Raw genomic sequence first — 54,499 nt, 5'->3', positions numbered from 1 at the left:
CAGGCCGCGGGCCTCGAAGGCTTGGTCGATCTCATACAGGCACTCCTCGGTCGTGAGGTCGGTGAATACAACGTCGAAGTAGAAGCCAGCGTCCTTGGTGAGGATTAGCGAAAGACTGGCTCCGATGGTCATTAGAAGGTCTTGCGGCGGTGACGCAAAGGTGCAGGCTTCAACTACCTTGGCCAGCTCGCGGATCTTTTCGATCCGGCGGGCAGGAATAACCGAAGGCAGAAGCGTTATTGCCATTCTTGCTTTCTTCCATTTCTCGCGAAGTTCGCCTTGCAACGCGCCGCCCGGTGGATCGGTACTCAAATCAACCGGACGCTTCTCAGTAGTACAGGAGCCCTAGGGCAAAAGCAAACCCCCCGGCAGGCGACCGGGGGGCTCCAGGCGGGACGTTGGTCCTGGGGTGACAGGGACCTTGGTCCTACCGCGAACAAATCATTCACTGATCAGCTCTCGGAGCCCCCATCACCCTGACCCTGCTCAGGCTGGGGAAGCTCCAGGGCTGCGCGGAACTCCTCACTGGGCAGCTCGGCACTGTCGGGCCAGCGCATGACGCGGCGCCCGTCCTCCGGCTGGCGCTCGCGGAAGACGTAGCCGTCCACGCTGTCGCGGTCGTAGTCGAGGATTACGTTGTCGCGCTCAAGTCGCTTGAGGAGCTGGTTCATGTGCTTCGTCTGCGTCGCACTGAGCTGGTCGCCGAGCTGCTGGCGGAGGTAGTACTTCAGGCCCTGGATGGGTCGCTTGTTGTGGTGGCTCGTGGTGCCGGCCTCCGACTTCAGGTCCCAGGCGCGGTTGATCCCCTCGGTCACACGGGTGGCGATCGGCTTCCTGCGCAGCCCCATGGCGACCATGCGCTTGTTCACTGCCGCGACGGTCACGTCATACTCTTCGGCGATCTCGGAGTCCGTCTGCCCGAGCTGGAACAGCTTTCTCAGGACACCGTCTGTGGGCAGCTTCGCCATGGTTGCCTTCCCTCCCTGTGATCAATGCAACTTGTTGTTGGTTCGTGATCATACTACCTGAGTAGGACTCAGATCAACTCTGAGTCGCACAACCCATCCCCATGGTCGTACATGAGGGGCCAGTACTCCACTCAACCTGTGATCCAGGTCTCAGTTTCTTAGTCGGCCGTTATCTGGCCGACCGGTAACACCTACATACTTAGTGAGACCGAGCGAAGCGAGGTCGAACGAAAGTCTTTCAACTAGCAACTTAAGTATTGGTTAATAAATCCTCAGAAGATCCTTCAAAGGATCTCTCAGTTTCCTCTCTGTTGATCTCCAAGGTCGAGTGCTCTCCCTTGTAGAGGCCCAGGGAGGACGAGGCCCCGGCCGCCAGACAAGTAACCGGCCGGGGCCTCACTCACTCAGTTCGCTCCGGTTGATCCCCGGAGCGGGTGAAGGCGGGGTCGCTACCCGCTGGAGTCGCGGTGTGCGGAGTGCACTCCCCCGTTCAGGGGGCAGAGCGGGTTCGAATCCCGCCGACTCACCACGTCACGGAGGGAGGCCACGATGCCCCGAGCCAAGTCGATCTGCATGTCAGTGGGCTGCACCTCTGTGACCGTTCGCTCTGGTCGCTGTGAGGAACATGCCCCTCCCAAGAGGGGCTGGAAGACCTCCGCCAGGAACAAGAACCGGCCCGGCGACTTCCACAAGCGGCGAGCCGCGGTGCTCGCCCGCGACCGCTTCACCTGCCAGCGCTGCGGCTCGAAGACCGAGCTGGAGGTTGACCACCTGGTCCCCATCGCCAAGGGCGGGACCTGGGAACTGTCGAACCTGTGGGTCCTGTGCCGTGGCTGCCACAGGCAGAAGACGTACTACGAGGACCGATAGCGGCCCCGGCGGTACTCCGTCCCCGAAGGGGGGCACCGGGGCCTCGCCGTCACACGCCATATCGGTTCGGGCTGCTCGCGACCCTACCCGGCCCACAACGGGCCGGTCTTCCAATCATTCATTCACTCAGCCCCTCTGGAGGTTCCCCGTGCCCGACTGCGACGGCCTGTGCAACGACTGCACGTGTGCCTTTCCCCCGGCGAAGGTCGCCTCGCGGCCCAGCAAGGCCGCGGAGAAGCGCTCATGGCAGCAAGACGCACTGGTCGAGATGCAGGAACTCGGGGAGCTGTATGGGGTCCAGACCAGCCTTCTGACGAGGTGGTGACGATGCCAGCTCGACGCGGGCCGGCACCGAGCCCGAACTCTCGACGGCGCAATACCGACCACGCTCTCGGTGAGCATTCCCTGAGCCTCGCCTCCGGCGAGAGCCGGGCTCTTCCAAAGGCCCTGGCCATTTCCACTGGTGGCGCCAAGCGCTTCTGGAAGACATGGGCATCAGCCCCTCAAACCGAGCACTGGCTAGAGACTGACTGGGCCGAGCTGGAACTCACCACGAAGCTCGTCGATGCCTTTTATCAGGGTGACGTGAAGCTGGCCGGAGAAATCCGGCAGCGCGTTGGTAAGTGGGGCGCAACCACGGAGGACCGAGCACGCCTCCGAATGAACTTTGACCAGCAGGCCGAGGAAGAGGCCCAAAAGGCCGCTCAGGAGGCCAGCACTTCGAGCATGGACGAGGAGCTGTTCAAGATGCTTTCCGAGTCGTAGAAAGGTGGTGAGGGATGCCGATTACGGGAAACGTGCCTTCCGGCGTCCCCCACCCCACTCGGAGTCTCGGTTACGGCATTATCCGTTGGGCTCAGAAGTACATCGTGCAGCCTGACGGCGAGAACGCCGGACAGCCGTGGCGATTCACCGCCGAGCAGTTGCGCTTCGTGCTGTGGATGTACGCCATCGACGACAAGGGAAAGTGGCTCTATCGCTCCGCGGCTCTTCGCCGCGCAAAGGGCTGGGGCAAGACGCCGTTGTTGGCCACGTTGGCGATTGTGGAATTCATCGGCCCCTCTCGGTTCTCGCACTTCGACGAGAACGGGATGCCGGTCGGTAAGAGGGTTCCTCTCCCGCTCGTCCAGATCGCAGCGACCTCGCTCGACCAGACGGCGAACACCCGCGACATGATCCGCGGCATGTTGGCCGAGTCTCCGGCCGAGAAGGAATTCAACCTCGACATCGGCAAGGGCATCATCCAGTTCAAGGATGGGCGGCCCGGCCGCATCGAGCCCGTCACGTCCTCCTCCCGAGGGCTTGAGGGGGCGAGGCCAACCTTTGGCCGGCCCCGGTGGGATCTCTCCTGCCGGGGCCGGGCCATGCCCACTTTGTTGTTTGTGACGAGGTGCACCACTGGATCGAGTCGAACCAGGGCGTCTACGTCTGGGAAACCCTCGACCGCAACGTGCAGAAGACGGCCGGCGCAGGCTCCCGGCTGATCGAGACCACCAACGCCTTCAACCCCAACGAGAACTCGATTGCTCAGCGGACCTTCGAGGCCGCGATGGAGCTGGGGGCCAAGGGCATCCTCTACGACTGCCGCGAGGCAGAGAGGGACATCGACCTCAAGGACGAGGACGCGGTCCGAGCCGGTGTCATCGACGCCTACGGCGACTCCCACTGGGTCGACGTGGACGGCATCGTTGCCGCGATCATGGACCCGCGTACCGCCCCCGCGGTCGCGTACCGCTTCTACTTGAACAACATCCAGGAGAACGCGGACGGTTGGCTGATCAAGGCCGAGTGGGACGCCTGTCTCGCCGAGGACGATCCGATCCAGCCCGGTGACCAAATATCCATCGGCTTCGACGGCTCCCTCCGCGGAGATGCCACGGGGCTGGTCGGTTGCCGTCTCCGGGACGGCAAGCTGTTCCTCCTGGGCCTGTGGGAGAACCCCCGCGACCTGAAGCAGCCCGACTGGGAAGTTGACGTTCTCGCTGTCGAGGCCGCGGTGAAGCGGGCCTTCGAGATGTACAAGGTCGAGTGGTTCTACGGAGACCCGCCGTACTGGCAGGAAGCCATTGGCCGTTGGGCCATCACGTACGGCGACGACTACGTCTTCGAGTACTGGACCAACAAGCCCATGCGGATGTGCGAGGCCACCGAGCGCCTGCACTCCGCCGTCGCGGTCGGCGACGTGAAGCACGACGGCAACCCGGACATCACCCGGCACTGCCTTAACGCAGTGACCAGGGAGGTCCCCCAGGGCCTCCTCATTTGCAAGGACTCCCCCCGGTCGAAACGAAAGATCGACCTGGCCGTGTGCGCGATCTTGGCCTTCGAGGCCCGCGCCGATGCGATTGCTGACGGACGAATGCAGATCAAGCGAAGGCGAGTTGTCGGGTTCTGAGTAAGGCCCCGCACAGAAAGGGGCCTGAATGACCGCTGCCACTTTGCAGAAGACACCCGGCGACAACATAGGTTCGCCGCCTGCCAGTCCCGCCGAGTGGATGGACTACCTCAAGGGGAAGCTCGCCGCTCAACAGGGCAAGTTCCGCCGCTTCGGCGAGTACTACGACGGCCGGCATCAGAAGATGCTCTTCGCCCAGTCCAAGTACCGCTCCGAGTTCGCTGATGTCTTCGACCACTGGAACGACAACTTCTGCGGCCTGGTGATCGACAGCGTCAACGAGCGGCTTGCCATCGACGGCTTCCGTATGACGGACGAGCCGCAGGCCGACAAGGAAGCCCGCCGTATCTGGCAGCGCAACTTCCTCGACGCCGAGTCCGCCTCCGGCCACCTGGACGCAATGGCGCAGGGCTCTGCGTACGTCGTCGTGTGGGCCGACAAGGACGGTGATCCCGTCATCACGGTGGAGTCCGCCGAAACGGTGGTCGTCCAGTTCAAGCCCGGCTCCCGACGCGAAGTCGAGGCCGCGGCCAAGTTCTTCGTCGATGACTGGGGCCGTGAGCACTGCACGCTCTGGCTCGAAGACGTGGTCTGTACGGGCGGGCCCTCGCTCGCCGGTTACTCGATCGAGACGACGGAGAAGAACCCGCTCAAGGTCGTACCGGTCGTCCCGCTCCAGAACCGCACCCGGCTCATCGGTGACCCGATGTCGGACCTGGCGCCAATCATCCCGATCCAGGACGCGGTCAACAAGGTCACCGCGGACGCGCTCGTTGCGTCCGAGTACGCGGCCTGGCCGCAGCGGTACGTGACCGGTCTGGAGATCCAGGAGGACGAGCAGGGCCGGGCCATCGAGCCGTTCCGCGTCGCAGTGGACAAGCTCCTCCAGGCCGAGGACCCCGGAGCGTCCTTCGGCCAGTTCGACGCCGCGGACTTGAGCAACTACGTCGACCTCGTCGACATGCTCGTCCAGCACATGGCGTCGATCTCCCGCATCCCATTCCACTACATGCTCAAGGGCGGGCAGGTCCCGTCCGGAGACTCCATCACTTCCGCGGAGGCCGGCCTGATCGCCAAGACCCGAGAACGAATGCTGCACTTCGGTGAAGCGTGGGAGCGGGTCATGAGGCTCGCGTTCCTCGTCCTCAAGGACAAGGAGCGGGCCGAGGCGTACGAGGCCGAGGTCATGTGGAAGGACCCGGAGAACCGCACCGAGGCTCAGCACATGGACTCGCTGCTCAAGCTCCAGATGCTCAACGTTCCCAAGCAGCAGCTCTGGCTCGACGCGGGGTACACCCCGCAGCAAATCGAGCGCTTCCAGGACCTGTTGGAGGAAGAGGCCAAGACCGAAATGGAGATGGCCGACAAGTATCAGACGCAGGCTGAGAAGGCTGCGATGGTTCAGCCCGGCCAGGAAGCCAAGCCTGGTGGGGGCGACAAGAAGGCCCAGAAGGCAGCCAGCAAGGCGCCGCAGGGCAACAGCGGTAACGCGGCCCGTGAGAAGGCCGGCAAGTAGTACCGCGCACCTCACATGACGGTCCCCGAAACGGGGGCCTTTTTTGTTTCCCCTATCCGAAATGGATGTTGCACATGACTGAGACTCCGAACGAGACGCCCGCCGAGTCCACTCCCGACGTTGCTGCCCTTCAGGCAGAGGTCGAGAAGTGGAAGTCGCTGTCCCGGAAGAACGAGGACCGCTTCAAGCAGGCCAGCACCGAGCTGGACGGTTTCCGGCAGTCATCGCTCAGTGACCACGAGAAGGCTCTTGAGGCCGCCCGCGCGGAGGCCCGCAAGGCAGTGGTCGGCGAGTTCGGTACCCGCCTCGCTGAGGCAGAGCTTCGCGCCCACGCCGCAAAGGCCGGCGTCGACCTGCCTGGCCTGGAGTACCTGAACGTCGGCTCGTTCGTGACTGACGACGGCGCCGTCAACGGCGACGCCATCGGCCAGTTCGTCTCGTCGCTTCCGAAGCCGGTTGAGAAGCCCGAGTTCGCTCAGGGCCTTGGTCTCGGCCGACAGGGCGGTACGGGTGTCCCGCAGCTCACGCGTGAGGACATGGCCCGGATGTCGCCCGCCCAGATCGTTGCCGCGAAGAAGGAGGGCAAGTTCGACGCCCTTCAGCGCGGCGAGGTCTGATCTCTCCCCCTTTCGTCTCGACAGCAATTTTGCGGTTACGCACGCCTCTTTTTTTGAGTAAAAAGTTGATTTGAGTACCGCGATGCTTGCATCTTGGAGCACCGCCTATGACTTCTGCACCTGTTTTCTCCAACGGCTTCAACACCACTGCCGGTGACGGCTACCAGGCCGCGAGCGGGAACGTCTTCGTCCCCGAGCTGTACACCGCCCAGCTCCTCCAGGACCTGGAGGAGAACCTTGTCCTCGGTTCCTCGCTGATCTGCAACCGCAACTTCGAGGGCGAGTTCCGACGTGAGGGCGATGTACTGCACGTGCCGCACTTCGTCGACACCGTCTCCGACAAGGGCGCCGTGCCCGCGTACGGCGAGATCGCCGGCCAGGCCGACCACGCGAGCCTTGAGTACATGGACGTTCGAGTCCGCAAGGGTTCCTCGTTCCACATCGAGGTGGACAACGTCCACCAGTGGCAGACCAAGGACGGCGTGAACCTCTTCGAGAACCTGGTCACCCAGCGCGCTCGCAAGACCGCCATCGGCATTGACTCACTCATCGCCAAGACCATCGCCCACGGCGTGGACGGCCGGGACTACAACGGCGTTGAGGCCGGTAAGACCCCTGGCGCGAACACCCTCCACGGCAAGATCAAGAAGTTCGAGGGTGGCACCGAGAACGGCGCCGACGACCGTCTCACGGACAACGTGTACGACATCCTCGTCGACATGATCCAGGAGCTGGACATCAACCAGGCTCCGGATTCCCGCTACCTGATCATCTCCCCGAAGGTGAAGGCCGCGCTCCTGCGCGACCCGGAGTTCAAGGATCAGTCGCACTGGGGCGGCGGCGCAGTCATGCCGTCCGGCCAGATCGGTCAGATCCTCGGCATCCCGGTGTTCTCCACGACCACGCTCGGCAACCACACCCGCTCGACGCAGAAGTTCGTGAAGAACACGCACACGGACGCCTCGGGCCTGGACATGATCCTCGGCTCCACCAACGCCGTGTCCCTGCTCATCCCGCACGCCGAGATGAAGCAGTACGAGCCGGAGGCCAAGTTCACGCAGGCCGTCAAGAGCCGCGTGTTCTACGACGCCAAGGTCATCCGCCCCGAACAGCTCGTCGTGTTCTCCGCCAAGCCGAAGGTCGCGGCCTGATCCCATGACCGTGACCGTGACTGACATCGAAGTCAGGATCGGCAGGACATTCGAGGACGCAGAGAAGCCGAGGGTGGAGGCGTTCATCCAGGACGCCTCCGCCCTCATCGCGGACTACTGCGGCAGCGGCTACCGCGAGGGCGCACCCGGCATCCGTGCCGTGCTGTGCTCGGAGGTCATCCGCTGGCTGGCAGTACAGCCCGGCATCGTCAGTGAACGGGTCGGGGACATCGAGGTGCAGTTCGGCTCGACCTCGTCGATCCAGCAGCTCTCGCCCGCGGCCCGCGCCTCCCTGAAGCGCTACCGGCGAAAGCTCGCATCCATCTCCCTCTACCGGGGGCCGGATGAAGTTCTTCAATGATCCTGTCGAGATCCACAGCGCCCCGATAGCGGAGGGCGCCTACACCCGTCACCGGGACTGGGACAACGCAACGAAGGTGTGGGCCGGCCTTGCCAACGTCCAGCCCGAGCGGTCCTTCGAGACTCGCAGCCCCGAGCGCGAGACCGCGCAGGAACGGCTTCTGGTCTACCTGCCGTGGGGCACCCCCGTGGATGCCCCGGACCGGCTCCTGTTCGACGGCCTCTGGTTCGAGGTCGACGGCGAGCCGATGCGCTGGAACTACAGCTCCCTCCGCCATGTCCGTATCCGAGCTTGGAGGGTGACCAACTGATGTCTGAGTTCAAGCTCGTCATGCACCGGAACTGGGAGTACGTGGTCTTCCACTCGACCGGCACTCGGGACCTGGTGGCCATGCACTCGGCGAAGATCGCCGCGGACGCCATCAAGGAGGCCCCGCGGGCGAGCGCCACCAAGGGCAATTGGAACCAGATCAAGAAGCACATCGAGGCGCACGTCGAGGCCGATGTGTGGGGCTGGCGAGGCAACGTCACCATCGAGGACAACCCGAAGGTCCGACACGCGATGCTCCAGGAGCGCGGCTGGACGGACCGCAGGGGCCGACGCCATCCGGGCCGCCGCTTCCTGAAGGCGGCTCTGCTGAAGGCGAGGGTCGAATGAAACGTGACCCGATCGCTTTCCTGGTCAGCTACCTCCGCGGCCGGTTGAAGCTCCCGCCCGGCGCCGTGACCGGTGACCTGGTCGGCCGCAATCCCGGTGACGTGACCGTGTACCTGGAGCACTCCGGAGGCTTCCGCATCGTCCGCCGTCGAGCGGACCGTGCCGATGTCGAGTACTCCGTCTTCCACCCCGACCGAGAGAAGGCCGCCGGCCTCGCCTACGAGGTCCGCGCAGTCCTCCTTGAGGAGCTGCCCGGCACCGACGTGGACGGCGTCCTGGTGCTCGACGTTGCGGACATCGACTCCCCCAAGTACCTGCCGGACAGCACTTCTCGCGAGCACTGCTACGGCGGCGAGGTCGCCGTTTCCTACATCGAGGAGTAGCCATGGCCAGCATCATGAAGTTCGACTTCAAGTCGATGAACTTCGTCGGCGTTCCCGGCACCGAGATCGTCCTTGAGATCACGCACGTCAACGCTCACCCGGACACTCCGGAGGATGAGCGAGTGAGGGTCATCAACACCGGCCAGGACTGGCCGGCCACTGACTTCACTCTCACCGAGGACGCCTACGGGAAGCCGTTCAACGAGGGCGACATCTTCCAGGTTCGCGCCAAGGTCGCAAAGGCCGATGGCGCCGAGTCGGAATGGAGTCTCCCGGTCGTCACGCCCCCGGTTCCTTACGTCCCTCCGAAGATCCCTGAGATCAGCGAGATCACGTGGGAGACGGACTGACAACCGAATAGCACACCTTGCAAAGCCCCCTTTTCGAGGGGGCTTTTTTCATGCCCTTTTCCAGGAGGCTCTATGTCTACTCCCGCAGAGACCGGCAACCCGCAGAAGATCCGGTTCGCCCCGAACGGCGCCCTGCACATCGCGCCGGCCCCCAAGGCGAGTGATGCTCCCGGCTCCGGCACGGTCCTGCCGGTCGGCCTCGACGCGCTCGGCGCCCCGTTCAAGAACCTCGGCTACGTGGACGAAGGCGGCGTGACCATCACCCCGTCCATCGAGACGGACCCGGTCAACGTGTGGCAGTCCGCGGTGCCGGTCCTCTACAACGTCAAGAGCGCTGCGTTCCAGGTCAAGGCCACCCTGATGGAGACCTCGAAGCTGACGACCGAGCTGTTCTTCGGTGCGTCCTGGGTCGAGTCCAAGGAGACGCCGGGCCTGTTCCGCCTCGACCTCAAGTCCACGCCTGAGCTGAACGAGCTGGCTCTCGTCGTCGACTGGTCGCAGGGCAAGACCAAGTACCGCTGCGTCATCGGTCGCGCGATGATCTCGGACCGCGGTGCGATCCAGCTCCAGCGCGCCGAGAACGGGAAGTTCGAGCTGACCATCGACGCGCTCGACTACAACGGCGGCCTCGGGTACGTCCTCACGAACGACGACCTGAACGACTCCGGTAGCACCGTCCAGGAGCCCGCGGCGGCCCGTCTGTCCGGCAACACCGTCGAGCAGGGCAGCAGTGTGACCCTGACCGGTGAGAACTTCGCGCCGAACACTGCGGCCGTCTTCACCATCACCGGCCCGGCCGGTTCGGACGGCAAGGTGACGGCCGGCTCCGCGAGCACCGACAGCGAGGGCAACCTGACCTCGGTCATCGCGGCTGCGGCGGACGCTCCGGTCGGTTCGTACGCGGTGAAGGTCGCCGTCAACGGTGTCGAGGCTCAGGCCGGTTCCCTCGCGGTCACCACTGCCGCGTAGCAGGAACGTTTCCCCTGCCGGGGAGGGACAAAGTCCCCGGCACCTCTCTCATACCCCGCATTGATCTTCAGGCCCCTCAACGGGGCCTTCTTCTTTTGGAGTTGCCATGACCGCTGCGAAGACCCCGCGCAAGACGACCGCCTCGAAGAAGGCCGAGGCCGTCGCCGAGGACCAGGCGACCGTGTTCGAGCACAACGGCATCGAGTACACGATCCCGGCTCCCCTCGACCTGCCCGTTGGCCTCCTGGAGGTCGACGACGAGGTGGAGGCGATCAAGCTGATCCTCGGTGTGCAGTGGGAGGCGTACAAGGCGACCGGTGCCACGATCCGCGACTTCCAGGCGTTCGCCGAGAAGGTCTCCGAGGCGGCCGGGTTCGGCGACTCGGGAAACTGATCGGCGCCATCCACGCCATACGCGATTTCTCCGATGAACTGGAGGCCGACTTCCTCGAATTCTTCGGGGTCGATCTGCTCGACGTGTGGCGTGGACGGCTCTCTCTCAGACGAGTTCACGTCCTCATTCAGTCGCTCATCAAGAAGCCCGGACGGTCCACCTTCCTCGCGCAGGTCGACGAGTCCGCTTCGTGGTCCGTCACGGACCACCTGATTGCTCGCGTCAGCGATGCAGCAGAGATCTCCAACTACCTCTTCATCAAGGCCAATTCGGATGAGTCGGATGACTTGCCGGTCCCCGACCCCGTTCAACGGCCAGGCCAGGAAACGCAGGAGAAGCCGAAGGAACCGGAATACGCATTCGCTGATGGTGCCGAGCTGTCCTCCTTCTTCACGCACATGAGCAACCTTTAGGAGGCGGCATGGCAGGTCCACGCGGCGCCATTAAGGTCGGTACGGGTTTCATCTCGATTGAGCCGCACCTTGACCGTGAAGCCCTCGCCCGGATGCGGACTCAGCTCACGTCGACCATGGGTCGCTACGGGCGGGAGTTCGGCAAGGCCCTGAGCACCGGCATGAGCCGCGGCTTCGAGGGCCTGACGCGGGAGGCAACCTCCGAGGCCCGGAAGATGAACCGGGCCCTGAACCAGCAGGCCAAGCAGGGCGCCGCGGAGCGCGGCAAGACCCACAAGGCGGAGGCCAAGAGCTTCGCCGAGGTCGAGCAGGAGATCACCCGGACCCACGGCGCCCAGGTCGCCGCTCGTGCCCGCCAGGCTCTCGAAGCGCAGCAGAAGCGGGCCGAGGGCCACTCCAAGGAGTCCAAGCAGGCTCTCCGGCTGCACCAGCAGACAGTGGAGGGGATGGCTCGCGCTGACCGTGAGCTGGACAACGAGCAGCGTCGCACCGCCCAGGAACGGGCCCGCCGTCTCCTGCGCGGCTACCGCGATGACCTGCGTGCCTACCGGGAGACGGAAGCCAGCAAGCGCCGGGCCCTGGAGGACTCGGCCCGCATGGACCGGCAGATCCACCAGGAGCAGCTTCGCCAGGAGCGACAGCGCCGCACCGAGCAGGCCGAGACGCTGCGGCAGCAGCGGGCCGCGATCCGGGAGATAGCTCTCGCTCGACGTGCCGACCTGCAAAACCAGATCGAGACGGCGCAGATTCAGCGCCGGATGCTTCTGGACCAGGTGGCCGAGCACCGCCGGGCCCTGAACACCATGACCCGCAATTCGGAGCCGTTCTTCACGCGGTTCAACCGCGGCTGGGACACGGCCTCGAAGAAGCTCGACACCTTCGGTACGCACGTCACCGAGACCGGCCGGCTGATCACGCACCACCTGATCGGCCCGGTTGGTCTGCTGGCCGCCGGCCTGTCCGCGGTCGGTGTGAAGTCCGCGGACTCGATGATCCAGGCGCAGACCGGTCTTCACGGCATGGGCTTGGCCGTCAAGGACGTGAACAAGCTCCTCAAGGAGATGCAGCAGTACGCGGTGCAGACGCCGTACTCGCTGGAGGACATGCAGAAGTACTCGACGCGGTACGCGCGTGCGCTCGCGTCGCACAACGAGGACTTCAACTCGAAGGACGCCCGCCGCAAGGCGAAGGGCTCTCAGGACGTGTCCAAGAAGGCCGGTCAGATCGTCGAGATGATCGGTGACCAGGCGGCCTTCGGCGGAATCATGGACCCGACCATGGTGTCCCAGGGCATGTACGCCACCGAGGTCATCCTGGACATGGGCCGCACTCCGATGCGGAACATGAAGCAGCTCGAACGAGCAACGGGCATCCCCGCCAACGAACTTGCACGGATGTACGGCTTCAAGGACCGGATGGTCAAGGACAAGGCCAATCCCGGCAAGATGAAGAAGCAGTCCGCCTCGGCGCAGATGTACGAGTTCATGCAGAACGCCAAGGAGACGGGCGGCATTGAGGGTTCTGACCTCATCAACAAGCTGCTTGAGCGCTGGCAGACGCACCCCGGTATCAAGGGGTCCGCCGAGCGCATGGCGAGTGCCACGATCAGTGGCCGCGTGCAGCAGATGAAGGAGAACGCTCAGGTCTCGCTGGGCCGGATGTTCTACTCCGAGAAGAAGGACGGCACGTTCGCGTATACCGGTCTCGGTTCCGCGATCATGGGCAAGAAGAACGAGAAGACCGGCGAGATGGAGGGCGGTCTCCTCAACGAGCTGCAAGGCATGGGCTCGAAGCTGCTGCCGATGATCCGGGAGCTGCTGACCGAGTTCTTCGAGGTGCTGACGAAGTTCGTCCAGTGGATACGTGCCACGGTCGACTTCCTCGACGCTCACCCGGAGTTCCGGGACTTCGTCCTCAAGGTCGCCAAGATGGCCGCGATGGCGGCCCCGTTCATTCTCGGCCTGGGTCTGCTGACCAAGACGTTCGGCAAGCTCGGCAAGCTCCTGAGTCCGGCTCTCGGTCTGGCTCGCGGGTTCGTCGGCGGCCTGGCCGGAGCGGGCAAGGTGCTCGGCCAGATCAAGGCCGGCGCGCAGAGCCGCCGTGGGGGTGGCACCTTCCGTGAGGGTTACCGCGACCGCCGCACCGAGCTGCGGGGCGGCGACAACCGGGGCGTGGGCCGTCGTGCCTGGGACCGCTTCCGCGGTCAGGACAGTCGTACTGAAGAGGTCCGCATTCAGACCGGGCAGGCCGAGCAGTCGCTCCGGAACCTGGACGAGAAGATCCGCGGCCTGAAGCAGGAGCTTCGCGGCGTCAACAACATCAGCCTCAACCCGGCGATGAACGCCCTGGGCGGCAATGCCGGTCAGAGCCTTGCGGCTTCGGCCCGTGATGCCTCGCAGCACATCCAGGCAGCCAGCACCAACATGCGGGAGCTGAACGACCGCGCAACTGGCGGTGTGCGTCAGCAAGTTGGGCTTCTCTCGCAGAAGGCGGAGACCGCCCAGCAGAAGGTGAAGGATGCCTCCTCGGAGGTGAAGAAGCTCAACGGCCGGTCGCTGAAGGCCCTGCGCCAGGAGTTCGACTGGACGAAGCCCAAGGTCACCTCGGTGCGCACCGCCGTGCAGCAGGTCATCGACCGGATGACCAAGCTCAACGGCAAGCCGCTCAAGGCACTGCGTGACCGGTTCAAGGGCGGCGGCTCCTCCCTGTACTCCGCGGTCGAGGCCGTCGCCTCGAAGCTGTCGACGGCGAACAGCCGGATGGACTCGCTCGGAAAGAAGCGGGTCACCTCGACGACGACCTCGGTCAACAACCTGAAGCGGGCCCTCAAGGGCGCCGCGGACGAGGCGAGCGACCTGAGCACCAACGTGGGCGAGGTCAACACCATCACCGGCCTCGGTGGCGGCAAGGGGAAGGGCAAGCACCGCAAGCCGGGCAAGCACGCGATGGGTGGTGTCCTGCCGGGCTACGCGCCCGGCGTCGACAACATCCCGGCGATCCTCTCTCCCGGTGAGGCGATCCTCCGACCGGAGGTCGCGGCCCACCTGGGCGAGGGCACCATCAACATGTGGAACGCGGCAGCGGCCCGAGGCCGTCTCTCGCGGTTCGCCAAGGGTGGTGTCGCCAAGGGCAAGGGTCACGGCGGTGGCAAGCGCTGGCCGTTCTCGATCCTCGACGAGCTGACCAACTCGATCAACTTCGCCCCCGCGTTCAACGCGTTCAGCGGCGGTATCGACATGGCTGCGGCCGGGTCGAAGATCGGCGGCTCGACGGGCGCGAACGTGCGCTCCTGGGGCGCTCGGACCGGCGGTGACACGTCGGGCCGTGCAGCGAACAACCGCTTCTCCAACATGCGCTCGTTCATGTTCGAGCGGCTGCCGGATTTCCTGAAGGCCACCCCGACCGGAATCGGCAACATCATCGGCCTGGCGGCCGGAGCCATCGCTCCGACCGCGGGTCAGCTCTTCTGGGACGACGTGTGGAAGGGCCAGGGGAACATCCTCCAGCGAGGAGCGAAGTTCACCGGTGACCTGCTGAACCCGTCGAACCTGCTGGAGATGATCAAGGACCTGTTCTCGGGCCTGGCCGACATGGTGAAGGGCCTGGGCTCGCTGGCGAAGGACCTGGTCACGAACCCGAAGAAGGTTTTGGACGAGGCGATCTCGACATTCACCTCGCTCTTCGACGGCGTGATCGACTCCGTGAAGGGCATGGTCGATCTTGTCGGCAAGATCATGGGGAACCCCTCCGAGTTCGCCCGTGAGGTCTGGGACTCGTTCTACGCGCAGGCCAAGGAGAATCTGCCGAACACGGAGGGCCTGTTCAAGTTCGCGGACGGCGGGATCGTCCCCGGCTACTCGCCGGGCAACGACCGGGTTCACGCTCTCCTCGCCCCCGGCGAGGCGGTGCTCCGGCCGGACGCGGTCCGTGCCCTCGGGTACAAGACCGTGCTCGGTCTCAATCAGCAGGCGAAGGGCGGCAAGCCCGCGACGGCGCCCGGCGCTCCGGACCAGGCTGTGACGCCGATACCGGACGCTGAAGCCTTCGAGGCCGCGGCGAAGCGGATCGAGGCGGCGCTCACCTCGATGACGGCCGCGGTGCGGTCGCACCAGTCGGCTTCGGCCGGCTCGTGGGCCGACATCGGTGCCAAGGTCGCTCAGGCCGTGGACGGGCAGATCAAGCCCGCTCAGGGCAGGTGGATCAACCATCTGGGTCAGCTGACGGCGACGGAACGGAACTTCCGCAGCTCGAACCAGGGTGCCTGGTCGGACGTGGCCCGTCAGGTGTCCTCGTCGACCTCGAACGCGCTCGGCTCGTTCGGTCGCCTCCGTAGTGGGGTGGACCAGACGAAGCGGTTCTTCGAGCAGGCGTCCAGCCGTATCCGTGAGGTCTGGCGTTCCGCGATGAACTTCGTGGACTCCTCGACCAGGAGCACGGTCAACGGCCCGTACAACAAGGGCGCGGTCGGCATGATCAGCTCGATGGCGAAGCTCGCCGGGACCAACTCCCCGTTGCACCCGGTGAAGTTCAACACGGGTGGTGTCGTGCCGGGCTTCCTGCCGGGTGTCGACAAGGTGCCCGCGGTGCTGTCTCCCGGTGAAGGAATTCTTCGGCCCGAGGTCGTTCGCGCTCTCGGGAAGGAAACGATTCTTCACTGGAACGAGCAGGCCCGTAAGGGCGGCAACATGTTCGCCAACGGTGGCGTCGTCGGTGACGGCGCGTCCTGGGTGCGCAAGCACAAGGACGATCCGTACGAGGGCTACGAGGAAGCATTCCACAAGGGCTGGGACGCGGCTATCGCGCCGCAGCTCAAGTCCATCGCCTCGAAGTTCGGTGAGGCCGGCAAGCTCAACGCGGGAGCGTTCGGCAAGGCTGAGCCGTGGCTCGCCAAGTGGGGCAAGTGGGCCGACGACCACACGGGCGGCGGTGGCGGCCAGGTCGTCAAGCTCGCCCTCCAGGAGGCCAAGTCCGGGGACCTGTCCGGGCGGAAGTACATCGGCAGCTCGGCCTACGAGTCGTGGTGTGCCGACTTTGTGTCGTACGTCGTCGACCATGCCGGGGCGAACGCGGCCTACGGCGGTTCCCCGAAGGGAACGCCGAAGAACCGCTGGCCCGCGGTGGCCACCTGGGTCAACAAGATGAGCCGGGTGCCGACCGGCCAGGCTCGTGCTGGTGACCTCATGGTCTACAAGGGCTACGGCCCTGGTAACTGGGGACACATCAACATCGCTACCGGCAAGCAGGGCAAGTCCCTGGAGACCGTGGGCGGTAACGAGTCCCGGTCCATCCGCCGCCAGCTCGGTTACGGCGACCGTGCTGACGGTGCTCTTCGCCCTCGGGGCGGTGCACCGGGCACCGGGAAGGGCCCTGTCCTCAACCCGTGGCCGGGTTCGCTGGCTGCTCTGTCCGAGGGTGTCGGCGACTACGACATGCCGACTGGCAGCTCGGTCAACCGCTGGCGCCCGCTGGTTCTGCGAGTCATCAAGGAACTCGGCGGCAAGGGTGGCCTCTCCTCCAAGGACGCTGACCTGATCCTTCGCCGGATCTCGGTCGAGTCCGGAGGCAACCCGCGGGCCGTGAACAACTGGGACTCGAACGCGAAGGCCGGGCATCCGTCCAAGGGCCTGATGCAGACGATCCTCGGGACGTTCAACGCGTACGCCGGGCCGTACAAGTCCCTTGGCCAGTACGACCCGTTGGCGTCGATCTACGCGGGCGTGAACTACGCGATCTCGCGCTACGGCTCCGGCTGGCGCCGGGCCCTGTCCGGCAACAAGGGCTACTGGACCGGAACCAAGTCGGCGACCGCCGGCCTGGCGATGGTCGGTGAGCAGGGGCCTGAGCTGGTGAATTTCCGCGGCGGTGAGCGGGTCTACAACGCCCGCAAGACCGAAGAGATGGTCGCCGGAAAGCGGTACGAGATCCACATTCACGAGGCCAAGTCCGAGAACACCACGGACGCGGTCCTCCGTGCCATGCGCACGGCGGAGGTGATGGCCGGGTTCTAACGAGAGGTAGGTACGTATGCCCATTCCAGCAACAGAAAACCAGGTCGAGGAGAAGCCTGTTCAGCCTCGGCCTCAACCTCCTGTTCCAGCGGAGTGGGGATACACCTACGTCTCGATCCGTGGCGCGAACGGTGAGGGGGAGGAAATCCCCCTCACCGGGTCACAGGGCAAGGACTGGCCGGCCATCATGATCCAGGCCGGAGCCCAGGGCCTCGACATGCCGCCGGTCGAGCTGCACGCGGACGCGAGTCCGAACCTGCACGGCTCGATCTACCGGTCCGCGCGCTACGCCCAGCGCGAGGTCATGATCCCGGTCTACATCCACGGCATTGACCGCCGCACGCTGCGGCAGCTCAAGGACCGGCTCATTGACGCGCTCGACCCGATGAACGGGTACTGCGTGCTCAAGTTCATGGAGGCCGACAGCCGCCCCCGCTACCTCTACGCGTACTACAAGGGCGGAGTCGAGGGCGACGAGGGCGAGGACTCGGCGGGCTTCCGCTGGACTCGCTTCGGTGTGCAGCTCACGGCCTTCGACCCGTGGTTCTACTCGGACCAAGTCCAGATCGCCGAGTGGAAGTTCGGCGAGGGTGAGGCGTTCCTGTCCACGGAGAAGTCCCTCCTGCCGCTGCGCATCGAGAAGGGCATGGTCTCCACGCCGGACCTGTCGGTGTACAACCCCGGCAGTGTCGAGGCGTGGCCGGTGTGGGAACTGACCGGCCCTGTGCGCGGGTTCAAGTTCTCCTTCAAGGGCCAGTCCTTCGAGATCCCCGCGTCCGGTACGGACGTGGTGGCCGCGGGCCGGACTCTCACCATCGACACCCGGCCCGGATACAAGACGCTCAAGGACGACCAGGACAAGAACTACTGGTCGAGTCTCGGCGCGAATCCCCAACTCTGGTCCCTCCCAAAGGGATGGTCCTCGATATCCGTAGAAATGGCCCCCGGTTCGGGGGCTTCTTCATTGAGGTTGTCTTTCCGGCCTCGCTTCAAGACTTACTAGGAGGCTGCATGGGATACCGCATCCTGGTAAGGGGGAATGTCTATAACGGCGAACGCCGAATACTCGGCGAGGTCGACACGTGGATCAAGCTGGACTTCACGGTCCGCTTCAACCAGCCCGGCACGTGGCAGCTCCTCGTGAAGAGCGGCACCTACCAAGAGGGCCTGCTCACGCAGGGCCGCGGCATCGTCATCTACCAGGACGGTGTCACCGAGCCTGTGTTCTCCGGGCAGATCGACGCCTTCGAGCGGTACTGGACGACCGACCAGCACACCGCCACCGGCTCTGTGTTCGTCGGCGGGAAGTGCGACAACCAGTTCCCGTACGGGTACCTCGCCTTCCCCGGCATCACCGGGGCCGGCACTGACCGAATGACTGTCCTGCCCGTCGACAAGCAGTACACCGGCAAGGACACACGGGCGGCCGGCGGGCCGATCGGCCAGGCCCTCTGGGTTGAAGCCGACCTCGCCTTTGGTGCCCGCGCCCTGTCTGATCGCAAGATCGGCGGCCTGGCCGTGGGCCCCAACGTCCCGATCGGCGACCCGTTCTCGGACTCCCTCCGCTTCGACAACCTCGGCGAGAAGTTCGAGGAGTGGCTGAAGGACAAGCGGATGGGCTACCGCTTCCTGTGGAGCTACGACAGCAAGAAGATCGAGCTGTCCATCTACGAGTGCAAGGACCGCTCCGGCGAAGTCCGCTTCTCCCCTGACCTGGGCAACCTCCGCCAGTACGAGTGGCAGCTCAAGGCGCCGGATGTCACCCGCGCCATCGTCGCCTGTCAGGGCGAGGGCTCCGAGCGCTACCTCTTCCAGAAGATCGATACGGATGGTGAGCAGCAGTGGGGCGTGAAGCGGGAGACCTTCGTCGACCGCCGGGACATCCCGCTGAAGACCGGCAAGGACGGTAAGCCCGAGCTGGTCACGAAGGCCGACTCGTCCTCCGGCTTCGAGGACATCGGTCTGAACCCGGATGGCAACGAGTGGACCGCGGACCTCACCGCCAAGCGCGCCGCGATGACGGCGGCAGACAAGGCGGTGGAGGCCGCCGAGAAGGCTGTCACCGAAGCCAAGACCGACGCGGAGAAGAAGGCGGCCGAGGCTCAGCTCGCCCAGGCGAAGACGAAGCAGGCTCAGGCGACGACCGAACTCAAGGCGGCGATCGTCGCGGCGAAGCCGACCGTGATCGAGCACTACGTGAAGGCCGTCGAGGAAGCCGCGGCGAACGCCCTCAAGGAGGGCGAGAAGTCCGGGCACTTCCAGATCTATCCCATCGACACCGAGCAGACGAAGTTCGGCCGCGACTACTTCGTGGGCGACATCGTCACGGTTGCCGTGGACGGCGAGGAATACCAGGACATCGTCAAAGAGGTGAACATCTCCGTCGAGGACGGCGGTCGCGTAACTGACGTGACGCCGAAGATCGGCGACCAGGGAACCGGCTCGCCTCTGAACCTGTACAAGACGGTCTGGGAAATGAAAGCGAAGCTGCGCAAGCTGGAATCGAGGATGTAAATGGCAGAGAAGAGTTTCCCGTTCGGTGAGGCGAATGCCTCCGGCGGCCAGACCGCGGTTTCCCAGCTCGACTGGCAGGACATGGCGAAGCTGTGGGGCGGTGACCGCGTCGACTTCAAGCTCACCAACTACTCGTACCAGGGCGGGGCCCTGCCGTTCTCCGCTCGCGTGGTGAACGCCCGGACCATCGAGATCAAGCCGGGCTCGGCGTGGGTGGGAGGCTTCTACTACCAGCTCGACTCCATCCTGACGCTGGACATCGAGTCGAACCCGACCGAGAACCCCCGCCGGGACACGATCGTCGTCCGCGTGGACCTGGCGAAGGGCTCGGCGAACCTCGCGGCCGTCAAGGGCCAGCCCTCCAAGGCCCCGATCGCTCCGCGGCCCCAGCGGATCGCCGGCCGCACGTGGGAGATGGTCCTCATCGAGGTACTGGTGCCTGCCAAGGACGGCGCCCTGGTCCTCACTGGAGTCGCCCCCTACGACATGCCGGCCTCGGTGTCCTCACCGTGGAACACGCGGCAGACCGCGGACTACCACCCGATGGGGACGTTCTCCTACGACCTCGACTCGAACGGCACCGACACGCAGTACGAGGCGTTCAACGGCCGGGACGGGTACATGGTGACCCGGCACCTGGGCAAGGCCCGCTCCTACACCCCGAAGCTCGTGAACACCGGCAAGCTGCCGTCCGGTGTCCAGTACCGCGGCCTGTGGCGGTGGATAGCCCCCAACTCGGTGTGGTTCTCCATCGACATCAACAACACCTCGAACACGGACATCAAGCAGTCCGGTTCGGGCCCGATCTCCTTCACGCTGCCGCAGAACCCGTCGAGCGATATCGGCCACGCCTTCAGCGGCTACATGCTCAACAGCGGCTACGACGCCGGGCTCCCCAACTTCGTGAGCCTCACGGGCATGTCCTGGTCGGGCAACAAGACGAACGTCGCGAAGATCCTCTACCCCAGCCCGAAGAAGCTCCACGAGGGCCTGGACTACCTCCTCGTGTTCCCGAGGAAGTCCTCGATCGTCCTGACCGGTGTCTACGAGGCCAACACCCTTTAATTTTTTAGGAGTTACCGATGGCAGACCGCAATTTGTTTGGTGGGACTCCGGCTGACGTTGCAGAGAACGAGGCCGGTGTCCGGGTGCCGGCCGCAGTGGGCACCGTGTGGTCGAGCAAGGAAGAGTCCGCAGAGCAGATCCTCGACCTGGTCGACATCAACGGCACCCCTATCACGCAGCTCGTTGCCGACGAGCGCGGCGTCATCCCCCTGTTCTGGGGCCCTCCGGGCGCCGAATACCTGTGGATCGACTTCGGCGTCGGCCGGATGAAACTCACCTCCAACACCATCGGTGAACGATTCAAGGCACACACCGAGGCGCTGGACCCGCACAACTCAAAGCAGTACACCGACGAGCAGTTGAACAACTATCTGGCCAAGCGCGGCAACACGCTGACCCTGGAGAACGGCTCCCGCTGGCTCGACATGGAAGGCAGCGACGCACCCAACGGGGACACGATCCTCCAGCGCAACGGCGCGGCCGGATACAACTTCGCGCTCCGCCGGGACGGCTCGGTGACACACGTTGCCCACACCGACAAGAACGTCCCCGTGGAGGTCCGCGGCGGCCTCAAGCCCCACAAGTACGCGCTGATCATCAATGACGGCACGTCGGGCAACGGCGGCACCAGCTCTCAGTTCAAGGTCGACTTCCAGGGCAACGTGGAGACCAAGGGCACCGTCCAGGCCGGGAACATCGGCACGGCCCGCGTGTTCTCTGGGCCGACCGCACCGGCCAACCCGCGGGTCGGGGATGTGTGGGTGGCTTATGGCGCGTAGCTACAACCCCACGATGGTGTGGGACGGCTCGAAGTGGATCGAGGGCACCAAGAAGGTCTGGGACGGTGTGGCCTGGGTGAGTCAGCCCACGCTTCGCTTCTGGGACGGGGCGCAGTGGCAGTTCAAGGCCCCGGCCCCGATCGGATACCCGGCCTTCGTGAAGGCGAACAGCGGCCTGTACGGGGCGCGGGACTACGTGGGCATCCCTCACCCGGCCAGCATGGTCGTCAACGACTACGTGGTGTCGGTCTGCGCCTCCGACGTGAAGCCGCAGATCGCCGTGCCGTGGATGCTCAACCAGTCCCAGCAGCTCGCCTCCGGTACCTGGCTGTCCGTCGCGGTGTGGCCGTACGACGGCCGGCCCGGCGACATCGTGTGGGAGGTGACGGGCGGCAAGACCACCACGGTCATGAACCTCCTGTACCGCGAGGGTGACTGGACCGCCCCGAGCATGACGCCGGTCCAGGAGATCAAGCAGTACGAGAGCGTGAACCGCGTCCCGCTGAACTCCCCCGTGGACTTCACTTCGGTGTTCGTCGTGCTCGCCGAGTCCACCGACCTCACCGGCTTCGCCTGGCCTGACGGCGTGACGGGCCGAGCCTCCCAGCTCGGGAAGTTCGGCAACCGGAACATCAGTCTGATCGCCTCGGACACACCAGGCTCCGGCGGATCAGCCGGTGACCTCGTCCTCGACACCACCGTGCAGTCCGCGGCCTGCATCACCATCCAGATCCCCGGCATCAACGACGGCAAGCCGACCTGGATTCTCGGCGACGACACCGCATCCGTACTCGGCACGACCACAGTCTTGGGGTGATCAGATGGCAGACATCAAGAGCTGGGCCAACGGCCAGAAGGTCAACCCCTCGGACATGAAGCAGTACGTCAGTGACGTGCTCCGGGGCTTCCTGGAGCCCCCGGCCTGCCGCCGCACGATCGCCAATCAGGCGAGCGAGCAGAAGGCCGCGAAGACCTGGTACCCCGTGACGCTCGAACGCGTCGGCTCCGGCGTCGGCGCAACGCACTCGTACGACACCACGGGCAGCCTGATGTCCAAGGACCCGGCGAAGATCGTGGCCCCGATCGACGGCCTGTACGAGCTGTCGTTCGGCATCATCCTGCGCTCCGTCTCCGGGGCCCTCACGTACGCCCTGGCCGCAGCGAACATCAACCTGACCGGCGGCAAGGACATCGCCGCCAAGCCGATCGTCCGGGTCGGCTGTGGCCGCGCCACGTCATCCGAGAAGGTCGGCGCCGGTTCCGCGACGGTCGCACTCAAGGCCGGTGACTTCGTCGCACTGGCCGCTCACGCTGATGAGCCCTTCTATCTCGGGGACGGCAGCTATGCACAGATGATCTCTCATCTGGAACTTCGATGGGTGGGGGTGAAGCCCTGATGGCGACTCCGCTCGTCCACATCTGGCGGCAACGAGAGGTCGTGACCGCCGACACCATGAACAAGTACGTCCGCGACGTGCACAAGTTCCTGTACACACCGCCGGCCTGCAAGGTGACCTTGCGGCAGCGGGGGACGTTCTCCGGCAGCAACCCGGCTGACGCAGTCGACCGGGGCAAGTGGCTCACCTTCAACAAGTGGCTCACGTTCCCGATGTACCTGCCGGGCAAGGGCTCCGCCCCGAACGAGGAGTACGACAACACCGGCGGAGCGATGATCCAGTCCAGCGGAAACCTGTGGCGGCTCACCGCCCCCGAGGACGGGCTGTACGCCGTGACGTTCGGTGGCGTCATCGAGACGAACGGCGAGTCCAACAACGTCCACCTCCGCCTCGGCAAGAACCAGCTGACTGACGCCGACTGGACCTCGGGGTACGCCCCGTTCGCTTCGCACTGCCCTGGCCGTGTCCACCACGCCACGAACGGCTCCAGCCGGTACATGGGTTCCATCAGTACGACGATCAACTTGAAGAAGGGCGAGACGGTCTCCGCGGGCGGTGTCGCCGACAAGGATTACGTGCTCGCCAACCGCACCATGCCCGGCCGCTCGTTCCTCGAACTGCGCTGGGTCGGGAGGCTGCCGTGAGTGTTCCTGCAATCGAGTCGTGGACTCCCCGTGAGCTGGAGGACGCGACCAAGTTCAACGAGCGGATCTCTGACGTGCACCGGTTCCTCCAGAACCCTCCGGCTGCCCGGATGATCGGGCTCAAGCGGAAGGACATGCCGAAGGACGCGTACTCGGTGATCCCGTTCTTCCCGCTCGGTACGGAGGGCGCCCCGCTCACCTCGTACGAGACGTGGCCCGGCATGGTCCCGACGTTCAAGGCCGACTGGACGATGGGCCGGGACACGGCCTGGCAGTTCGTTGTGCCCATCGATGGCCGGTACCGGATCACGCTGAACGGTGCGTTCAACACGCAGGCCAGTACCGGGGATCTGCGGCACAGCCTCTGGGTCGACATTGGGGTGAACATGACGACCGGCACGGGCGACGCCATCGCCGCGGCTGCCGTCGACACGTTCTCGCCCTCGCAGTCCACCAGCTACACGATGTGCGGCGGGCACTCGACCGTGCAGAAACTCACGGCCGGGTCGAAGGTCCAGTTCGCCGCGAAGTGTCTTGAGTCCACCTTCGGGTGGGCCAACGAAGAAGTGTCGCTCCAGTACAAGTGGGGCTCATTCGCCGAGATCAGGTGGGTCGGCACCATCTAAGAAGGGAGGTCCCCAATGGGTACATCACAGATCCTCAGTGTGGTGTTCGGAACGGGTGGGATCGCCTCCCTCGTCGGGTTCATCAAGCTCTGGTTCGAGCGCAAGGACGCGTTCGACAAGGCCCGACGCGAACACATCGAAGACCTCGCCCGCTGGCGAGGCGCACTCCAGGACTCGGTCTACGAGCTGCAAGCCCTCGTCGAGTACTACCGCCACGTGAGCGCGGACTACGCGTTCCAGCTCCGGCAGAACGGCATTGAGCCGATGACTTCCGCTGTCGAGCCGACGAGAGAGCCCGAGTAACCAACTCTCTACTCACGCCCCCTACTTGGGGGCTTTTTTCATGCCCGAAAGGGGGCAGTATGTCTCAGGTTTCCAAGGTTCTGTCCGTCGCCAAGGGTGAGGTCGGCTACCAGGCGCAGCGCGCGCCGGGCGAGCGGCCGAGCGGTCACCAGAAGTACAGCGGCCAGGTTCCTGGCCTTGAGTGGTCCAACTATCAGCCGTGGTGCGCCACTTGGGTCTCGTGGGTGGCGCTGAAGGCCGGTGTTGCCAGCCTCTACCCGCGTACCGCTTCCGTGTGGACCGCGATGCAGTGGTTCAAGACCAAGGGCCGTTGGAGCGCGTACCCGGCGGTCGGGGCGCAGGTCATCTACGGCACGAGCGGCAGCACTCACACGGGTATCTGCTACGCCTACGACTCGAAGTGGATCTACACCTACGAGGGCAACACCTCGACCACGAACGACGCCAACGGCAACAAGGTGATGGCCCGTAAGCGGCTCCGTCGGGACGCGTATGTCCACGGCTACGGATACCCGCAGTTCAGCGACGGCATCACCACCGCGGACCCGAGCAAGAAGGGCAAGTCCGGGTTCACGTACAAGGCGACGGCATCGGGGCCGGCGACCGGCTCGGGTACCAGCCACAAGAAGCCGAGCGGCAAGACCAAGAAGGTCATCGTGAAGGCTGGCCAGTCCCTCGCCACCATCGCGGCGGCGGCCGGCGTCTCCCTCGCGACCGTCATCGGGCTGAACCCGCAGATCAAGAACCCGAACGTGATCCACCCTGGCGACAAGGTGACCGTGCCGGAGAAGGCCCCGGCGAAGCCGAAGCCCAAGGCACCGGCGTTCCCTGGGGCATCGCGGTTCAAGCCGGGCCAGGTGAATCAGTACGTCACGCAGCTTGGCACCGCGCTGGTGACGAAGGGGTACGGCCGCTTCTACGTGATCGGCCCCGGCCCTCGGTGGACCAACGCGGACCGCAACGCCGTGCGCGCCTTCCAGCGGGCACAGGGCTGGACCGGTTCGAACGCCGATGGCTACCCCGGCCCGGACACCTGGGCCCGCCTCATGAAGTAACCACCCCCTGACAGAGGAGCCCCCATGGCATTCCTTCGCGCCCATTCCGTTCGCATCGTGGCCGTCCTCGCGGCCCTGGTGCCCCTGCTCGTCACGCACTTCCCCGACATCGACTGGTACGGCGCACTCGCTCTGGTCGGTGCGCTGCTCGGTGTCGGTGAGGTGGCACAGCGCGTCGAGGACGGCAAGACCCGCGAGGCTCTGCACGAGACCTCGCCGAACGATGCTCTGGCCGAGCTGCACATGCAGCTCGCCGAGTACGAGACGAATCATTCACAGGCTTCCGGGCGGTAGGGGTACCGCTCGGGGGGATTGAGAGAGTGCCGTGAGTGAATGAATCATTGGAGTCGTGTCCATGTCATTCACTGGGCAAACAGAAAGGCCCCCGGCCGTCCCTTCATGGGACAGGCCGGGGGCCCCTTTTGCGTTACCGCTGGCGCCTCTCGTGCTGCGCGATGCAGTTCACGTCCATGCACTTGCGGCAGTGCCGACACTCCGAGTGCTCCTCACTCGTATCCATCTTCACGCCGCAATCAGCACAGTGCTTCTCGTCCGTCATGTTCCCCTCCTCAGAAGCCAACCCCGTTGGCGTTCTTCCTTGCGTCGTCCCGCCGCATCTCGACCATGACCGAGAGGACGATGGCGATGATCGTGGCGGGTATCCAGCCCCAGGCAGCGACGAAGTCGAGGACCGGACCTAGGAGGAACACATCCTCCGTGAGGATCGCCAGCGTGATCATGACGATCCCGGTGAAGAACCAGGTCCCCCAGATCATCTTCTGCGTGTCCTCCGCGGCCTGCTTCGCGTCCTTGTAGCCGTTGCTCACCGGAGCCCCCTCCTTGGTTGATCTTTCGATCACCCTATATGAGGGCTAATCAGCCACTTTTGTCGCCTCTGTCGCCAGTCGGTTCCACTTGCTTACGAGCGAAGAAAAGCGGCCCTGCACGATGTGTGCGGGCCGCCTCTTCGGCATGTTCGACGGGTTCACTCGCCTCTGTTCTGCCTGCGCTTCTCGGCCCGTGCTCGGGCCATGGCTGCGTGCTGGTCGCACCGCGGGACGGTGGTACCGGTGCCGCTCGTGCTCTCCCGGTACATCACCTCTCCGGCGCATCCGCCGTGCCGGGAGTCGAGGCACACCAGCTTCTCTGTCACTGCTCTTTCACCTGGTCAATCGGCGTGAACCTGTCGGGCGTGAGGTAGCCGACCAGGTCGCCCGTCACCACATGGCGGACGGGCTGACCGAGGTCTTCGACCACAGTAGCCGCGGGCTCTGACAGCGGCTCAGAGTCCGGCTCGGAGGCCACGGCCTTCGCGTGCAGCCACCAGAGCTGTGCCGACAGTGTTCCGGTCAGCAGTACGTCCCCGCTGTCCACGTCGTAGATCTCGTACCGGCCCTCCCCGATGTGGCGGATGCCCGCGAGGACGACCGGCTCGGCCGGTTCCGAGGAGCGCTTCCCTCCCTTACCCCCGAAGTAGATCCGCACGTTGGGGTTCTGTATCCGTACGCCCGGCACGTTCCGCAGCTCGGAGTTCTGCCAGGTGGGCGTTGCCTTCTCGACCGAGCCGAAGTCGTCGGTGAGCATGACCCATGTCGATCGCTCGTCGAGGTCCGTGCCTTCGGCTCCGACGTACAGGCGGACCCCCTTCACCTTCCTTCCGCCCCGCTGGGGCGTGACCGGCTTCGGTCGACCGAGGAACGTCGCGGTGCGGGTCACGTCGTGCCCGCGAGTGTCCTGTCCGCTGGCTGTCACATAGTCGCCGACCTTGAGGCCGGCGAGCATGTCTTCCAGGGCCATAGCCCTCCTTCATCTCGATGTCACAGCAGCGCTGCGAACGGGTTGGCCGCGGCCGGCTGGGGCTGCGGCTGGGTGATGACGACCTTCTTGGGGGCCGTCCGCTTCGGGGTGCTCTTGGGCTTCGGCTCCTGCACGAGCTTGAGCGCAGGGGCTTCCTGTGCCTGCTCGTCGGGCTCCTGGCGCTTCACGTCGTCCGTGATCAGCCGGTAGATCGTCGGCTTGGGCCCGGTGGTCTTGGACTTGCCGCGGTAGTACTCGACATCGTCGAGCTGGTCGACGGTCTCCTTGAGCCCCGCGGCGTTGGTGTGCGCCTGGAGCGAGCGGAGCAGCAGCGTGGACGTGGCCTCACCGCCGTGCCGCTTCAACACCTCGCGGATCATGTCCGGCAGGCTCTTGACCTTGACCGCGCCGCCGTCGTGGGCTTCGGTGACCAGCTTCTCGACCGAGTTGATCGAGTACTGGACGAAAGCCCACGCTGCCTGGAGCGCCTTCTTCGAGATGCGGGTCTTCATCTCGGAGGCCGCGAGGACCGCGGCCACCCGGAGCACCTGCTCCGCGGTGCGCTCGAAGTACACCGCGATGTGCTCGGGGGTGTTGGCCATCTTGCCGAGCATGAATGCGCGGATCTCGTCGAAGCTCTTGTACGCCTCCTTGGCCAGGGAGATTTCCCGCGGCTTGGCCTTGGCCCACTTGTACGCCTCGGCCATGCGGAGGTCAGCCTTGATCGGAGCCCGCTTGCCGTACGGCAGCATCTTCGACTGCTCGACCAGGACGGGGAGCAGGCGGTTGTACGAGCCGCCGAGTGCCGCGGTCGCGGACACGAACTTGCCCCACTCGCCCGGCGTGATGTGGACGTGGAAGCCGAGGAGCGGGGTGTCCACCTTCTGTACGTCGCCCGTGCCGTCCTTGCCCTTGGTGCGGTTCTGGATCTCGCCGCCGTCCCAAGCGGTGCGGAGCTTCTGGTCGAAGGTGGGGCAGCGCTTAGCGCGCTTCAGGATCTCCGCCCACTCCTCCTCGATGATCAAGGCCCGGCTGTCCGGCCCGTCCTCGCTCCCCATGGACGCCAGCTCGATGCCGTACAGGTTGCTGACCAGGGAGGGGCCAGAGGAGATGCCGGAGATGATGCGGGTGGCGAAGAAGCCGTCGAACTGGGCGCCCATGAGGGCGCGGGCGTTGCGGTAGGCCGTGCCCTTGCACCCGATGCCGGAGCGGCCGGCGAGCACGGTCCAGATCGCGACCGGCCGACCGTTCTCGGTGAGGACGTGGCCGTTGATGGCGGCCGAGAACAGGGACAGGGTGGAGGCGTAGACGCCGATCGGGTCGGCCTCCGTGCTGGGCATGGCCTTCTCGACGGCCTCGCCTATCGGCCCGTACTTCATGCTGTCGAACACTGGTCTTGCCTTTCAGGTGTGGGGGTCAGCCCGCGGGGGCGTGGGCCTGCGTGTACGCCGCGCGGATCGCAGGCGGGATGTCGTCGTTGGGGTTCAGGTCGAAGCCGATACCGGAAGCCCATGTGCGGATGGCTTCTGCCTCGCGCTCGGCCTTGATGTCCTCGGCGGTCTTCTTGGGCTGCATGGCCTGGACGACCGGGAGGTCATCGACCGAGGGGAGCGCAAGGTCCAGGTCGCCCGAGCAGATCGCTCGGGCCAGGGCCTTGGGCTGCGTCGCGTCGAACGCGCGGGTGCCGTGCTCTCGGGCTTCGGCCACCTTGTGGGGTGCTGGCCGTAGACCGATGACGATGAACTCGGTGTCGTCCTCGACATGACCGACGATCCGGTACCCCAGGTTCTCGATCGCGGCCCGCGCGGTCTCGTGGTCGTAGCCGGGGATCTCACCCGTGACGACGACCGAGGGCCGCTCCTTCACGGGCTCGGTGTCCCCGCCGTCCTGGAACACGTCCGCGAGGTAGCCCGCGAACCTGTCGGCGTGGAGCTGGCACAGGTCCCAGACCTTCACCCCTACGGCGATGATCGAGACCGCCTCCGTCTCCTCCCCCTTGGCCTTGCATCCGTGGCAAAGCGCATCCATGTGTTGCTCCCTTTCTGTCGAGCACCCATGGCGTGGGGCCAGGCCCATGGACCTGGCCCCCGCCAAAGGCGCCCGCGGTGTTGCGGGCATGAAGAAAGCGGCCCGCCAACTGGCGTCCGCTCGGCTGGTGTTGCTATTCGGTTGTGGTGGTGGGTGGGTTAGCCGTAGACGACCTCGCCCAGTACGGCCACCTGTAGAACCTCGTCGGCCGTCCCTGCGTCGAAGTCCGCTTCGTCGCGTCGGAAGATGAAGTCCGAACAGGACTTCTGGGCCGAGTCAGAGACGTACTTGCCTGCCTTCTTGGCAGCGATCTTGCGTATGGCTCGGACGATCTCGACGTGACCGAGCTGGACCGGCAGTTCCGCGGGGCTGTCCTCGTAGGGGTTCTCGATGGTGCCCTTCACGAACCAGTCGTCCGGCGCTTCGTCCAGGCCGCCGACGTTGCTGTCCAGGTCCCACCAAGACCAGTAGTCAGGGCTGGCGCCCATGATGTGGTCGTAACTCTCCTGCGGTGTCGGGGACTTCACGCTGCGACCTCCGCCCACTGAGTGCTCCGAGCGGTCCTGAACGAGTCGGCCGCGCGGTGCACGAGCATCCCGGCGACCATCCGCGGGTCGTGGTAGTCGCGGGCGAGCGTCCCGCACAGCTCGAACGTCAACGTGATGGCGTCCAGCCGTTCCCGAGCGGTGCCGTGCAGCGCGGCCAGGCCCGCCGACTGCTCGACCTCCCGAGCGTCGTCGATGTACTTCTTCATACGGCTCACTGGCCGGTCTCCTTGATCTTTCGTTCCCGGTGGACGTGGTCCGAGTCTTCGAACTCCCAGTCCCCGTGGTCGTCGCAGTACGACGTGCTCAGCCAGCGGCGGATGCCCCACCGCTCCATGTCGATCCACCGCGTCGCGGGTGCGCCGCAACTCCAGTACCAGCACCCGATACGTTTGTCATCGAGCGTCCGGGTGTGCTGCACCTCGCCCTTGGTCGAGCCCTTGCCCATGGCGTCAGACCCCCTCGACCGCGGGAGCGGCGTCCTGGTCGAGCGTCGGCGCGGACAGGGGCCGCCCCTTGGGCTTGGCATCGATGTCAGGGCTGACCTGAATCCAGCCGCCCTCCATGTGGTCGAGCCGGAACGGGGGCCCGTACTCCGTCCACCGCGTGCCCCAGTCCTCCCCTTCCTCGAAGGACAGGGCGTAGGTGGTGATGTCACCCCCGAAGTGCTCGCGCCACCCCTTGAAGACCGGGAACAGGTCCGCGAAGTCGTCGACCAAGACCGCGGCCCGAGCGGTCGACGGGTGCACGTCCTCTGCGTAGTTGGGCACGTCCGGGCGGGTTCGCTCGGCGAGCGCCATGACCCAAGCGGTCACCGGGCCACCTCCAGCTCTGCCCATGCGTCGGCCCACAGGTCACGGGTGCGCGACTCCAGGCCGGCCGCCCTCCTCACGTAGTCCGAGACCGCGGGGTATGAGCGGACACCCTTGGTGGTGCGCACCTTCACGCGACGGCCGTTCGGCTCGACGACGACTCCCGGCATGAGGACCGGGCCGTACTCCAGGACCGCCACGCGGTCCCCTGTCTTGAATGCACTCACTGTCTGGCCTTTCAGTCGTTGCACACGACGGCGACGCCGTCGCCGGTGCGGATGGTGAGGTAGGAGCCGGACTGCTCCCAGTCGTTCGCGATTGCCTTCGCGAGCGTCCATCGGTGGTCCTGGAAGCGCTCGGGGAGGTCGTCCCCGATGTCCTCCAGCGCGAGATCGGCGAGCGATTCCCACACGCCACGGGACCGGTCTTCGATCTCGTCCCCGATGTCGTCGACCGCGTAGCCCTCGCCGTGGAAGTGGGCGACCAGCTCGGGCGGGTGCTCGGTGACGAGCTTGGCGAGCGTGGCCACGTCGTCGATGCTGATGAACTCGGACAGCTCCACGGCCCCGAAGTTCTCGGAATCGTGGATCGCGTAGTCCTCGGCGTCGCCCGTGGGCGAGCGGTCGAGCATGGTCTTGATCCGGGCGCGGATCTCGTCCGCGTCCTGGTCGGCGTCGATCCAAACGCCGTGGTGGCGACCGGCGTTGTAGTCGGCGAGGCTCGCGACGTAGATGCTCGGGGTTGGGGTTCGAGTCATGTCGTCACCCGCACAGACCGCAGTGACGGATGTGGCCTTCCAGCCGCCGTGCCATGGTCCGGCGTGTGTTGAACGCCGAAGCGCGGAGCGTCTTCGCCTGGCCCAGGTTCGAGCGTTCGCCTGCGTACGTCTCGTCCTTCCGGGCTGCGCCGGAGTAGTCGTCGTAGATCTCGTGGAATCGGGCACAGCGGTGCCGCATGGGGGTGTCCCTTCGGTTGGTGTCGGGCGGTCCTGTCGTGGCTGACAGGCCATGCAAAGGGCCGCCCACCAGGTGGCAGGCGGCCCGAGGCAAAGCGCGTCAGTGCGCGGTTAGTTGTCGTCGCATTCGTTCTCTTCGCAGTCCACGCACCCGCACTCGGACGCATCCCAATCGCCGATGTCGTGGACGTGGCACGGGGCGCAGATGCCGCCGCTCACGTAGCCGTTCTCACCGAAGGTGAGCGGCCCCGCTTGCTCTTCGTCCCAGTCCTCTGCCGGGATACCGGTGGGCTCGTTGCAGTTGCCGCAGTTGACCTCTCCGGGCCGGTAGATAGCCATTACGGGGCCTCCACCTCAAACGTGCAGTCGCGAGCGTCATTCCAGGCGTAGAGCGCGGTACTTCCGGGCTCGCCTATCTCCTGTTGCGTCAGGCGGATGATGGTGTCCGGGTCGACACACTCGGAGAGCATGAACTTGTGTGCTCGCACGTAGGCCGGGCCGTCGTACACACCGGCCGCAACGACCGTCCACTCACCGGCCGCCGGATCATCGGGCAGGTCAAACGTGAAGGTGTACGAGCGGCACTGGTAGTGCACGCGGTTGGTGCAGCGTCGGGCGAACAGGCCGTCTACCGTCTCGGTCACACCGTTGTCAGCCACGGAACCAGTCCTTACCGCCGTCGCCGTAGATGACCCCGCCCACGGCCCGGCCGAGGGCGGTACTGGTGTGCTCGTTGCCGCACTCGGCGCACTTCACCGCGTAGTCCCCCTCACTGAATCCGAATACCTCCAACTCGGGCTTACCGTCTGCCCCCTTGGACAAGTTGATCCAGGCCGTTGCCTCTACTTCCAAGACGCCCCCGCACTCGCAGGCATACAGGTCTTCAGGGGTGACCGACTCGCTTACGTACACCAGTTGGTGCCTTTCAGGTAGTGCTTAAGGTGTTCGTCGGTACCCCAGAAGGCGACCGAGAGGTTAGGGATTTGCACGACGACCGTCGTGCGCAGGCCAGTTACGGCGTCCCGCAATTCGGCTACGTCCTCCCAATCCATGCTGGACAGGAACGCGATAGCCCGTATGAGCGTGGGGAATTCAAGGTCTGTCCACTCCGCGCACGAGCCGTGCACAGAGCCGCCCGACCGTTGGACCAGGTACGCCAACTCGCGGGGGTTCACGCGTTCGCCTCCACCTTTTCGAGCTGTACGAGCAGGCTTTCCCCGATGCGCAACAGGTCTGCGGTGAATGAGTGCCCGGCGACGTTCATCACGCCTATCCAGTGCAGTTCGCGACCACGGAGCCATACAGCCCCGTCCTGCCGCTGCTCGACGATTGCCCACCATGCGTCACGCAGTAGGTCAATCTCCCTGGTGTAACGGGAGCGTTCGCGCTGAATCAGGATCATTGCGGCCAGCGTCGACCAGTCGTCATCGCTAAGTACGATCCGGTATTCCTTGCTGGCCTTGAGCTTGAGAGGCTTAACGGCCATGACTAGCTCACCCTCTGCGTGATGCTGCCGTCCGTGTAAGCGTCGATGTGCACCCATGCGGGGCCATAGATCTTCCGCCCCTTGCCGGAGTCCAGCCGGTCAATGGATCGCCCCTCTCCGAGGTTCACGAACAGGCGCCGGTGCTCGTGAGGCGATTCCTTGAGTGCGGCGTAAACGTCTCCTGCACTCACGTGGGTTTCGTGGTCGGTGAATATGTCGTGCGAGTTCACAACGCGGATGCGCATTGCTTCCCTTTCTTGGTTGGTTCCTAGTCAGGCTTGACCAGCCATAGCCGGGCCCGGTGCTACACACCGGCCCCGACTAAAGCCGTTCACGCGTCACAGAGAGATGACCTCAGCGTTAGCGACATCGAATATGGCCAACTGGAATTCAAGGCGCCCCATGGACTCGGCCTCTGCGCGGTCCCGGACGTTTACGGACACGTCGAGATAGACGTAATCTCCGTCAACCCATGCGCCGTAGTAGAGGGACGCGGTTACCTTCATTCGGGCGCGGTAGTCGTCCATGTACTGCTCAAGAGCGGCGGGCGTGAAGCGGGTCACGGGGAGCATTCGTTCCGCACCGGCCACGCTCACCATGTAGCCACCCATAGGCGCGGGAGTTCCGGGACGGTGGGTCATTCCGCCGGTCGAGAGGATGTCTGCGTGAAGGGTTTCAACGGTCACGAGCTGCATTGCTGTGTTCCTTTCGGGGTGTCAGTAGCTTTCGGAGCGCACGCCACCGCGCGGCCCGAGGGTGAGGCGCCGGAACGGCTCATCCGAGCCGGGCGCATAAAGGTCCATGGACGCCGTTTCATCTACGGCCGGGGTGTCGTACCGGACCGGCCGCTTATAGTCGGCGGAGACGTACTCAAACTCGCCATATCCCATGTGGGAGCGGCGCCACAGTTCGTATCCGGCATCCTTGATTGACGCGAATGATTCGAGACCATCGCGGTAGTCGTATCCGTGGCTGTAGTTGTGTCCGCCGTGCCACACCGCTTGAATCAACATGAGTACTCAAATCAACTTTTGTGAGAAAAAAGGGGCATGAGTCCGCCAATCTCAGTGAAGCCAGCAGCGGGAGGGATTCCGACCATGCACGCGCCGCACCGCCCGTGCATTTGGCCCGAGTCCGACCAGGGCCCGACGTGCGTAGCCGCACGGTCGATTCCCCACATTGCGCAGACTGCACAACGCATGTTCCGCACTCTCCTTTGAGTTGTGGGCGCCTATCTCGGCGCCCCGAGTGTCCTAGTCCAGGGTCGAACTGGCAGGCCCCCAAATGGGCGCTAGGACGTTCGGGACTCACGCATTTAGGGTCACGCTTTGCGCCGTAGTTCTAGACGTAGGCGCCACATGCCGGACACGCGTTGTTGTCCCTTGGGTGTTGCTGCAATGTGTTTTCGTCTGCACTTTCGTACGTCACTCGCACACATTGCCTTGAAAGCTCCACGCCGCATCACTCCGTAACTTGCCTTTTCACGCTTGCCCCTAGGTCTTACTCGCACCCTCTCTAACGCTTACTGGCCTACTGCCTACAACCTGCCCCGTGAGGGCTAGGGAGGCTTATTCGCGCCGTGTCGTTAGATGCTGGCCTAGGAGACCGTGTGCCGTTCCCGTAGCTGCGTCACGCTCGATTCCCGATTGAGCTTTCGCTTGCCGTTCACTGTTCAGTTATCAAGTCACCTAGCACTGCCCTTGTACTCACCCCTAAGGGCTTTCCTCCGGGTGCCTGCCCCGTTGGGCTGACAGGAAGAACAGTACACAGATGCGGTACTCAAATCAACTTCGCAGCACTCACAACAACCCGACTCGCTCACCCATGAATCAAAGGAAGACGCGCGTTGCATGGATTGGCACACCAATGCAATAGCCGTGCGCGTGACGGTACTCACATCAACTTCTGCTAGCTCACACGGTGCGCACCTATGCGCACACGCAGCGTGACTCTAGGGCTCTGACCTTTACCGTTTCATGGCTGTAGGTCTACGAGGCCATGACCTATGCGTTACGGCACTGTGACCTACGCACACGCGGTACTCACGTCAACGCGACCAGGCGCACCTAGGTCGCGCGCGTGACCATGCTCACGCGCTCTAACTATTCATTCACTCACGACACGTGAGGCATTCCCACCCGAATGTAATTGCCCATTCGCACGCAATAGATGTTCCGCGCATACACCCGCGCGGATACCTGTGCACGCATGAATGAATGAACTATTGCACGCACGCATACATGACGGGGGTAATACTTGATAATTCTTAAACAGGACCCACCGGGGGTGCCTTCCTCGAACCGTGTACGGGTATGAACGATTGGAGGCCCTGTACGCCCAGGAGAGCCCCCGCCGGCCTTCGGCCCTCCGGATTCCTCGATTCGGGCCCTGAAAGGTCCGCAGATCGCCTCTCAGGCCGTTCTTAGCTGCCCGCCGGCACACATCAGCACTTCAGGGGTGTCCGTGAATGAATAGTTGTGGTGATCGTGGCCACACTTCACGGTCGCGGCGTGACGGATTGGGGGTCAATAACACGTACGTTATTTGTGGGCCGGGTTATATACCCCCTCCAGCAGCCTCCCCCAGAGGGAGGCCGGCAGATGATTCATTCATCAGGGCACAACAAAGCCCCCTCCCGAGAGAGGGGGCCGGGGCGAGCCTAGTCAGACGCGGAAGCTCTTGCTGAACTCCACGAAATCGCCCCAGGAGGAGTCCGGGAAATCCAGAACTGCGCCGTTCTGGCGCTTGGAATCCCGGACGAGAACCTTCCGGGGGAGATTATCGGCGACTTCGACGCAGTTATCATGCTGCGTGTAGCTACTGGTGCGCCAATTTGGCTTCTCAGTCACGGTTTTCCCTCTCCATGCGGTCAAAATGGTCGATTGCACCAACGATGAGGTCTCTGGCCGCCTTCCCGTAGACAGCAGATTGCCGGTGGAGTTCGAATGTCTTCATGTAAATCTCGATCTCCCCTGGCTGCGTTACCTGCATCTCGGCGGACTCTGTCTCCACGCGGACAACCTTGTCGTCGAACATGGAAAATCCATGGCCGAACCAGACTGCGAGCGGTGCTGATCGGGGGACGATGCCGAGGCTGAGCCGAGGCAGGGCCATGACCACCATCAGCCGGTCGAGCTGCCCCCTCATGACCTCCGCGCCGCCATGGTTCGAGTAGAGAGCTTGCTCTCCAAGCACGACGTTGAAGATCCGGTCGCCTTCGTATAGGTACCTCTGCCGTTGGAGGCGCTTGGCCACGGCGGAGTCCTCGCCTCCCGTGTCACCGTGCACCCTCACGACCGCTTCGAAGATCGCCTTGGCGTATTCGCCCGTTTGGAGAGTGCCCCACACGACGTTGGGCTCCCAAATCCGGAACACCTTGGTTTTCTGGTATAGCGGCACCAACTTCTTCTGAGGCTGGTCAATGCCTGCCTGGAGCTGCCGACGCCACTCACTCCATAGCTCGTCGATGTGCCGGAGTGTGGCGACGAGATCCCCAGCGCTGGCTTCGCGCCCCGTCTTCTCGCACCAGACTCGGATGTCGTCCTCGCTGGCGTTCTGCTTGCCGTTCTCGATCCGGGAGACCTTGGACTCCTGCCAGTTCATGGCAGCGGCGAAGGCCCGGCCGCTGCTGAACCCCGCGTCTTTGCGGTATCCACGCAGCCGGGCGCCCAACGCCTCGCGGGACTTCTGTGCCTGGTTGTTCACTGCTCGGTCAGGGCTTGTACTCGGAGTGCTGGATGGCAGAGTTCCAGAGCAGGTCCCTCACTCGGACGCACTCTGCGACCGTCTCGGGATCGTCGATCACCTCGGACCCGAGGACTCTGCCAGCGTCATCGAAGTGGCCCACGGCCAGGAGCTTGTCATCGAAGAGCCACCAGTCCTTGCCGCCCAGGGGGAAGTCCAGCCCCTCGGGCAGCCCGTGCCGTGGCATCCAGCGAATCTGCTCGCCGGCCCCTTCATTGAGTGGAGTGCTCTCGTGCTCCCAGCGGATGTACGGGGTGTGAGGCTCAGTCACGACGCGGACGCGCCGTACAGTCTTGCCCTCCTGACTGAGCCGCCGAATCATCGACAACCACGAGTCCATGAAGGAGTTGTCGACCACTCCCGCGAGCCACTTCTCGTACGGGCCCTCCTCCAAGGGGACTGAGTAGTCGTCCCTCAGCTCCAGGTGGAAGGCATCGCGCGCGAATGACTCAAAGAGCCGGTTGCGCTCGGCGCTGGAGATCAGCTCCACGGGGGTCCTCCAGTAGGGCTGTGATCGCGGCCTTGGGGACCTCGACCACGGTCTCGTAGTCAGGAATCGACATCTGGGACAGGGCCTCGGGATCAGTCACCTCCCGACCCTGCACAACGTACGTACCGCCCGGCGTGAGGACCATGAGGGGGTCCTCAAGACGCCTGAACTCGCCAGAGGGGAGACCGTCCTTCTCCAGGTGCTCGAACAGCTCGGTGGGAACCTCGACGGCCGTCTCTCCTTCGCCGAGGTCGAGCTGCGAAAGGATGTCGTCCGCGAAGATCTTCCACCCCTGAACCAGGTACGAGTCGCGGTCGGTGGCGTAGAGGGTCGGGCAGTCGCCCACTTGGGAGTTCTTACCAAGGAACCGTAGCTTCATGGCTGTTCTCCTGTCGTCTGCCTTGCACGAGATTGCGCGACACACCGATCGTCGATGAGGCGTTCGACCCCGTCAATCGGGTTGCTGCAAACTCGCGCAATCTTCTTGGGAGTTGGTTGCCGACCGCTCTACGTTCGTTCCGAACCGAGCAGCCAAGGCAGCCGCAAACCGTGCGGTCCCGAGGGGAGATGCGTGGTGTCCACCGTGATCGAGAGACCCGAGACGCCGGTCGATGACCTGCCCATTGATGAGGAGCTGATCACGGACAGCGTTGACGCCGTGCTCGGCATGGCGCTGAGCACGTCCACGCGCGAGGACATCGACGGCAAGACCTTGGCCTTGTTCGGGCACCTGAACCTGCTCCTCGCCGAGGAGTTGGGCGCAGACGAGGACCCGAAGGTGAAGGAACTGTTCCACGAGGCGTACCGGCACCTGGACATGAAGGGTCGCCCCAACAAGGAGACGCCGGCCTTCAGCGCTTTCAGCTACATGCGCCAGACCGCCTTCCTGACGCAGCGCTTCCTCAAGGTCTACGAGAAGAGGAGCGGGACGGGTGTCTCGTGACTCCCCGTCAGCAGCAGGTGGCTTACGTGGTGGCACTCCTGGCGATGCTGGCCGCGCTCGTGGTCGGCATAGCCGACAGTCCGGCTCCAGACACAAACGCCCGCTCGGCTGGCGTCAGTGGGTCTTCCAGGGCCTCATGATCGGCACCTCTGTGGCGATCTGCGGCGCCTGGTGGGCGCTCATCCGATGATCTTCCGCCCCCGAGGTGACACTCGCCGGCTCCCCCTTTTCGGCACCCCTCGTGGGCGGGACCAAGATCCCACCCCGGCCAAGCCAGTACCCCGAAGAAGGACAGGTCAGGCCGGGGTGGGTGCAAGTGCACTACGGCGCGGAGAACGGATCTCCGCACAGCAGATGCGCAAGGAGGACTACCCAGTGCAGAACCTCTACACCCTCCCCGCCGTCCCGGACGGCGAGTTCGAGAACTTCTGCGGCGGCAACCTCAACGGCGAGCACGAGTCGTGCATCGACGTAGCAGCGATCCCCGGCGCCGTGGAGGCGTTCGAGCTGCGTGACTCCAAGCCCGAGGGCGCCGGCCAGAGCATGCGCGTCACCGCGGACGAGGTCGACGACTTCGTCCTCGGCTGGGCCAAGAAGAGGGGCCTGGCGCTCTAAGCTGACGCCTCCCCATCCAGGACAAGACGGGCCGCCCTGCTCCGGCGGGGCGGCCCCGCACTTCCAGAAGGGCACAAATGAGCTGGTCAGGGCACTGGCACGGGTATGGACCGTGGATCGGACCATCGGTGGTGTACGGCAAGGAGGGAGGCCGGCGGCCTCCGCATCCCAACGGCCCGCCCTCGGTGCTGGACCCCGAGGACAAGAAGCAGCAGGCCGTCCTCGACCGGTACCGCGAAGCCGCCGCGGAGTTCGCGACGGGCAACGTGCCGCCCACCATGACCGGCTGGTGGCTGACCAAGAAGAACCAGGTCTCCGCCGATCGGACCTGGGCCGACATGGGTATCGCCATCGCGTGGCTGACCAAGCAGTACGAGGCGAACCCCCCGTTCGAACGGTCGGACGGCCTCCAGGCGTACAGCAGTCTCGAAGACAAGCTGGAGTACGCCACCGACGTGCTGCCCCGCGGTGTCGACGTGAGCTGGGTGTACTACCTGGCCTCGAAGAACCTGATCGCCTTCTCCGTCGTGTGTTGCCCGAACCGCTTCCACCCGGACATCCCCTGCCCGCTCCCGCCGTCGTAAGGAGTCGACGCCATGTCGCTGCGCCTCTTGCTGCCCGAGGAAGGCGTTACTGAACTGCTGGCCTCATGGCCTGATGAGCCACGCGTGTTCGAGCGTGGCACGCAGTCGCTCGATGCGACGGTCACCGCGGAGTCGATCCGCGGCTACCTCTACACGGGGTGTGTTCCGGCCAACGAGATCGCGGCCGTAAAGGCCCCCAATCCGTCGCTGAGTCAGAACGCGTACATGACGGACGGCCGGACGGACCGCGCGAAGCTCGCCAGGCTGTACGAGCGCGGGTACACGATCCGCCTCGGCAACCTGCAACGCGTCGTTCCGGCCTTGGCGCAGATCTCCGAGGCGATCCAGACGGAGACGGGCTACTCGAACTACATCCACGCCTTCCTGACCCCGCCCGGCGAGCAAGGGCTCCGCCACCACTGGGATCAGCAGATGGCGGTGATCGTCCAGGTCTCGGGTACGAAGCGGTGGCAGCTCTGGCGGCCTCCGGTTGAGGCACCCATGCGGGAGTACAACGAGAGCTTCCGTGTGTGGAAGGACGAGTACATACCGACGTGGGAAGCCGCCGGCCCGGATGTGGAGGTCGACCTCAAGGCCGGCCAGTCGCTCTTGCTGCCGCGCGGGTGGGTCCACAACCCGCACGTCGTGGATACCGAAGAGCACAGCATCCACCTGACGTTCGCGATCAGGGAGCGCACGAAGTTGTGGCTCGCGGAGAAGCTGCTCGCTGGTGCGATCTCGCAGGAGGAGTTCCGTCGCATCATCCTCCCCCGCCAGTTGGGCGGGGAGGGCCTGATGGAACAGCTCGGCGAAGCGCGTGAGGCGCTGGTGAAGTACGTGCAGGGTCTCGACCTGTCCGAGGTCGCTCCGACCGTCATCAAGGACGCCTTGACGGAGTTGGAGTACAAGACCTGAGTGAATGAATGATTGGCAGCCCCCTCCGAGACCCCGAGGGGGCTGCCGTGGTTCAGGCCGCGGAGGTGGGGTTGTCCTCGGTGGCGTCCTTCACGGTCTCGTTGACGGTCCGCTCGGCGACCTTGTCGACGCGCTTGGGGTTGTAGACCTCGGCCGTGTTGGTGACGGGCTCCGGAGAGTCCGGCGTGATGGCGACGGTGGTGACGGTCGTCGGGTTGAGCGGCGAAGCATGGCTCGGGTCCTCGACGGTCAGGACCATCTCGATGCCGTCCTTCGACTCGGGCTCTTCGTCGAAGGCCGCGAAGATGCCGAAGTGCTTGTGGCCCCCCTTCTTCGAGGGGTCGAGCACGGCGTGTACGACCAGGGTTCCGTCATCAGCGAGGAATGCCTCAACGGCATCGGGGTCGACGGCCCTCTTCTTCACGTCGTAAACGATGGGCTTGGCCCACTCCGGGATGTACTTGCTGGCGCCGGGGAGGTACTTGTCCACGGTGTCGCCGACGATCGAGTGACGCTCCTCGGGCTCTTCCGGGTCATCCGCTTTATCCGACTTGGGCTTGGCCCGGCGCCCCTTGGACTTCTTGTCGTCCTTCTTGTTCGGGATTCCGCGGCTCTGCGGTTCGTTCTCGCCGCGACGCTTCTTCGGAGCCGGGGGTTCTTCGGTGGGCCCAGGAGTTGCGTTCTTGTCGTGGTTCGTTCGAGGCAGCGGCATTGGGCCGTCCAGCTCGTTCTGGTCCTCGATCTCGTTCCCCGGTATCGGGGCGTGCTGCTGAGTGACAGAAGGACTGCCGGTAGCACTCGGTTTGGGCACCTGTTGCTCGGGGGCCGCCCGATCAGACATTCCTCCTGCTATCGCAATCGGTACGGCGGCGACGAGCATGGACCACCCGAGGACGGCACCGAGTGGGACGGTCTTTAGCACAGGCAGGCGCAACGCACTTCCCCCAAGAAGCGGAACGATTGGTTCGACCTTCATCCAAACATGCGTTCTAGGCGATCTTGGGGCGGGTACTGACTTACCGGTGCGTAGTGAACTCAAAGAACGAAAGCAACCCACAGACCTACTACTCGGGATAGTCGTAGGCATATAGCATCCCGTTGTGGATCTTGGTGAGTTCAAAGCGATAGGCCGTCAGAAGCCAGCCGTCCGCCCCATACCGGAGCCGGACACCGCGACGCGTTTCCTGGCCAACACGCTGGCCAACATCGCGGCATGGCGGGCGGCTGAGGGAGCCCAGAAGCCGGAGGCCGATGGGGCGGCCGAAGAGGTCGCGGTCCGCTTCACGCCCCGAGAGCTGGAGCATCTGTCGCGGGTGCTGGCCGACGATGCCAGCCCCGCTTCCATGGCCCTGCTACATGCTCTGACCAGCGAAGATGACGAGCGTCTGGGGGATGTCTCCACTGGTGAGTGGATGCCCCTGAAGCCCAGTGATGTACTGTCGGAGCAACATTCGTGGCCCCCGTCCTCATGGGGCTCGACCCCAACCTGGCGATCATGATGTCCGGCGTCGCCACGGTCATCTTCCTGCTCGCGACCCGCGGCACCGTCCCGTCGTACCTCGGCTGTTCGCTGTCGTTCGTCGGTGTGGCCGCCGTGGTCCGGGCGCAGGGCGGTTCGAGTGCGACGGTCACGGGTGCCGTCTTCGTGGTCGGCGCGGCGCTGTTCCTCGCGGGCCTCGCGGTGCGGAAGTTCGGGGCGCGGATCATCCACGCCGCGATGCCGCCCATCGTCACGGGCGCCGTCGTGATGCTGATCGGCTTCAACCTGGCGCCGGTCACGGCCACCACGTACTGGCCGCAGGACCAGTGGACCGCGCTGCTCGTGATGCTGTTCACGGGTCTGGCCGTGGTCTGTCTGCGCGGCTTCTGGTCCCGGATCGCGATCTTCCTCGGCCTGATCTTCGGGTACGGGATCTCCTGGCTCTTCGACCGCGTCTTCGGCAAGATCCACTCGCCCGCGGGCGGCGCCGAGGCCGTCGACCACTGGCGGCTCGACCTGTCCGGCGTCGGCAAGGCCGACTGGATCGGGCTCCCCTCCTTCCACGCGCCGAGCTTCGAGTGGTCCGCGATCCTCGTCGCGCTGCCTGTCGTCATCGCCCTGATCGCCGAGAACGCCGGGCACGTGAAGGCCGTCGGCGAGATGACCGGCGACGACCTGGACGACAAGCTGGGCACGGCGATCTCCGCGGACGGCGCCGCCTCGATGCTCTCCACCGCGGTCGGCGGGCCGCCCAACACCACGTACTCCGAGAACATCGGCGTGATGGCCGCGACCCGCGTCTACTCCACGGCCGCGTACTGGGCCGCCGCCGGATTCGCCCTGCTCTTCGGCCTGTGCCCCAAGTTCGGCGCGGTCGTGGCGGCCATCCCGGGCGGCGTGCTCGGCGGCATCACCGTGATCCTGTACGGGATGATCGGCCTGCTCGGCGCGCAGATCTGGATCAACGCCAAGGTGGACCTGCGCAATCCGCTGAACCTCGTACCGGCGGCCGCGGGCATCATCATCGGGGTCGGCAACGTGTCGATGAAGTTCACCGACACGTTCGAGCTGAGCGGGATCGCTCTCGGCACGATCGTCGTCATCACCGGCTACCACGCCCTGCGCGCCATGGCCCCCGCCCACCTCAAGACGCAGGAGCCACTGCTCGACGAGGGCACCTCGCGCTACGACGCCAAGGACTGAGGGCCGGTCGTTCCCCCGTTTCGGGGATGCTCGCGGCTCGGTCGGCCGCCGTTCCGGCTCGGCCTGTCACGCTGCGTGGATGGCGGATTCGGGACAGATCGGGACCGGGACGGTCGAGGCGGATACGGTCCGTGCACGGATGCGTGCCGTGGGCGCGAACTGGCCGCGCTCAGACGGTCTGGCGGTGTTCCACCGCATGCACCTCGCGGTGGCCGAGGCATCCGGCGCCGCCGAGCCCGCGCCACTCGAATTCCGGCTCGCCGAGCGGTACTTCGCGGCGCTCGACGCGGTCCGCCACGGCCACCGCGCCCCGGCGGCCTGGCGCCCGCTGTTCCAGTACCGGCACCACCCCGGCGTACGGCCGCTGCAGTTCGCGCTCGCGGGCCTCAACGCGCACATCGGGTACGACCTGGTGCTCGCCGTGGTCGACACCTGCCACGGGTCGGGCTGTGAACCGGCCGCCGTGGAGGGCGAGTTCGACCGCCTCGGGGACCGCCTGGCCGCCCTGGAGGAGCGGATCGTCGAGGACCTCGCACCGGACCCCGAGCTGCTGCAGATCGCCGACCCGCTGACGCACCTGCTCGGCGGCTGGAACCTGGAGCGGGCCAGGGACGCGGCCTGGTCGGCGGCGCGGGTGCTCTGCGGGCTGCGCGAACTCCCCGACCTCGCCGAGGAGTTCAGGCGGCGCACGGACGCCGGGGCGGGCCTCGTCGGCCACTGCCTGCTGACCCCCTGGCGCCGGCCGCCCGGGACGCGTTAGCTGTACAGGACACCGGCCGCCCGCCGGGGCCGGCCGGTCCGGGACGCACAGGAGGCGCAGCACATGGTGACCAGGCTGGGACTCGGCCTTCCCCAGATGAAGCAGTACGACATCGGACGCGACATCCCCGCGGTGGCGAAGGCCGCCGAGGAGATCGGGTACGAGAGCCTGTGGGTCTTCGAGCGGGTGCTGTTCCCGACACCCGCGACGCAGGGCCTGTACGGCGTCGAGGGCCTGCCGTGGCCCGAGCGGTACCGCTCGGTGGCCGACCCGCTGGTCTCCCTGACGCTCGCCGCCGCGGCCACCGAACGGGCCCGGCTCGGCACCAGCGTCCTGGTCGCGCCGCTGCACATCCCCTTCGAACTCGCCCGCGCGCTGGCCACGTTGGACGCGGCGAGCGGCGGCCGTGTCGTCGCCGGGCTCGGCACCGGCTGGTCGCACGACGAGTACGCGGCGCAGGGCCTGGCCCCCTTCGAGCGGCGCGGCGCCGTACTCGACGAGACGCTCGACGTGTGCCGCGCCGTCTGGGGCCCCGACCCGGTCGCGTACGAGGGCGAGTGGACGCGGATCGCCCCGGCCGCGGTCGGCCCCAAGCCGGCCCGCCCGATCCCCGTCCATCTGCCCGCGAACGGGCCGCGCGCCGCGCGCCGCCTGGTCGAGCGGGCCGACGGCTGGATGCCGGTCGCGCTCGGCGCCCGCCAACTGACCGATTCCTGGAAGCAGTTGCAGGACCTGGCCGCCACGACCGGCCGCGAGCGCCCGATCGCGGCGACGGTGCGGGTGAACGCGACGTACAGCCCACGGCCGTACGAGGGCGAGGGGCGGCGGCCGTTCCAGGGCAGCGTCGAGCAGATCGTCGAGGACCTGGCCGACCATGTGGAGGCCACCGGGATCGAGGAGTTCTTCCTCGAACTGCAGGGCCGGACCCGGGACGCGCAGGAGCTGACGGACGTCGCGGCGGCGGTGTACGAGGCGGCGCGGGAGGCGGGCGTCTGACACCGGGGGAGGGACGGAACCGCCCGCCCCTCCCCCCTCGGGGTCAGTCCTCCGGCAGCTCGACCGGCGCGATCTCCTCGTACAGGTCACCCGGACCGGGGTTGGACGCGTCCGTCGTACCGCCGAACTGGTGCATGACACCCCACACGGCGTTCAGCGCGGTCTGCACGGCACCCTCGGCCCAGCCGGCCGTCCAGGAGATGTCGTCACCGGCGAGGTAGATGCCGCGCTTGTCCTCGGGCAGGCCGTCCTGCATGAAGTGGGTGAACAGGCGGCGCTGGTAGCGGTAGTGGCCGGGCAGGTTGGCCTTGAACGCGCCCATGAAGTACGGCTCGTTCTCCCAGGACACGGTCACCGGGTTGCCGATGATGTGCCGCCGGATGTCGACCTTCGGGTAGATCTCGCCGAGCGACTTCAGCATGACCTCCATCCGCTCGTTCGCGGACAGCGGCAGCCACTTCAGGCTGTCGTCGCACCAGGTGTACGAGAGGCAGATGACGGCGGGCTTGTCCGGACCGTCGTCGAGCAGGTAGGTGCCGCGCGTCATCCGGTCGGTGAGCGTCATCGACATGACGTCACGCCCGGTGACCTCGTCCTTGTCGAGCCAGAACGGCCGGTCGACGGGCACGAAGAGCTTGGAGCTCTCCATGTAGTGGGTGCGCTCGATGGCGGTCCAGTGGTCGATCGGGAAGAGCGTGTCGTCGCACTCGATCTTGGAGAGCAGCATCCAGGACTGGGCGGTGAAGATCGCGGCACGGTACGTACGGATGTCGCCGCTCGCGTCCGTGACGGTGATGCGGTTGCCCGCGGTGCGGTCGAGGCGGGTGACGGCCGGGCGCGGGGTGCCGTCGTGCAGGGAGGAGAGCGAGGTCCCCTGGGCCCAGTGCACGATCTTCTCCGGCTCGCGCTCCCAGAGCCGGAGCGGGAGCTGCTGGCTGCCGCCCTCGATGCCGCGGTGGTGGTCGTCGGCCTCGGTGTAGACGACCCGCAGGATCTCCAGGATGGAGTTGGGGAAGTCGGTGTCCCAGCCGCCCGTGCCGAAGCCGACCTGGCCGAAGATCTCCCGGTGCCGGAAGGACTTGAACGCCTCGGACTCGCAGAGGAAGCCGTAGAACGTCTGGTTGTCCAGCTTCTCCACGAGCCGCGACCAGATCTCCCGGATCCGCGGCACGTCCCGCTCGCGCAGCGCCTGGTTCATGTCGGAGAAGTCGGCGCCCTCCTCCAGGCAGGCGTTCCAGGCGTGCATGACGTCCCGGTAGACCTGCGGCAGGTCGTCCACGGTCTCCGCGTAGTGCGACTCGCCCTTGAGGTCGACGACGGTCGACGGGGTGTCCGGGGCGAGCGGGTTGGGGAACGGCCGCGTCTCCAGGCCCACCAGGTCGATGTAGTGCTGCAGCGCCGTGGAGGACGGCGGGAAGCGCATGGCGCCCATCTCGGCGGTGAGTTCGGTGTCCGTACCGGGGAAGCCGACCGTGCGCAGCCGCCCACCGATCTGGTCCGCCTCGTACACGACGGGCTTGAGGCCCATCTTCATCAGCTCGTACGCGGCGACGACGCCGGAGAGCCCGCCGCCGATGACGGCGACCTCCTGGCCGTGCTCGGTCGCGGGTATCTGCCCGAGCCCGGCCGGGTGCGCGAGGAAGTCGTCGTACGCGTACGGGAAGTCCGGCCCGAACATGGTGATCGGCGGCTGCGCGTCGGTGTGCTGGACGGCGTTGGGCACCGTGGACGTCATGGGGTGAGGACTCCTTGCGCGGAACGGGGTGTTGAAGGGGTGAAGGGGGAGGCTCAGGCCTGGGCCAGGGGCGCGTACAGACCGGGGCGGCGGTCCCGCAGATACGGGTTGCCGGTGCGGGACTCGGCGAGGAACGCGGGGTCGACGTCAGCGATGACGAGTTCCTCGCCGCGCCCGGCCCGCGCCCTGGCGATGCCGTCGGGACCGGCGAGCACGGAGAGCCCGACGAACTCGAACTCCCCTTCCTCGCCTGCCCTGTTGACGTACGCGACGTACATCTGGCTCTCGAAGGCGCGCACCGGCACGAGGGACTCGGCGACGAACTGGAACGGGTGCATCTGCGCGGTCGGCACGAGCAGCAGATCGGTCCCGGCGAGGGCGTGCGCCCGTACGTTCTCCGGGAACTCCACGTCGTAGCAGATCAGCGCGCCGATGCGGAGGCCGCCGAGTTCGGCCTGGACGACGGGGGTGTCTCCGGGCGTGAAGTGCTCCTGCTCGAAGCAGCCGAAGAGGTGGGTCTTGCGGTAGTTGAGCAGGGGTGTGCCGTCGGGGCCGATGGCCTGCGCGGAGTTGAACACGCGCTGCCCGTCGCGCTCCGGGTACCCGTAGAAGACGGCGAGGCCGTGGCGGGCGGCGATCTTCGCGACGGCCTCGGCGGACGGGCCGTCGGCGGGCTCGGCGAGACGGGGGACGTCGGCGCCGATCGCGTACCCGGTCAGATACATCTCGGGCGCGACCAGAAGCCCCGCCCCCGCGTCGGCGGCCCGCCCGGCGGCCTCGTCGAGCACGCGCAGATTCCACGCGACGTCACCGGGCCGTCCAGAACTCTGAAGCAGGGCGGAACGCAGCGGCGACGACATGGGCAGACCTCGGCGGTACAGGGGTTTGCGGGGACGCAATGACGGTACGGGGGCCGGGGTTGCACGGACAAGGCGTGTCCGTTGCGCGCATTTGGGTGATGTGTTGCGCGTGGGGGTACGGGGGCGGCGATTCGTTGCGCGCGCTGTTCCCCTAACGCCGGAGGGGCTGAAATATCAGCCCCTCCGGCGTTTGAGGAGCGGGGTCTGGGGCGGAGCCCCAGTTCGGGAAGGGGCGGGGCGGGGAAAGAGAAAAGCCCCCGTCCCCACCGGGAGCAACCCGGCAGGGGCGAGGGGCCCCGGGGGCCTAAGCAGGCGCCCCCGAAGAAAACCTCCGCATCAGCGGCGAAAGCACCAGCACAGACTTCGTACGCTCCACGAAGTGCTCCCCGGCGATCCGCTCAAGCACCCGCTCGAAGTGCCGCATGTCGGAGGCGAAGACCTGGACGAGCGCGTCCGCCTCACCGGTGACGGTGGAGGCGGCCGCGACCTCCGGGTACCGCTCGAGGCCCCGCTTGATGGCCTCGGGCGAAGTGTTCCGCCGGCAGTAGATCTCGATGAACCCCTCGGTCTCCCAGCCGAGCGCCGCCGGGTCCACCCGGACCGTGAAGCCGGTGATGGCCCCGGTCGCGCGGAGCCGGTCCACACGGCGCTTCACCGCAGGCGCGGACAGGCCGACGATCTGGCCGATGTCCGCGAAGGAGCGGCGGGCGTCCTCGGCGAGGGCGTGCACGATACGTTCGTCGAGTTCGTTCAGCACGGCGGGCGGTTCACTTCTCTTGACCTGATTCCGGACCTGATTCCTTGGTGAGCGCGACGGCCGCGTCGGCCCCCTGCGTCTGCAGCCGGGAGCGGCGCTGACCGTACCCGAAGTAGATCACGAGGCCGACGGCCATCCACACGCCGAAGACGGTCCAGGTGATCGCGTCGAGGCTGAACATCATCCACACGCAGAAGCCGAAGCCCACCAGCGGGAAGAGCGGCGACAGCGGCACCCGGAAGGTCCGCTTCATCTCCGGGCGGCTGCGGCGAAGCACGATGACGGCCACGTTGACCAGCGCGAACGCGAAGAGCGTGCCGATGCTGGTGGCGTCGGCGAGCTGGCCGAGCGGGATCGCCGCGGCGAGCACACCGCAGAACAGCGAGACGATCACGGTGTTCACGCGCGGCGTGCCGGTGCGCGGGTTGACCTTGGCGAACGCCTTCGGCACAAGGCCGTCGCGGGACATCGCGAAGAGGATGCGGGTCTGGCCGTAGAGGACGACGAGCACGACGCTCGCGATGGCGATGACGGCACCCGCGGCGAGCACGGTGCCCCAGAAGGGCTGGCCGGTGACGTCCTTCATGATCCCGGCGAGCGTGGCCTCGGAGTCGGTGAAGCCCTGCCAGGGGCGGGCGCCGACCGCGACGGCGGCGACGAGGACGTACAGCGCGGTGACGATGACGAGCGAGAGCATGATCGCGCGCGGCAGGTCCCGCTGCGGGTCCTTGGCCTCCTCACCGGCGGTGGACGCGGCGTCGAAGCCGATGTACGAGAAGAACAGGGTGGCGCCCGCGGCGCTGACACCGGCCATGCCGAGCGGCATGAAGTCGGCGTAGTTGCCCGACTTGAAGCCCTGGATGCCGATCGCGCAGAACAGCAGCAGCGCGGCGATCTTCACGGCGACCATGATCGTGTTGGCGCGCGCCGACTCCTTGGCGCCGCCGAGCAGGAACACCATCGCGAGCAGCACGACGATCAGCGCGGGCAGGTTGAAGATCCCGCCGTCGCCGGGCGGCGCGGAGAGCACGTCCGGAATGGTCACGCCGATGGTGCCGGCGAGGAGTTCGTTGAGGTACTCGCCCCAGCCGACGGCGACAGCCGCGACGGAGACGCCGTACTCCAGGACCAGACACCAGCCGCAGACCCAGGCGACGAGCTCACCCATCGTTGCGTACGCATACGAGTAGGAGGAGCCGGAGACGGGGATCGTGCCCGCCAGTTCCGCGTACGAGAGGGCGGAGAAGAGGGCCGTGAGGCCGGCGATCACGAAGGAGAGCGTGACGGCTGGTCCGGCCTTCGGCACGGCCTCGCCGAGGACGACGAAGATGCCGGTGCCGAGGGTCGCGCCGATGCTGATCATCGTCAGCTGCCACATGGACAGCGAGCGCCGCAGCGTGCCGCCCTCGCCCTTGCCACCCTCGGCGACCAGCAGTTCCACGGGCTTGCGGCGCATCAGCCGGCCGAGGCCGCTCGGCTGCTGCGGGTCACGCGTCGGCGGGGCGGCGCCTTGGTCGAGCACGGAGGGCTCCTTCATCGCTGCGGGCTTGACGGCAGCGACCGCGGCGGCACCCGTCGAAGGGCGACCACCGAGCAGGCGGTCACCGCCAGACGAAGTACAGCGCATGACATTAGGGCGCGCGGCTTCACTTGCGTAATGAAGCAACCTTGCGCATTCGGGCAAGATCCTTGCGTACCCCCGGAAAATACGGGAGTTCGTTGCACATCCGCTTTCGATCACTGTACGAACGTGGCCAATGCCACATCCCGGACGCGGTTCTGCCAGGTCAGGAACGGGTCAGGAACGGTCCGGAACACGCGACGGCCCCGGCCGTCCGGAGACGATCGGGGCCGCGCGGAAGCCGTTCTACGAGGTCACTGCCAGCTGGCGTGCAGCGGCTTGCCCTCCGCGTATCCGGCGGCGGACTGGATGCCGATGACGGCCTTCTCCTCGAACTCGGCGAGCGAGCCCGCGCCCGCGTACGTGCAGGAGGAGCGGACGCCCGCGATGATCGAGTCGATCAGGTCCTCGACGCCGGGGCGGGCCGGGTCGAGGAACATCCGCGAGGTCGAGATGCCCTCCTCGAAGAGCGCCTTGCGGGCCCGGTCGTACGACGACTCGTCGCTGGTGCGGTTGCGCACGGCGCGGGCCGAGGCCATGCCGAAGGACTCCTTGTACTGCCGCCCGTTGGCGTCCTGCTGGAGGTCGCCCGGCGACTCGTACGTCCCGGCGAACCAGGAGCCGATCATGACGTTGGACGCGCCGGCGGCGAGCGCCATGGCGACATCGCGCGGGTGCCGGACACCGCCGTCGGCCCAGACGTGCTTGCCGTACTTCCTCGCCTCGGCGGCGCACTCCAGGACGGCGGAGAACTGCGGGCGGCCGACGCCGGTCATCATGCGCGTGGTGCACATGGCGCCGGGGCCCACGCCGACCTTGATGATGTCGGCGCCCGCGTCGATGAGGTCCTTGACGCCCTCGGCGGCGACGATGTTGCCCGCGACGATCGGGACCTGCGGGTCGAGCGCGCGCACCTTACGGATGGCCTCGATCATCGACTCCTGGTGGCCGTGCGCGGTGTCGATGACGAGCGTGTCCACACCGGCGTCGATCAGCTGCTGCGCCTTGCCGGCCACGTCGCCGTTGATGCCGACGGCGGCCGCGATGCGCAGCTTGCCCTTGGCGTCCACGGCCGGGGTGTAGAGCGTGGCCCGCAGGGCGCCCTTGCGGGTGAGGATGCCGACGAGGCGGCCGTCCTTGTCCACGGCGGGGGCGACCTTGCGGTGCCCGGCGTCCAGCTTGTTGAAAGCCTCGCGCGGGTCGATGTCGGCGTCGATGAGCAGCAGCTCCCTCGACATGACCTCGGAGAGCTGGGTGAAGCGGTCCACGCCGCTCAGGTCGTGCTCGGTGACGACGCCGATCGGCCGCCGCTCGCCGTCGACGACGACTCCGGCGCCGTGCGCGCGCTTGTGCAGGAGCGACCACGCGTCCGCGACGGTCTGCGACGGGGCGAGCGTGATGGGGGTGTCGAGGACGTGGTGCCGGGTCTTGACCCAGGAGATGACCTCGGTGACGACCTCGATCGGGATGTCCTGGGGGATGACGACGAGTCCGCCGCGGCGGGCCACGGTCTCGGCCATGCGCCGCCCGGCGATCGCGGTCATGTTGGCGACGACCAGCGGGATCGTGGTGCCCGTTCCGTCCGGGGCGGAGAGGTCCACACCCTGGCGGGAGCCGACGGCGGAGCGGCTCGGCACCATGAACACATCGTCGTACGTGAGGTCGTACGGCGGCTTGATGTCATTGAGGAAACGCACGTGCAGAACATCCAGTCGTTCGGAGGTGACCCTCGGGCAGGTCAGCCGAGGAAACGCACGTACTTCATTCTCCCATGACGAAGGGTCGCCGCCCTCCGGACAGATCCTCCAGGGCACGGCGGAACCGGTGGTCGGAACCTCCAAGCGGCCCTGGCCATGGGGGCGTCAGTTCACGGCCCGGTCGAGGGCGAGCAGGACGCTCAGGCGTTCGCCGGAGGACTCCGCGAGCACGTCCTGCGCGACGGCCCACTCCTCGGGCCGTGTGGTCGCGTACTCCTGCCAGCCCCGCACCACGAGCATGGTGCCGCGCGGCAGTTCGGTCAGGGAGTCGGCGAGCGCGTCCCAGTTGCGCCCGAACCAGTGCGGCAGGTCCAGGTCGCGGGCGCAGCGCTCCATGAACGCGGCCTTGTCGGTGACACCGCCGAGGGTGAGGACGACGGCGGGCAGTTCGGCCGCACGGACGGCGCCGAGCAGGGCGGCGAGGGGGCCGGGGGTGTGCTCCGTCATCGCAGGACCGCCTTGAAGGTCTGGTAGTGGTCGTCGGTGGAGTAGATCTCGCGGTCCCTGCCGGTGACCAGCCGCCGGGCACCGCGGTCGCCTTCGCCGGGGGTGCGGACCGTGTACTCGCGGCCGATGCTGCCACAAGCACCGGGGCGGCGCCCAGGCCGACGGTGCGGGACGCCCACTCCTACGCGACGATGAACCCATGCTGCTCGCCGAACTGGCCAGGACCTCGCGGGAGCTGGCCGCGACCACCTCGCGCTCCCGGAAGCGGGAGCTGCTCGCCGAGTTGTTCGCCGCGATGACGCCGGACGAGGCACCGCTGGTCGTCAGCTATCTGTCGGGGCGGCTTCCGCAGCGCCGGATCGGGGTCGGCTGGGCAGCGTTCAAGGAGCCGCCGCCCCCGGCCGCGACGCCGACGATCGGCGTACGGGAACTGCACGAGACCTTCGACCGGATCGCCGCTGTCGCGGGCAAGGGCGCCCAGGGCGAGCGCAAACGCCTGGTGCACGAACTGCTCGCGGCGGCCACGGAGGACGAACAGCGGTTCCTCTTCGGCCTGTTGGGCGGCGAGCTGCGGCAGGGCGCCCTGGACGCGCTCGCCGTGGAGGGCCTGGCGGCGGCGACGGGCGTGGCGGCGGAGGCGGTGCGCCGGGCGGTGATGCTCGCGGGCCGGCTCGACGTGGTGGCCCGCGCCCTGGTCGCCGACGGGGCCGCGGCGCTCGACACGTTCCGCCTGGACGTGGGCCGTCCGGTGCTGCCCATGCTCGCGAAGACGGCGCAGGACGTGGACGAGGCCCTGGACGTGCTCGGCCCGTGCGCGGTCGAGGAGAAGCTGGACGGCATCCGGGTGCAGGTGCACCGCGACGGCGACGACGTACGGATCTTCACGCGCACCCTGGACGAGATCACCACCCGACTGCCCGAAGTCATCGCCTCCGCACGGGAGTTGGCGTCCACGCGGGCCGTGCTCGACGGGGAGGTGATCGCGTGGGACGGGTCGGGGCGGCCGCGCTCGTTCCAGGACATCGCGGGTCGCGTCGGCTCCCGCCTCGACGTCGAGGGCGCGCAGGCCTCGCTCCCGCTGTACCCGGTCTTCTTCGACCTGCTCGCCGTGGACGGCCGCGACCTGCTCGACCTGCCTGCCCGCGAGCGGCACGCCGAGCTGGCCCGGATCACGCCCGAGCCGCGCCGGGTGCGCCGCTTCGTGGTCGAGGACCCGGCGGATGCCGAACTCCGCGCCGGGGCAAGGGAGTTCGCCGAGCAGGCGGTGGCGCGCGGGCACGAGGGCGTGGTCGTCAAGGGCCTGGACGCCCCGTACAGCGCGGGCCGCAGGGGTGCCTCGTGGGTCAAGGTGAAGCCGGTGCACACCCTCGACCTGGTGGTGCTCGCGGCGGAGTGGGGCCACGGCCGGCGCACGGGCAAGCTGTCGAACCTGCATCTGGGGGCGCGGCGGGCGGACGGCACGTTCGCGATGCTCGGCAAGACCTTCAAGGGCCTGACCGACGCCCTCCTCGACTGGCAGACCCGCCGCCTCCAGGAGATCGCCGTGCCCCCTCAGGACGACTGGGTCGTACGTGTGCGCCCCGAGCTGGTCGTGGAGGTGGCCTTCGACGGGGTGCAGCGGTCCTCCCGGTACCCGGAGGGCGTGACCCTGCGCTTCGCCCGGGTGGTCCGCTACCGCGAGGACAAGCAGGCGGCGGAGGCGGACACCGTGGCGACGGTCGTCGGCCTGCTGCGCTGACCGGGTCGGCCGACGTGCCGCGCGCCCCCGGGCGGGGTACCGCGTACCCCATGGACAGCTCACCGGAGACCCACGACCACCACACCTCCACCGACCCCCTGGTCACCCGGCTCACCGCGCACGGGGTCCACGGCGTGGCCCTGACCTGGGTCGACAACGCGGGCCTCACCCGCGTCAAGACCGTCCCCCTCGCCCGGCTCGCGGACGCCGCCGAACGGGGCGTCGGCATGTCACCCGTCTTCGACATCTATCTGATCGACGACTCCCTGACCTCCAGCCGGCACACCGGAGGCCCCGACGGCGACCTGCGCCTCGTCCCCGACCTCGACCGGCTCACCGCCCTTGCGGCACAGCCCGGTTGGGCCTGGGCCCCCGTCGACCGATTCGACCAGCGGGGCGGCCGCTACCCGGGCTGCCAGCGCCACTTCGCCCGCCGCATGACCGACCGGGCCGCCGAGCACGGACTGCTCCTGCGGATGGGCTTCGAGACGGAGTGGGTCGTCACCCGGGACGGCACTCCGGCCGCGACCGGTCCCGCGTACGGGATGACGCGCATGGTGGAGCTGTCCGCCTACACCGACGACCTGCTGACCGCACTCGCCGCGCAGGGCCTGGACGTGACGCAGCTCCATCCCGAGTACGCGCCGGGCCAGTTCGAGGTGTCCGTGGCGCCGACCGACCCGGTGGGCGCGGCGGACGAGGCGGTCCTGGTGCGGGAGACGGTGCGCGCGGTGTCCCTGGCGCACGGTCTGACGCCCGCGTTCGGCCCGGCCGTGACGCCCGGCGCCGTGGGCAA

General features: G+C 66.3%; 67 protein-coding genes, 1 tRNA gene and 2 pseudogenes (2 of these 70 running past the window's edge). 38 read left to right on the top strand and 32 right to left on the bottom strand.

Going from position 1 to position 54,499, the window contains the following annotated elements:
- Together RCO28_RS12615 and RCO28_RS12610 are read right to left on the bottom strand one after the other, a co-directional pair.
- A protein-coding gene (locus RCO28_RS12615; RefSeq protein WP_308941142.1) for a hypothetical protein crosses the window boundary here: on the bottom strand, nucleotides 1–312 show its 5' portion. 114 nt of this gene lie to the left of the window's left edge; the window shows 312 of its 426 coding nt (coding positions 1–312); it begins with the start codon at nucleotides 310–312; its stop codon lies off the left edge, out of view.
- Between the two features lie 140 nt (nucleotides 313–452).
- Entirely contained in the window at nucleotides 453–968 is a 516-nt protein-coding gene (locus tag RCO28_RS12610; RefSeq protein WP_308941141.1) for a hypothetical protein, read from the bottom strand.
- Nucleotides 969–1,427: 459 nt separating this feature from the next.
- On the opposite strand from RCO28_RS12610, the gene RCO28_RS12605 reads away from it, so the two are divergent.
- From RCO28_RS12605 to RCO28_RS12470, 28 genes are all read left to right on the top strand, one after another.
- Nucleotides 1,428–1,497, top strand: a tRNA-Asn gene (locus RCO28_RS12605).
- Nucleotides 1,498–1,517: 20 nt separating this feature from the next.
- Complete coding sequence (locus tag RCO28_RS12600; protein WP_308941140.1) at nucleotides 1,518–1,838, top strand: HNH endonuclease; 321 nt, start codon at nucleotides 1,518–1,520, stop codon at nucleotides 1,836–1,838.
- 327 nt (nucleotides 1,839–2,165) lie between these two features.
- Nucleotides 2,166–2,603 (top strand): hypothetical protein, encoded by a 438-nt coding sequence (locus RCO28_RS12595; protein ID WP_308941139.1) that lies wholly within the window; start codon nucleotides 2,166–2,168, stop codon nucleotides 2,601–2,603.
- Between the two features lie 104 nt (nucleotides 2,604–2,707).
- Nucleotides 2,708–3,322, top strand: coding sequence for a hypothetical protein (locus RCO28_RS12590; protein WP_308941138.1), 615 nt, complete (start codon nucleotides 2,708–2,710; stop codon nucleotides 3,320–3,322).
- Complete coding sequence (locus tag RCO28_RS12585; protein ID WP_308941137.1) at nucleotides 3,229–4,233, top strand: hypothetical protein; 1,005 nt, start codon at nucleotides 3,229–3,231, stop codon at nucleotides 4,231–4,233. The genes RCO28_RS12590 and RCO28_RS12585 overlap by 94 nt, the downstream gene beginning before the upstream one ends.
- A 28-nt stretch (nucleotides 4,234–4,261) precedes the next feature.
- Entirely contained in the window at nucleotides 4,262–5,749 is a 1,488-nt protein-coding gene (locus tag RCO28_RS12580) for a phage portal protein (RefSeq protein ID WP_308941136.1), read from the top strand.
- A gap of 74 nt (nucleotides 5,750–5,823) precedes the next feature.
- Nucleotides 5,824–6,366, top strand: coding sequence for a hypothetical protein (locus RCO28_RS12575; protein ID WP_308941135.1), 543 nt, complete (start codon nucleotides 5,824–5,826; stop codon nucleotides 6,364–6,366).
- A 107-nt stretch (nucleotides 6,367–6,473) separates the two neighbouring features.
- Nucleotides 6,474–7,517 carry a hypothetical protein gene (locus RCO28_RS12570; protein ID WP_308941134.1) on the top strand — a complete coding sequence of 348 codons (1,044 nt, stop codon included), beginning with the start codon at nucleotides 6,474–6,476 and terminating at the stop codon, nucleotides 7,515–7,517.
- Between the two features lie 16 nt (nucleotides 7,518–7,533).
- Complete coding sequence (locus tag RCO28_RS12565; protein WP_308941133.1) at nucleotides 7,534–7,878, top strand: hypothetical protein; 345 nt, start codon at nucleotides 7,534–7,536, stop codon at nucleotides 7,876–7,878.
- Nucleotides 7,862–8,188, top strand: coding sequence for a hypothetical protein (locus tag RCO28_RS12560; protein WP_308941132.1), 327 nt, complete (start codon nucleotides 7,862–7,864; stop codon nucleotides 8,186–8,188). The genes RCO28_RS12565 and RCO28_RS12560 overlap by 17 nt, the downstream gene beginning before the upstream one ends.
- The gene (locus RCO28_RS12555) at nucleotides 8,188–8,535 is read left to right on the top strand and encodes a hypothetical protein (protein ID WP_308941131.1); all 348 of its coding nucleotides are present in this window, start codon (nucleotides 8,188–8,190) and stop codon (nucleotides 8,533–8,535) included. Before RCO28_RS12560 ends, RCO28_RS12555 begins: the two co-directional genes overlap by 1 nt.
- The gene (locus tag RCO28_RS12550; RefSeq protein ID WP_308941130.1) at nucleotides 8,532–8,918 is read left to right on the top strand and encodes a hypothetical protein; all 387 of its coding nucleotides are present in this window, start codon (nucleotides 8,532–8,534) and stop codon (nucleotides 8,916–8,918) included. The genes RCO28_RS12555 and RCO28_RS12550 overlap by 4 nt, the downstream gene beginning before the upstream one ends.
- A gap of 14 nt (nucleotides 8,919–8,932) precedes the next feature.
- Nucleotides 8,933–9,268 carry a hypothetical protein gene (locus tag RCO28_RS12545; protein ID WP_308941129.1) on the top strand — a complete coding sequence of 112 codons (336 nt, stop codon included), beginning with the start codon at nucleotides 8,933–8,935 and terminating at the stop codon, nucleotides 9,266–9,268.
- Between the two features lie 72 nt (nucleotides 9,269–9,340).
- A complete protein-coding gene (locus tag RCO28_RS12540) occupies nucleotides 9,341–10,237 on the top strand; it encodes a hypothetical protein (RefSeq protein WP_308941128.1) in 897 nt (298 codons plus the stop codon).
- A gap of 106 nt (nucleotides 10,238–10,343) precedes the next feature.
- The gene (locus RCO28_RS12535; protein WP_308941127.1) at nucleotides 10,344–10,631 is read left to right on the top strand and encodes a hypothetical protein; all 288 of its coding nucleotides are present in this window, start codon (nucleotides 10,344–10,346) and stop codon (nucleotides 10,629–10,631) included.
- A gap of 83 nt (nucleotides 10,632–10,714) precedes the next feature.
- Entirely contained in the window at nucleotides 10,715–11,044 is a 330-nt protein-coding gene (locus RCO28_RS12530; RefSeq protein ID WP_308941126.1) for a hypothetical protein, read from the top strand.
- A gap of 8 nt (nucleotides 11,045–11,052) precedes the next feature.
- On the top strand, nucleotides 11,053–17,052 hold the full coding sequence (locus RCO28_RS12525) for a transglycosylase SLT domain-containing protein (protein ID WP_308941125.1): 6,000 nt from the start codon (nucleotides 11,053–11,055) through the stop codon (nucleotides 17,050–17,052).
- 187 nt (nucleotides 17,053–17,239) lie between these two features.
- Complete coding sequence (locus RCO28_RS12520; protein WP_308941124.1) at nucleotides 17,240–18,055, top strand: phage tail domain-containing protein; 816 nt, start codon at nucleotides 17,240–17,242, stop codon at nucleotides 18,053–18,055.
- A gap of 8 nt (nucleotides 18,056–18,063) precedes the next feature.
- Nucleotides 18,064–19,566, top strand: coding sequence for a hypothetical protein (locus RCO28_RS12515; RefSeq protein WP_308941123.1), 1,503 nt, complete (start codon nucleotides 18,064–18,066; stop codon nucleotides 19,564–19,566).
- Nucleotides 19,567–20,631 carry a hypothetical protein gene (locus RCO28_RS12510; RefSeq protein ID WP_308941122.1) on the top strand — a complete coding sequence of 355 codons (1,065 nt, stop codon included), beginning with the start codon at nucleotides 19,567–19,569 and terminating at the stop codon, nucleotides 20,629–20,631.
- Between the two features lie 83 nt (nucleotides 20,632–20,714).
- Nucleotides 20,715–21,410 carry a hypothetical protein gene (locus RCO28_RS12505; protein WP_308941121.1) on the top strand — a complete coding sequence of 232 codons (696 nt, stop codon included), beginning with the start codon at nucleotides 20,715–20,717 and terminating at the stop codon, nucleotides 21,408–21,410.
- Nucleotides 21,400–22,227 carry a hypothetical protein gene (locus tag RCO28_RS12500; protein ID WP_308941120.1) on the top strand — a complete coding sequence of 276 codons (828 nt, stop codon included), beginning with the start codon at nucleotides 21,400–21,402 and terminating at the stop codon, nucleotides 22,225–22,227. Before RCO28_RS12505 ends, RCO28_RS12500 begins: the two co-directional genes overlap by 11 nt.
- Nucleotides 22,228–22,231: 4 nt before the next feature.
- Nucleotides 22,232–22,807 (top strand): hypothetical protein, encoded by a 576-nt coding sequence (locus RCO28_RS12495; RefSeq protein ID WP_308941119.1) that lies wholly within the window; start codon nucleotides 22,232–22,234, stop codon nucleotides 22,805–22,807.
- Complete coding sequence (locus RCO28_RS12490) at nucleotides 22,807–23,451, top strand: hypothetical protein (RefSeq protein ID WP_308941118.1); 645 nt, start codon at nucleotides 22,807–22,809, stop codon at nucleotides 23,449–23,451. Before RCO28_RS12495 ends, RCO28_RS12490 begins: the two co-directional genes overlap by 1 nt.
- Nucleotides 23,448–24,077, top strand: a complete 630-nt coding sequence (locus tag RCO28_RS12485) for a hypothetical protein (protein WP_308941117.1) — start codon at nucleotides 23,448–23,450, stop codon at nucleotides 24,075–24,077. The genes RCO28_RS12490 and RCO28_RS12485 overlap by 4 nt, the downstream gene beginning before the upstream one ends.
- 15 nt (nucleotides 24,078–24,092) lie before the next feature.
- Nucleotides 24,093–24,380 carry a hypothetical protein gene (locus RCO28_RS12480; protein ID WP_308941116.1) on the top strand — a complete coding sequence of 96 codons (288 nt, stop codon included), beginning with the start codon at nucleotides 24,093–24,095 and terminating at the stop codon, nucleotides 24,378–24,380.
- A 59-nt stretch (nucleotides 24,381–24,439) separates the two neighbouring features.
- Nucleotides 24,440–25,435: a peptidoglycan-binding protein gene (locus RCO28_RS12475; RefSeq protein ID WP_308941115.1), complete on the top strand. Its 996-nt coding sequence runs from the start codon at nucleotides 24,440–24,442 to the stop codon at nucleotides 25,433–25,435.
- Nucleotides 25,436–25,459: 24 nt separating this feature from the next.
- Nucleotides 25,460–25,729: a hypothetical protein gene (locus RCO28_RS12470; protein ID WP_308941114.1), complete on the top strand. Its 270-nt coding sequence runs from the start codon at nucleotides 25,460–25,462 to the stop codon at nucleotides 25,727–25,729.
- A 275-nt stretch (nucleotides 25,730–26,004) separates the two neighbouring features.
- On the opposite strand, the gene RCO28_RS12465 is transcribed toward RCO28_RS12470, so the two are convergent.
- From RCO28_RS12465 to RCO28_RS12360, 22 genes are all read right to left on the bottom strand, one after another.
- Complete coding sequence (locus RCO28_RS12465) at nucleotides 26,005–26,262, bottom strand: hypothetical protein (protein WP_308941113.1); 258 nt, start codon at nucleotides 26,260–26,262, stop codon at nucleotides 26,005–26,007.
- A gap of 158 nt (nucleotides 26,263–26,420) precedes the next feature.
- Nucleotides 26,421–26,588, bottom strand: coding sequence for a hypothetical protein (locus RCO28_RS12460; RefSeq protein ID WP_308941112.1), 168 nt, complete (start codon nucleotides 26,586–26,588; stop codon nucleotides 26,421–26,423).
- Nucleotides 26,585–27,232 (bottom strand): hypothetical protein, encoded by a 648-nt coding sequence (locus tag RCO28_RS12455; RefSeq protein ID WP_308941111.1) that lies wholly within the window; start codon nucleotides 27,230–27,232, stop codon nucleotides 26,585–26,587. Before RCO28_RS12455 ends, RCO28_RS12460 begins: the two co-directional genes overlap by 4 nt.
- A gap of 20 nt (nucleotides 27,233–27,252) precedes the next feature.
- Nucleotides 27,253–28,623, bottom strand: a complete 1,371-nt coding sequence (locus RCO28_RS12450) for a DUF3987 domain-containing protein (RefSeq protein WP_308941110.1) — start codon at nucleotides 28,621–28,623, stop codon at nucleotides 27,253–27,255.
- A 25-nt stretch (nucleotides 28,624–28,648) separates the two neighbouring features.
- Nucleotides 28,649–29,260 (bottom strand): hypothetical protein, encoded by a 612-nt coding sequence (locus tag RCO28_RS12445; protein ID WP_308941109.1) that lies wholly within the window; start codon nucleotides 29,258–29,260, stop codon nucleotides 28,649–28,651.
- Nucleotides 29,261–29,418: 158 nt separating this feature from the next.
- Entirely contained in the window at nucleotides 29,419–29,787 is a 369-nt protein-coding gene (locus RCO28_RS12440; protein ID WP_308941108.1) for a hypothetical protein, read from the bottom strand.
- Nucleotides 29,784–30,023, bottom strand: a complete 240-nt coding sequence (locus RCO28_RS12435; protein WP_308941107.1) for a hypothetical protein — start codon at nucleotides 30,021–30,023, stop codon at nucleotides 29,784–29,786. Before RCO28_RS12435 ends, RCO28_RS12440 begins: the two co-directional genes overlap by 4 nt.
- Complete coding sequence (locus RCO28_RS12430; protein WP_308941106.1) at nucleotides 30,020–30,253, bottom strand: hypothetical protein; 234 nt, start codon at nucleotides 30,251–30,253, stop codon at nucleotides 30,020–30,022. The genes RCO28_RS12435 and RCO28_RS12430 overlap by 4 nt, the downstream gene beginning before the upstream one ends.
- A gap of 4 nt (nucleotides 30,254–30,257) precedes the next feature.
- The gene (locus RCO28_RS12425; protein WP_308941105.1) at nucleotides 30,258–30,620 is read right to left on the bottom strand and encodes a hypothetical protein; all 363 of its coding nucleotides are present in this window, start codon (nucleotides 30,618–30,620) and stop codon (nucleotides 30,258–30,260) included.
- On the bottom strand, nucleotides 30,617–30,844 hold the full coding sequence (locus RCO28_RS12420) for a hypothetical protein (protein ID WP_308941104.1): 228 nt from the start codon (nucleotides 30,842–30,844) through the stop codon (nucleotides 30,617–30,619). Before RCO28_RS12420 ends, RCO28_RS12425 begins: the two co-directional genes overlap by 4 nt.
- Nucleotides 30,845–30,855: 11 nt before the next feature.
- Complete coding sequence (locus tag RCO28_RS12415; RefSeq protein ID WP_308941103.1) at nucleotides 30,856–31,374, bottom strand: antirestriction protein ArdA; 519 nt, start codon at nucleotides 31,372–31,374, stop codon at nucleotides 30,856–30,858.
- A 309-nt stretch (nucleotides 31,375–31,683) separates the two neighbouring features.
- Nucleotides 31,684–31,911, bottom strand: a complete 228-nt coding sequence (locus tag RCO28_RS12410) for a hypothetical protein (protein WP_308941102.1) — start codon at nucleotides 31,909–31,911, stop codon at nucleotides 31,684–31,686.
- Complete coding sequence (locus tag RCO28_RS12405; protein ID WP_308941101.1) at nucleotides 31,911–32,231, bottom strand: hypothetical protein; 321 nt, start codon at nucleotides 32,229–32,231, stop codon at nucleotides 31,911–31,913. The genes RCO28_RS12410 and RCO28_RS12405 overlap by 1 nt, the downstream gene beginning before the upstream one ends.
- Nucleotides 32,224–32,394 carry a hypothetical protein gene (locus RCO28_RS12400; RefSeq protein ID WP_308941100.1) on the bottom strand — a complete coding sequence of 57 codons (171 nt, stop codon included), beginning with the start codon at nucleotides 32,392–32,394 and terminating at the stop codon, nucleotides 32,224–32,226. Before RCO28_RS12400 ends, RCO28_RS12405 begins: the two co-directional genes overlap by 8 nt.
- A gap of 349 nt (nucleotides 32,395–32,743) precedes the next feature.
- Nucleotides 32,744–33,058, bottom strand: coding sequence for a hypothetical protein (locus RCO28_RS12395; protein ID WP_308941099.1), 315 nt, complete (start codon nucleotides 33,056–33,058; stop codon nucleotides 32,744–32,746).
- Between the two features lie 2 nt (nucleotides 33,059–33,060).
- A complete protein-coding gene (locus RCO28_RS12390) occupies nucleotides 33,061–33,303 on the bottom strand; it encodes a hypothetical protein (RefSeq protein WP_308941098.1) in 243 nt (80 codons plus the stop codon).
- Between the two features lie 93 nt (nucleotides 33,304–33,396).
- The gene (locus RCO28_RS12385; protein ID WP_308941097.1) at nucleotides 33,397–33,753 is read right to left on the bottom strand and encodes a hypothetical protein; all 357 of its coding nucleotides are present in this window, start codon (nucleotides 33,751–33,753) and stop codon (nucleotides 33,397–33,399) included.
- A 21-nt stretch (nucleotides 33,754–33,774) separates the two neighbouring features.
- Nucleotides 33,775–34,071: a hypothetical protein gene (locus tag RCO28_RS12380; RefSeq protein ID WP_308941096.1), complete on the bottom strand. Its 297-nt coding sequence runs from the start codon at nucleotides 34,069–34,071 to the stop codon at nucleotides 33,775–33,777.
- 1,650 nt (nucleotides 34,072–35,721) lie between these two features.
- Nucleotides 35,722–35,907: a DUF397 domain-containing protein gene (locus RCO28_RS12375; protein ID WP_308941095.1), complete on the bottom strand. Its 186-nt coding sequence runs from the start codon at nucleotides 35,905–35,907 to the stop codon at nucleotides 35,722–35,724.
- Entirely contained in the window at nucleotides 35,900–36,763 is an 864-nt protein-coding gene (locus RCO28_RS12370; RefSeq protein WP_308941094.1) for a helix-turn-helix transcriptional regulator, read from the bottom strand. The genes RCO28_RS12375 and RCO28_RS12370 overlap by 8 nt, the downstream gene beginning before the upstream one ends.
- 7 nt (nucleotides 36,764–36,770) lie before the next feature.
- Nucleotides 36,771–37,292 carry a DUF6879 family protein gene (locus RCO28_RS12365; RefSeq protein WP_308941093.1) on the bottom strand — a complete coding sequence of 174 codons (522 nt, stop codon included), beginning with the start codon at nucleotides 37,290–37,292 and terminating at the stop codon, nucleotides 36,771–36,773.
- Nucleotides 37,252–37,671: a hypothetical protein gene (locus RCO28_RS12360; RefSeq protein WP_308941092.1), complete on the bottom strand. Its 420-nt coding sequence runs from the start codon at nucleotides 37,669–37,671 to the stop codon at nucleotides 37,252–37,254. The genes RCO28_RS12365 and RCO28_RS12360 overlap by 41 nt, the downstream gene beginning before the upstream one ends.
- A gap of 195 nt (nucleotides 37,672–37,866) precedes the next feature.
- Here RCO28_RS12360 and RCO28_RS12355 point away from each other — a divergent pair, with 195 nt between their 5' ends.
- The 4 genes from RCO28_RS12355 to RCO28_RS12340 all read left to right on the top strand — a co-directional run bounded on the left by RCO28_RS12355 (nucleotide 37,867) and on the right by RCO28_RS12340 (nucleotide 40,349).
- Nucleotides 37,867–38,235: a hypothetical protein gene (locus tag RCO28_RS12355; protein ID WP_308941091.1), complete on the top strand. Its 369-nt coding sequence runs from the start codon at nucleotides 37,867–37,869 to the stop codon at nucleotides 38,233–38,235.
- Between the two features lie 375 nt (nucleotides 38,236–38,610).
- Nucleotides 38,611–38,850, top strand: coding sequence for a DUF397 domain-containing protein (locus RCO28_RS12350; RefSeq protein ID WP_308941090.1), 240 nt, complete (start codon nucleotides 38,611–38,613; stop codon nucleotides 38,848–38,850).
- Nucleotides 38,851–39,035: 185 nt separating this feature from the next.
- Nucleotides 39,036–39,434 (top strand): hypothetical protein, encoded by a 399-nt coding sequence (locus RCO28_RS12345; protein ID WP_308941089.1) that lies wholly within the window; start codon nucleotides 39,036–39,038, stop codon nucleotides 39,432–39,434.
- Between the two features lie 12 nt (nucleotides 39,435–39,446).
- Entirely contained in the window at nucleotides 39,447–40,349 is a 903-nt protein-coding gene (locus tag RCO28_RS12340; RefSeq protein ID WP_308941088.1) for a JmjC domain-containing protein, read from the top strand.
- 52 nt (nucleotides 40,350–40,401) lie between these two features.
- Here RCO28_RS12340 and RCO28_RS12335 read toward each other — a convergent pair whose 3' ends face one another.
- Entirely contained in the window at nucleotides 40,402–41,061 is a 660-nt protein-coding gene (locus RCO28_RS12335; RefSeq protein ID WP_308941087.1) for a hypothetical protein, read from the bottom strand.
- Nucleotides 41,062–41,449: 388 nt separating this feature from the next.
- Here RCO28_RS12335 and RCO28_RS12330 point away from each other — a divergent pair, with 388 nt between their 5' ends.
- The 4 genes and pseudogenes from RCO28_RS12330 to RCO28_RS12315 all read left to right on the top strand — a co-directional run bounded on the left by RCO28_RS12330 (nucleotide 41,450) and on the right by RCO28_RS12315 (nucleotide 44,788).
- Nucleotides 41,450–41,848, top strand: coding sequence for a hypothetical protein (locus RCO28_RS12330; RefSeq protein ID WP_308941086.1), 399 nt, complete (start codon nucleotides 41,450–41,452; stop codon nucleotides 41,846–41,848).
- Nucleotides 41,791–43,032, top strand: a pseudogene (locus RCO28_RS12325) (uracil-xanthine permease family protein); the annotation flags it as partial. The gene RCO28_RS12330 and the pseudogene RCO28_RS12325, both read left to right, overlap by 58 nt.
- 79 nt (nucleotides 43,033–43,111) lie before the next feature.
- Entirely contained in the window at nucleotides 43,112–43,792 is a 681-nt protein-coding gene (locus RCO28_RS12320; RefSeq protein WP_308941085.1) for a DUF5995 family protein, read from the top strand.
- Between the two features lie 63 nt (nucleotides 43,793–43,855).
- The gene (locus tag RCO28_RS12315; protein ID WP_308941084.1) at nucleotides 43,856–44,788 is read left to right on the top strand and encodes an LLM class F420-dependent oxidoreductase; all 933 of its coding nucleotides are present in this window, start codon (nucleotides 43,856–43,858) and stop codon (nucleotides 44,786–44,788) included.
- Between the two features lie 43 nt (nucleotides 44,789–44,831).
- Here RCO28_RS12315 and RCO28_RS12310 read toward each other — a convergent pair whose 3' ends face one another.
- The 7 genes and pseudogenes from RCO28_RS12310 to RCO28_RS12280 all read right to left on the bottom strand — a co-directional run.
- Nucleotides 44,832–46,523, bottom strand: coding sequence for an NAD(P)/FAD-dependent oxidoreductase (locus tag RCO28_RS12310; RefSeq protein ID WP_308941083.1), 1,692 nt, complete (start codon nucleotides 46,521–46,523; stop codon nucleotides 44,832–44,834).
- Between the two features lie 53 nt (nucleotides 46,524–46,576).
- Entirely contained in the window at nucleotides 46,577–47,383 is an 807-nt protein-coding gene (locus tag RCO28_RS12305; RefSeq protein ID WP_308941082.1) for a carbon-nitrogen hydrolase family protein, read from the bottom strand.
- Nucleotides 47,384–47,687: 304 nt separating this feature from the next.
- Nucleotides 47,688–48,140 carry an Lrp/AsnC family transcriptional regulator gene (locus RCO28_RS12300; RefSeq protein ID WP_308941081.1) on the bottom strand — a complete coding sequence of 151 codons (453 nt, stop codon included), beginning with the start codon at nucleotides 48,138–48,140 and terminating at the stop codon, nucleotides 47,688–47,690.
- A 10-nt stretch (nucleotides 48,141–48,150) separates the two neighbouring features.
- Nucleotides 48,151–49,662, bottom strand: coding sequence for an amino acid permease (locus RCO28_RS12295; protein WP_308941080.1), 1,512 nt, complete (start codon nucleotides 49,660–49,662; stop codon nucleotides 48,151–48,153).
- Nucleotides 49,663–50,015: 353 nt separating this feature from the next.
- Nucleotides 50,016–51,464: a GuaB1 family IMP dehydrogenase-related protein gene (locus RCO28_RS12290; RefSeq protein ID WP_374991153.1), complete on the bottom strand. Its 1,449-nt coding sequence runs from the start codon at nucleotides 51,462–51,464 to the stop codon at nucleotides 50,016–50,018.
- 159 nt (nucleotides 51,465–51,623) lie between these two features.
- Nucleotides 51,624–51,965, bottom strand: coding sequence for a barstar family protein (locus tag RCO28_RS12285; RefSeq protein WP_308941079.1), 342 nt, complete (start codon nucleotides 51,963–51,965; stop codon nucleotides 51,624–51,626).
- Nucleotides 51,962–52,087, bottom strand: a pseudogene (locus RCO28_RS12280) (ribonuclease domain-containing protein); the annotation flags it as partial. The gene RCO28_RS12285 and the pseudogene RCO28_RS12280, both read right to left, overlap by 4 nt.
- Nucleotides 52,088–52,164: 77 nt before the next feature.
- Here RCO28_RS12280 and RCO28_RS12275 point away from each other — a divergent pair.
- Both RCO28_RS12275 and RCO28_RS12270 read left to right on the top strand, forming a co-directional pair.
- Nucleotides 52,165–53,703, top strand: a complete 1,539-nt coding sequence (locus RCO28_RS12275) for an ATP-dependent DNA ligase (protein WP_308941078.1) — start codon at nucleotides 52,165–52,167, stop codon at nucleotides 53,701–53,703.
- A gap of 50 nt (nucleotides 53,704–53,753) precedes the next feature.
- On the top strand, nucleotides 53,754–54,499 hold the 5' portion of the coding sequence (locus RCO28_RS12270; RefSeq protein ID WP_308941077.1) for a glutamine synthetase family protein. It continues 595 nt past the right edge of the window; the window shows 746 of its 1,341 coding nt (coding positions 1–746); it begins with the start codon at nucleotides 53,754–53,756; its stop codon lies beyond the right edge, outside the window.

The sequence above is a fragment of the Streptomyces sp. LHD-70 genome (genome assembly GCF_031157275.1).
Taxonomy (GTDB): domain Bacteria; phylum Actinomycetota; class Actinomycetes; order Streptomycetales; family Streptomycetaceae; genus Streptomyces.
The sequence above is the reverse complement of the archived record's forward strand: the minus strand, read 5'-3'. Positions and strand labels throughout refer to the sequence as shown.

Excerpts from the sequence above, each read along its gene's own strand:
- RCO28_RS12610 (WP_308941141.1), bottom strand. The coding sequence starts at position 968 with ATGGCGAAGCTGCCCACAGACGGTGTCCTGAGAAAGCTGTTCCAGCTC.
- RCO28_RS12600 (WP_308941140.1), top strand. The coding sequence starts at position 1,518 with ATGCCCCGAGCCAAGTCGATCTGCATGTCAGTGGGCTGCACCTCTGTG.
- RCO28_RS12595 (WP_308941139.1), top strand. The coding sequence starts at position 2,166 with ATGCCAGCTCGACGCGGGCCGGCACCGAGCCCGAACTCTCGACGGCGC.
- RCO28_RS12580 (WP_308941136.1), top strand. The coding sequence starts at position 4,262 with ATGACCGCTGCCACTTTGCAGAAGACACCCGGCGACAACATAGGTTCG.
- RCO28_RS12575 (WP_308941135.1), top strand. The coding sequence starts at position 5,824 with ATGACTGAGACTCCGAACGAGACGCCCGCCGAGTCCACTCCCGACGTT.
- RCO28_RS12570 (WP_308941134.1), top strand. The coding sequence starts at position 6,474 with ATGACTTCTGCACCTGTTTTCTCCAACGGCTTCAACACCACTGCCGGT.
- RCO28_RS12560 (WP_308941132.1), top strand. The coding sequence starts at position 7,862 with ATGAAGTTCTTCAATGATCCTGTCGAGATCCACAGCGCCCCGATAGCG.
- RCO28_RS12555 (WP_308941131.1), top strand. The coding sequence starts at position 8,188 with ATGTCTGAGTTCAAGCTCGTCATGCACCGGAACTGGGAGTACGTGGTC.
- RCO28_RS12550 (WP_308941130.1), top strand. The coding sequence starts at position 8,532 with ATGAAACGTGACCCGATCGCTTTCCTGGTCAGCTACCTCCGCGGCCGG.
- RCO28_RS12545 (WP_308941129.1), top strand. The coding sequence starts at position 8,933 with ATGAAGTTCGACTTCAAGTCGATGAACTTCGTCGGCGTTCCCGGCACC.
- RCO28_RS12540 (WP_308941128.1), top strand. The coding sequence starts at position 9,341 with ATGTCTACTCCCGCAGAGACCGGCAACCCGCAGAAGATCCGGTTCGCC.
- RCO28_RS12535 (WP_308941127.1), top strand. The coding sequence starts at position 10,344 with ATGACCGCTGCGAAGACCCCGCGCAAGACGACCGCCTCGAAGAAGGCC.
- RCO28_RS12525 (WP_308941125.1), top strand. The coding sequence starts at position 11,053 with ATGGCAGGTCCACGCGGCGCCATTAAGGTCGGTACGGGTTTCATCTCG.
- RCO28_RS12520 (WP_308941124.1), top strand. The coding sequence starts at position 17,240 with ATGATCCAGGCCGGAGCCCAGGGCCTCGACATGCCGCCGGTCGAGCTG.
- RCO28_RS12515 (WP_308941123.1), top strand. The coding sequence starts at position 18,064 with ATGGGATACCGCATCCTGGTAAGGGGGAATGTCTATAACGGCGAACGC.
- RCO28_RS12510 (WP_308941122.1), top strand. The coding sequence starts at position 19,567 with ATGGCAGAGAAGAGTTTCCCGTTCGGTGAGGCGAATGCCTCCGGCGGC.
- RCO28_RS12500 (WP_308941120.1), top strand. The coding sequence starts at position 21,400 with ATGGCGCGTAGCTACAACCCCACGATGGTGTGGGACGGCTCGAAGTGG.
- RCO28_RS12495 (WP_308941119.1), top strand. The coding sequence starts at position 22,232 with ATGGCAGACATCAAGAGCTGGGCCAACGGCCAGAAGGTCAACCCCTCG.
- RCO28_RS12490 (WP_308941118.1), top strand. The coding sequence starts at position 22,807 with ATGGCGACTCCGCTCGTCCACATCTGGCGGCAACGAGAGGTCGTGACC.
- RCO28_RS12480 (WP_308941116.1), top strand. The coding sequence starts at position 24,093 with ATGGGTACATCACAGATCCTCAGTGTGGTGTTCGGAACGGGTGGGATC.
- RCO28_RS12475 (WP_308941115.1), top strand. The coding sequence starts at position 24,440 with ATGTCTCAGGTTTCCAAGGTTCTGTCCGTCGCCAAGGGTGAGGTCGGC.
- RCO28_RS12470 (WP_308941114.1), top strand. The coding sequence starts at position 25,460 with ATGGCATTCCTTCGCGCCCATTCCGTTCGCATCGTGGCCGTCCTCGCG.
- RCO28_RS12455 (WP_308941111.1), bottom strand. The coding sequence starts at position 27,232 with ATGGCCCTGGAAGACATGCTCGCCGGCCTCAAGGTCGGCGACTATGTG.
- RCO28_RS12445 (WP_308941109.1), bottom strand. The coding sequence starts at position 29,260 with ATGGATGCGCTTTGCCACGGATGCAAGGCCAAGGGGGAGGAGACGGAG.
- RCO28_RS12430 (WP_308941106.1), bottom strand. The coding sequence starts at position 30,253 with ATGGGCAAGGGCTCGACCAAGGGCGAGGTGCAGCACACCCGGACGCTC.
- RCO28_RS12415 (WP_308941103.1), bottom strand. The coding sequence starts at position 31,374 with ATGACTCGAACCCCAACCCCGAGCATCTACGTCGCGAGCCTCGCCGAC.
- RCO28_RS12410 (WP_308941102.1), bottom strand. The coding sequence starts at position 31,911 with ATGGCTATCTACCGGCCCGGAGAGGTCAACTGCGGCAACTGCAACGAG.
- RCO28_RS12395 (WP_308941099.1), bottom strand. The coding sequence starts at position 33,058 with ATGGCCGTTAAGCCTCTCAAGCTCAAGGCCAGCAAGGAATACCGGATC.
- RCO28_RS12390 (WP_308941098.1), bottom strand. The coding sequence starts at position 33,303 with ATGCGCATCCGCGTTGTGAACTCGCACGACATATTCACCGACCACGAA.
- RCO28_RS12385 (WP_308941097.1), bottom strand. The coding sequence starts at position 33,753 with ATGCAGCTCGTGACCGTTGAAACCCTTCACGCAGACATCCTCTCGACC.
- RCO28_RS12380 (WP_308941096.1), bottom strand. The coding sequence starts at position 34,071 with ATGTTGATTCAAGCGGTGTGGCACGGCGGACACAACTACAGCCACGGA.
- RCO28_RS12360 (WP_308941092.1), bottom strand. The coding sequence starts at position 37,671 with ATGAAGCTACGGTTCCTTGGTAAGAACTCCCAAGTGGGCGACTGCCCG.
- RCO28_RS12340 (WP_308941088.1), top strand. The coding sequence starts at position 39,447 with ATGTCGCTGCGCCTCTTGCTGCCCGAGGAAGGCGTTACTGAACTGCTG.
- RCO28_RS12335 (WP_308941087.1), bottom strand. The coding sequence starts at position 41,061 with ATGCCGCTGCCTCGAACGAACCACGACAAGAACGCAACTCCTGGGCCC.
- RCO28_RS12320 (WP_308941085.1), top strand. The coding sequence starts at position 43,112 with ATGGCGGATTCGGGACAGATCGGGACCGGGACGGTCGAGGCGGATACG.
- RCO28_RS12315 (WP_308941084.1), top strand. The coding sequence starts at position 43,856 with ATGGTGACCAGGCTGGGACTCGGCCTTCCCCAGATGAAGCAGTACGAC.
- RCO28_RS12310 (WP_308941083.1), bottom strand. The coding sequence starts at position 46,523 with ATGACGTCCACGGTGCCCAACGCCGTCCAGCACACCGACGCGCAGCCG.
- RCO28_RS12305 (WP_308941082.1), bottom strand. The coding sequence starts at position 47,383 with ATGTCGTCGCCGCTGCGTTCCGCCCTGCTTCAGAGTTCTGGACGGCCC.
- RCO28_RS12285 (WP_308941079.1), bottom strand. The coding sequence starts at position 51,965 with ATGACGGAGCACACCCCCGGCCCCCTCGCCGCCCTGCTCGGCGCCGTC.
- RCO28_RS12275 (WP_308941078.1), top strand. The coding sequence starts at position 52,165 with ATGCTGCTCGCCGAACTGGCCAGGACCTCGCGGGAGCTGGCCGCGACC.